We start from the raw sequence: 48,267 nt of genomic DNA on the forward strand, positions 1-48,267 counted from the left end.
AAGCAAAGTGGATCAAGCAACTGCAAGCTGTCCTGGATTGCCCAGTCCGAGAGTTGCAGCTGCCAATCCAAGATTGGAACATGATTATTGAAGATCGTATCACTCTCAATAATCAACAAAAACCGAATGCGGTTACAACTGGCGATTATGTGATTGGTCCTGAAGGCACTGCATGGTTTCTGCTGCATGTAGGAGCACAGTACGCCAATCTGCTTGAAGTGGAATGTGAGCGTTTGTCTGAGAAGGAAATGCGGCTCATGAGCTGGACGTTATCTCAGATGCTCGCTGAGAAGACAAAGAGCTATGAAGGCATACCAGAGTCGGAGCGCTATGCTCGTGAGCTTGGCGCATGGATTGAAGAACAGCTGGAGGCGGAGGAACCGAAGCAGCAGCTGCCGGATCGCCTGATGTCGAGAGGTAGACTGTTCTCCTCCATGATTCCGTTCTTACTCGTATGTGAGCAGGCTGAATCAGGACGAGCAAGCTACAGTGAGCTAGAGAAGCTGCTTCGCACGTTTCTAGCTGAAGAGGTTATCATTATTCCAATTAAAGAGCAGGAGTGGCTGATTCTAGGTCCCATCTCTCTGATCAATGATGCACAGCTAGAGGAACGGGATGATGAACTCGAGGAGACGATGGAGGAGAGCTTAACATCTATCGTATCTGGTCTGCACGAGATGCTTTCTAGCGAATGGATCGGTGAGTGTCATCTCGCGGTCGCCCAGCCGATCTCTCCGACAAGTTCGATTGTCAACACAACCGCAGTGCTGCGGGAAACCGTTCATCTCGGACGAACGTTCCATGTCGGTACCAATATACATCTCCCATGGTTGCTGCATCTAGAGCGTCTACTCGATACGATCCCGGAGACGCAGCGGATCAAATTCGTGGAGCAGGCGCTAAAGCGGAAGGATGCTTTTCTAGAGCCGGAAATTCTTACGACGCTTGAAACATTCTTTTCACTTGATTGCAATGTCAGTGAAACTGCGAAGAAGCTCTATATTCACCGCAATACGCTGCTGTACAGACTGGATAAGCTCAAACAGGAGACTGAACTGGACGTGCGGCAGTTCCGCGATGCGGTTCTAGTCAAAATCATATTGCTATTGTACAAAGTGACGAAAAGGTCGTAGTTTTTTTGTAAAGTATGTGCATAGTCATTGTGAGGTCGCTGATATACACTAAGTGTATTGAAAGACAATTACCGTTTAGGGGGAAATACTAATGGCTGGTGTACGCTTAGAGCATGTTTACAAAAAATACGCGGGTACTGATCTCGCTTCCGTAAAAGATTTCAACCTTGACATTAAAGACAAAGAATTCTTGGTTCTTGTCGGCCCATCGGGTTGCGGTAAATCCACGACGCTTCGTATGATCGCTGGTCTTGAAGAAATCTCTGAAGGTAAACTGTTCATCGGCGAGCGTCTTGTAAATGACGTTGCACCTAAAGATCGCGATATCGCGATGGTATTCCAATCCTATGCATTGTACCCACATATGAACGTATACCAAAACATGGCTTTTGGTTTGAAACTTCGTAAATTCAAAAAAGCAGAGATCGACAAACGTGTCCGTGAAGCTGCTAAAATTCTTGATATCGAGCATTTGCTTGAGCGTAAGCCAAAGGCACTTTCCGGTGGTCAACGTCAGCGTGTTGCTCTAGGCCGTGCGATCGTTCGTGAACCACAAGTATTCTTGATGGATGAGCCGCTTTCCAACTTGGACGCTAAACTCCGTGGCCAAATGCGCGCAGAGATCTCCAAACTGGCTAAACGTCTTGAAACAACTGTTATCTACGTAACGCATGACCAAATCGAAGCTATGACAATGGGTGACCGTATCGTCGTTATGAAAGACGGTATTATTCAACAAGCTGCTTCCCCGGAAGAGCTTTACAACCACCCAGTAAACATCTTCGTAGCAGGCTTTATCGGTGCACCTTCGATGAACTTCATCACTGGTACAGTGACTGAAGGCGGCGGCTCCGTTCGCTTCAAATCGAATAACATTGATGTTCTTGTTCCAGAAGGCAAAGCTGCGCAATTGCGTGAAAAAGGCCTGATCGGTAAAGAAATCATCCTTGGTATCCGTCCAGAAGATCTGCACGAAGAACCAGTATTCCACGAGGCTTCCCCGCAAACTATCGTGAACGCTCACGTTGAAGTTGCTGAGAACCTTGGTCACGAAATGTTCTTGTACCTGAACGGTCTTGGTAAAGACACTGTAATCGCACGCGTTGACGGCCGCTCCGGTGTTAAAGAAGGTACTAACGTGAAGCTTGCTCTTGATATGAACAAAGTTCATGTCTTCGACAAAGAAACAGAGCTGAATGTATTCGAAGTATAATTGATAAGGCGCTGAGCCTTTACAGACAACCGCCCGATCACAAATCGGGCGGTTGTTTTTATTGCGTATTTTCGTTACGATAACAATAGCTGAATAGTTAATTCATTACATAAAAATCTCGTAGCTGGCTGCGACTTCTGAGGAGACCAACCGATGGCTAAAAAAGTGAAAGTATCTGAGCTAATCAGTCAATTCCAGCTCGAAATCTTAAGTGGTGAGGATGGGCTGCGCCGCAGCATTACAGTTGACGATTTGTCGCGCCCTGGTCTAGAGATGGCAGGCTATTTTGAGTATTACCCGAAAGAACGGGTACAAATTCTAGGGCGAACTGAACTGACTTTCATGGATACGCTGAGCAAGCAGGAACGTTTGGATCGCATGGAGCGGCTGTGTGACGAGGAAACGCCATGTTTCATTATTACGCGCGGCATGGAAGCGCCAGCCGAGCTGATCGAGCTGTCAAACCAGAAGCAAATCCCGGTGCTTCGCAGCAACGCGGCAACGACGATTTTCTTGAGCCGGATCACGAACTTCCTGGAGCGCAAGCTTGCACCATCCGCTACGATTCACGGCGTTCTTGTCGATGTATATGGTGTTGGTATGCTCATAACCGGCGGCAGCGGAATTGGTAAGAGCGAGACGGCACTTGAGCTTGTGAAACGAAGCCACCGCCTTGTAGCGGATGATGCGGTTGAAATCCGCCAAACTTCGGATGGGCAACTGCATGGAACGGCGCCTGAGCTCATTCGCCATTTGCTTGAAATTCGTGGACTAGGCATCATTAACGTAATGACATTGTTCGGCGCTGGTGCAGTCCGCAATATGAAGCGGATTAGCGTCGTCATTAAGCTTGAGAACTGGCAAGCGGACAAGCAGTACGATCGCCTCGGTCTTGACGAAGAAACGACACGTATCATTGATACAGATGTTCCGATTGTAACGGTTCCGGTTCGTCCAGGACGAAACCTCGCGGTCATTATTGAAGTGGCAGCGATGAACTTCCGCTTGAAGCGGATGGGCTACAACGCAGCGCTCCAATTTACGAACAAGCTGACGGAGACCATTGCAGAAGACGCGGACGATTTTGATTGATAGTTGCCCTATTAATAGGCAATAAGATTTGTGCGATGTCATATAGAAATGAATGAGTGAGAAGTTTATGCATTCTGTATGATTATTTATGTGAGAGAAGGAGCCTGTGACGTATGTTTGGATTACGATTAGATCCTGTTGCTTTTTCCATTGGCGCCATTAGTGTCCATTGGTACGGTATTATTCTAGGAACAGCCGCGCTTGTAGGCTTGCTCCTTGCCGTTCGGGAAGGCAGACGCTTCGGCTTGTCGCCGGACTTCTTCATGGATTTGCTGCTGCTCGGCGTGCCGTCAGCAATTGTTGGCGCGCGAATTTACTATGTCATGTTTACTTGGGACGAATATAAGAGTAACCCGCTGGATGTATTCAAGATCTGGCATGGCGGTATTGCGATCTATGGAGCGCTAATTGGGGCATTCGCTTGCGGTGTTATTTATTTCCGCGTTAAAGGGTACAGCTTCTGGCGTGTTGCTGATATCTGTGCGCCTTCGCTCATTGCTGGACAAATGATCGGTCGTTGGGGCAACTTCGTTAATCAAGAAGCGTTCGGCGGACCTGTCGAGGAATCGTTCTTGCGTAACACGCTTCATCTGCCGAACTGGATTGTCGACCAGATGTATGTTGATACGGACAGCTTGTTTCATCACCCGACATTCCTATATGAGTCGCTATGGAACCTGGTCGGCTTGATCCTGCTGCTCGTCATTCGCCGCCGCCAATTCCTGCGCGCTGGTGAATTGCTGTTCAGCTACTTCATCTGGTATTCCATCGGACGTTTCTTCATCGAAGGGCTCCGTACGGATAGTCTTGCATTCCACGGTGCTGCATGGGCGGCAAAGGTAATGGATGCAATGTGGTCACCAATGAAGCTCTTCGGATTCGATGCGGGGTATTTGAACCCTGCTGAAGGAAATATCCGTATTTCTCAGCTGATTTCCGTTCTGCTTATTATTGCTGCAATTACTCTCATTATTGGCCGTCGTACGACGGGCGAAGCGAAGGTGCGTTACAGCGATCCAATTATTAATTATAAGACAGGCCTTCCTGCTGGTGCAGACGTAGCTGCGAAGCAGACATCCGTTCCTGCAGAGAACCGTGCGGACATGAAGAAGCAATCGGACGAAGCAGGCAGTGACACAACAATAAAGGAGTAACACAATAAGCATGACAACAACGATTAAGACAATGCTATTTGATCTGGACGGCACGATTATGGATACGAATGAGCTCATTATTCAATCGTTTATTCACTCTCTAAAGGGAATTGTGCCTCCGGAGTTTGACCGTGAACATATTATTCCGAGCATGGGGCAGCCGCTAACGAAACAAATGCAGCTGTTCTCTGGCCGCGAAGATGTGACAGACCTGGTTGCTGCCTATCGTGAAATCAATCTTAAAATGCACGATGATTATGTGACTGCTTTCCCGTTCGTAAGGGAAGTGTTTGCGAAGCTTCATGAAGCGGGCATCCGAATCGGAATTGTGACGACGAAGATGCGGCTGACGACAGAGCGTGGCCTTCGTTACGTCGGATTGTATGAATATGTGGAGCCAGGGGCGATCGTGACGATTGAAGATGTCGAGCATCCGAAGCCGCACCCTGAACCGGTGCAGAGAGCGCTTGATCTGCTCGGCGCTGATCCGAAGACGACGATGATGGTTGGCGACAGTGGCGTAGACATCGAGTCTGCTGAAGCGGCTGGTGTCATCCCGGTCGGTGTGGCGTGGTCTTTGAAAGGCGAGGCGAAGCTGAGGGAGAGCGGGGCGCGTCATATTATTCATGACATGCGCGATTTGTACGCATTCGTGGGATTGGAGTAAATCTCCTTGAGAAATGTTGAACGCTATCCGGTCGAAGGACCGAACGCCTTATGGCAAGTATATCGTACAGTTAGCCGGTTAAAAGCAATTCGTAATTTCGTGTTCATACAAGTGGCGCGCTACTGTCCGTCTCTGCCGGTGAAAAATTGGATCTACCGGCATGTGCTCGGCATGCAGGTAGGGCGCCACTGCGCTTTTGCGCTTATGGTGATGGTGGACGTGTTCTTCCCTGAGAAGATTTCTATCGGCGATAACTCTATCATAGGCTACAATACGACGATACTTACCCATGAGTATTTGATAAAAGAGTATCGGCTTGGCGAGGTGCGAATTGGAGCGAACGTGATGATCGGCGCGAATACGACGATTCTTCCTGGCGTGACTATTGGCGACGGAGCGGTTGTAGCAGCTGGCTCAGTCGTGCACAAGGATGTACCTGCAGGTGCTTTTGTCGGTGGCAATCCCATTAGAGTCATTCGGTAATGAATAAGGAGTATGGGTTCATGAATCGTAAATTAATTGCGATATCGCTATTATTCATCGTAACTGCAATTTGTACAGGTGGCTATTACATGCATGTTAAAGGGCGTACGCATTCATCGCGGACAACTGCATCGGCTAACCGGGGCATTGCAGAAAGAAGAGTAGCAGCAGGGAATCATGCGACAGCAAAGCGCAGAAGCAGTACTTCCTCGCAGTCGGGGAAGTACTACAGCAATAAGGTTATTGTGCTGATGTACCATGAGGTTGCTGCGGTGCCAAAGGATGATAAGGCACTGCCACTGAACAAATTCGAGAAGCAGCTGGCGATGATGAAGGCCGACGACTTCCACTGGATTACGATGAAGCAGTATGAGCAGTTTATTTTGCATGGTGCTCCTGTTCCAGATAATGCGGTTCTGATGACGTTCGATGATGGCTATGAATCGTATTATACGGATACTTATCCGGTACTAAAGAAATATCATGTGCCAGCGACGAATTTCCTGATTGTGAATACGATTGGCAATCCGCATCATATTGGCATACCCAAGCTGAATTGGCAGCAGGTGGAGGAAATGCACAAGAGCGGTTACGATTTCTATAACCATACCTTTGATTCACATCTCTATGTCGCCTATGATGGCACAGGCAAACGACAGAAGCCGGCGCTCGCGACACCGATGTATCTGAAGGCAAAGCACCGCAAGGAAACGGCAAAGGAATACCGGAAGCGGGTCACGTCGGATTTGGCGGAAGCGAACACGATTTTGGCGCAGAAGCTCGGAACTGATGAAGATAAAATTGTCGCATTCCCGTATGGAGCCTACAACAAGCAGGTGCTGAATATTTGCCGCAAGCTTGGGATCCACATTACATTCACAGTGAAGAGCGGCATTAACGCGGAAGGCCAAACGAACGGTTACCGCGTCAACGCCGGAGGCATCGACGATAATCCAGACACCTTGATCCAGATTATGAAACAGGGGGGTCACTCTTCGGAGACGGAGAAGGAGACGCCCCTTTTCTTTATCCAAATGGGGGTGTTCGGCACAGCGATCATCGGACTTGTGTTTATGCGTACGCTGGTTAACGTATGGGAGGACAAGCATGGGCGTCGAGTATTCAGGAAGCGCTGCGGCTGAAGTCCAATAATTGGGCATGTTATACAGGAAAATGCTGTATTGACGGATAGATGGGCGCGTGGTATTATTACGACTAATCCTTTATTTTGGCAGTATGGTAACATGGTAACACGTTAACAAACTAAAGTGTCGGTGGTGAAATTCGTGTCCAAACCGAAGGTGTTTGAGAAACCGATTGGGGTCAAAGATTATTTGCCGCATGCGGTTGTGAAACTAAGACAAATCGAAAATCAGGTGTTGGCTTGCATGAGCTCATGGGGCTATGAGCAAATCATGACGCCGACAATGGAATATTACGATACGGTTGGCGTTGCGAGTTCAACGTCAGATCAGAAGCTGTTCAAGCTGCTGAATAACAGAGGTACAACACTTGTACTTCGCTCCGATATGACGGCTCCGATCGCGCGGGTTGTCGCTTCTGTATTGAAGGATGTGCAATTCCCGATCCGTTTGTCCTATCACTCGAACGTGTTCCGTGCGATCGAAGAGGAAGCGGGACGTGAAGCTGAATTCTTCCAGACTGGCGTGGAGCTGGTCGGTGATGCTTCGGCTGAGGCTGATGCGGAGGTTGTTGCGCTGGCAATCGCATCGCTCAAAGCAGCCGGTGTCAGCCGTTTCAAAATTGCGATTGGCCATGTCGGCTTCTTGAACGGACTGTTCGAAGAAGCATTGCCAGGTCAACTTGAAGCGCAGGAAGAGCTGAAGGCTTATCTGCTCGGACGTGACTATGTCGGCTATAGAGAGTGCTTGCGCGGTTTGACGCTGTCGGAGCAAATGCGCCTTGAGCTTGAGGGCATTATCCGTCTGCGCGGCGGGCAAGAAGTTTGCGATCAAGCGATGGCGCTTAGCCTGGATGCGACGGCACAGGCATCGATCAAGCATCTGTGTGAGATGTGGGATGTGCTGGATGCATACGGCGTTCGCGAGCATGTGCTGATCGACCTGACGATGATTGGTGATTTTAAATATTATACAGGCATGACATTTGAAGGCTATGCGGCGGATCTAGGATTCCCAGTAGCAAGCGGCGGCCGTTATGATAATCTGCTACAGCAGTTCGGGCGCCCTGCTCCAGCGACAGGCTTCGCGATTAAGACGACGCGCATTCTGGAGCTTATCGGCGACGCGGCTGGTGAAACGGCGGAGCAGAAGATTCTTATCGGCTATGACGCTGAGGGCCGACCGGCTGCACTCGCAAAAGCGCGTGAATTGCGTGAATCAGCAGAGGAATCTTCCGCAGTGGTTGTCGTGACAGAACGTATGGATGCAGCGGCTCAGCAGGCAACGCAGGATGCAGTTAATGCGGCGGACGGCGGTCCATTGCAATATAAAGGTGTTACGTTTACGAAGCTGCTAACCTACTTCGGCGTCGCACAAGGAGGGACAGCGAAATGAGTATTAACGGAGGGCGCGAGCTGCTGAAGGTTGCGATGCCGAAGGGCCGCATCTATAAAGTAGCGTCAAAGCTGTTCCGCGAAGCGGGCGTGCCGATTCCGAGCGACTTCGACGATACGCGCAAGCTCATTATCGAGCTGCCTGAAGCGGGAATGTCGTTCATTATGGCGAAACCGGTCGATGTGCCAACGTATGTGGAGTACGGCGTCGCCGATATCGGTATTGTTGGTAAGGACGTTTTGATGGAAGAGAACAAGGACGTCTACGAGCTGCTAGACCTTGGCATTGCCAAATGCCGCATGTCCGTCATCGGACTGCCGGATTGGAAGCCGGTCATTCATCCGCGGGTGGCGACGAAGTATCCGAACGTGGCTTCGCAATACTTCCGCGAGCTGGGGCAGCAGGTTGAAGTGATTAAGCTGAACGGGTCAATCGAGCTGGCACCGCTCATTGGACTGGCTGACCGGATTGTCGATATGGTTGAGACCGGCCAGACGCTGCGCGAGAATGGTCTTGTCGAGATGGAGCAAATCTTCGGCATTACGAGCCGGCTCATCGCGAACCGCGTTAGTTACCGAATGAAGAACGATGCGATACAGAGCTTATGCGATAAGCTGCAGCATGCGATTGCAGCAAACGCGATTAGATAGATAGCGTGGAAGCGTGAAGGGAGTGGATGGCGTATGCGTAAGCTGCGTGCGGAGCAGTTTGGCTTAACGCGCAAGGTGGACTACGGGTCACCGGAGCAAAATGAATCGGTTCGCCAAATCGTCGATACGGTGCGAACCGAAGGAGATGCGGCATTGCTGCGCTATACGGAGCAGCATGACCGTGTCCGCTTGGACGCGTCTCAGCTGCGCGTCACAGAAAGCGAGATTCAGGCCGCTTATAACCATGTCGATGCGGCGTTTCTGACCGCGATCCGTGAAGCAGCGGTTAATATTCGCAAGTTTCACGAGAAGCAGCTGCGCCAGTCGTGGGTTGACGTTCAGCCGGACGGCACGATGCTCGGTCAGCTGTTGCGTCCGCTGAAGCGCGTCGGCGTCTATGTCCCTGGCGGCAAGGCAGCCTACCCGTCCTCAGTGCTGATGAATGTCATTCCAGCACAGGTCGCGGGCGTGCCTGAGATCGTCATGGTGACGCCTCCGGCAACGGGCGGCAAAGCCGGCATTGACCCTTACATTCTCGTCGCGGCTGCGGAAGCGGGCGTGAAAGAGATGTACCGCGTCGGCGGCGCGCAGGCGGTTGCCGCGCTCGCTTACGGTACGGATACAATCCCGCCGGTCGACAAGATCTGCGGTCCCGGCAACATCTACGTTGCACTAGCGAAGCGCTCGGTATTCGGCGTTGTCGCAATCGACAGCATTGCCGGCCCGAGTGAGATTGTCGTGCTAGCGGATGAGACGGCAGACCCTGCGTACGTCGCAGCTGATCTGCTGTCGCAGGCGGAGCATGATGAGATGGCGTCGGCGATTCTCGTGACGACGTCGGAGAAGCTCGGCGATGCCGTTGCCGCAGAAGTGGAGCGACAGCTCGCGACGCTTCCTCGCGAAGGAACGGCGCGACAATCCATTGCCGAGTACGGCGCTATTCTGATCGCCGAGTCCATGAATGAAGCGATCGATGCCGTTAACCGGATGGCACCGGAGCATCTTGAGATTATGACGGCAGAGCCGATGGCGCTCCTTGGTAGGATCGAGAATGCGGGTGCGATATTCGTTGGCCCGTACAGCTCGGAACCGGTTGGAGATTATTTTGCCGGACCGAATCATATTTTGCCGACGAATGGTACAGCGCGGTTCTCCTCGCCTGTGAACGTCGACGATTTCGTCAAGAAATCGAGCCTAATCTACTATAGTAAAGACGCTCTGCTTGCGAGTGGCGACCAAATTATGACGCTTGCCCGTCATGAAGGTCTTGAAGCGCATGCCAGAGCGATAGAAATTCGTTTGGAGCGGGAGCGTTAAGCGATAAGCTTGTGCTCACGTCAAAATATAGGCTACCTGGAAAGAAGGATGTTTTCATGGCAGAGAACGTGACCCGTGCAGCCGATGTGGCGCGCAAAACAAATGAAACGGACATTAAGCTGGCGTTTGGAATCGACGGCAGCGGCGTATCGAAGCTCGAGACTGACGTGCCATTCCTGAACCACATGCTCGATCTGTTCACGAAGCATGGTCAATTCGATCTTGAAGTCGAAGCGACAGGCGACGTGGATATCGACGATCACCACACGGTTGAGGATATCGGTATCTGCCTCGGCCAGACGATCCGCGAGGCGCTTGGCGACAAACGCGGCATTAAGCGGTATGCTTCGGTATTCGTGCCGATGGATGAGGCGCTTGCACAGGTCGTGATCGACATCAGCAACCGTCCACATTTTGAATACCGTGCGCAGTATCCGTCCCAGCAAGTAGGCAGCTTCCAAGTGGAGCTTGTACATGAGTTTCTGTGGAAGCTCGCTCTTGAAGCGCGTATGACGCTGCACGTGATCGTGCACTACGGGGCGAACACGCATCACATGATTGAAGCGGTATTCAAAGCGCTGGGCCGTGCGCTCGACGAAGCGACAAGCATTGATCCGCGCGTGCAAGGAGTGCCTTCGACGAAAGGAGTGCTGTAGGATGATCGCGATCATCGATTACGGCATGGGGAACCTCCACAGCGTCAGCAAAGCGGTTGAGCGGCTCGGTTACGAGACGATCATTACGGCGGACGCGAAAGAGATTATGGAGGCGGACGGTGCGATATTGCCGGGGGTTGGCGCTTTCGGCGATGCGATGCAGAACTTGCAGAACACCGGTCTTGATGAAGTGACAAGGTTCTACGCGTCATCCGGCAAGCCGCTGCTCGGTATCTGCCTCGGTATGCAGCTGCTATTCAGCGAAAGCGAGGAGTATGGCCGCCATGAAGGTCTTGGCTTGCTGCCGGGTACGGTCATTCGTTTCCAAGGTGATTTCAAGGTACCTCATATGGGCTGGAACAAGCTCGACTTCAAGCAGCAGCACAGTCCGCTGTTCGAAGGGCTTACGCCTGGCCATGTCTACTTCGTACATTCGTTCCATGCGAAGCCTGAACGATCCTCGGATCTGCTTGCGACAACGGACTACAATGTACAAGTGACGGCGATTGTCGGCCGCGGCAACGTGTACGGCATGCAGTTTCATCCGGAGAAGAGCGGCGAGCTCGGCATGAGTCTGCTGCGTAATTTTCTTGCATTAACGGGAGCGCGAGAAACGGTTCGTTAAACGTGCAAAATGTTATTTTTCACGTATCACGAACCTGTAAGAGAAGGGAGGCGGCATATACATGCTAGCCAAACGTATTATTCCATGTCTTGATGTCAAAGACGGACGCGTTGTGAAGGGTGTTAATTTCGTTAATTTGCGCGATGCCGGCGATCCGGTGGAGCTTGCGGCGATTTACGACAAGGAAGGCGCGGACGAGCTTGTTTTCCTTGATATTTCTGCCTCGGTAGAAGGCCGGGCGACGATGATCGAAGTGGTCAAACGGACAGCCGGCGAAATTACGATTCCGTTCACTGTTGGCGGCGGCATCTCGCATGTTGATGACATGAAGCGGCTTCTTCGCGCCGGTGCTGACAAGATCGGCATTAACACGGCAGCGGTAAAGAACCGCGATCTTGTTAAGGACGGCGCGCGCAAGTTCGGCTCGCAGTGCATCGTCGTAGCGATCGATGCGAAGTTCAATCCGGCTTGGGGCGAATGGGAAGTGTACACGCACGGCGGACGGACGGCGACGGGCATTAAGGCGCTCGCTTGGGCGAAGGAAGTTGAGGCGCTCGGCGCAGGAGAGATTCTGCTGACGAGCATGGATGCGGACGGCACGAAGGACGGCTTCGATATTAAGCTGACGCAGGCGGTGTCCGAATCGCTCAGCATTCCGGTTATCGCCTCAGGAGGAGCGGGCAAGGTAGAGCATTTCTACGATGTATTCCAGCAGGGGCACGCGGATGCGGGTCTTGCAGCAACGATATTCCACTACAAAGAGATGACGATCCGCGAAGTGAAGGATGATTTGCGGCTGAAGGGAGTCGAGATCAGGTGAGTACAAGTTTGAATTCGATCAAATGGAACGAAGCGGGACTGGTCCCTGCCATCGTGCAGGATGCAGTTAGCAAAGAAGTGCTTATGATGGCGTACATGAACGAGGAATCCTATGCGCGCTCCGTCGAGACGGGAGAGACGTGGTTCTGGAGCCGTTCGCGCGGCGAGCTGTGGCATAAAGGCGCAACAAGCGGCAACACGCAGCGCATCGTATCTATGCATTATGATTGCGACGGAGATACACTGCTTGTACGCGTTGATCAGAACGGACCAGCTTGCCACAATGGTACGTACAGCTGTTTCACCAATGCGGTTGAAGGCGTGAAAGGCGTTGCTGTCGTCGGTGGCGAGCTGCTGCAGACAAGCGATCGCTTCGCGATGCTGAACCAGCTGGAAGCGACGATTGCACAGCGATATATCGAACGTCCTGAAGGTGCTTATACGACGTATCTGTTCGAGAAGGGCGTCGATAAGATTCTGAAGAAAGTCGGCGAAGAATCGGCTGAGGTCATCATTGCTGCGAAGAACAAGGATAATGACGAGCTTCGCTGCGAAGCCAGTGACCTTATCTTCCACTTGATGGTGCTGTTCCGTGAACGCGGACTTTCGCTGGATGAAATCATGGCCGAGCTGAATCGCCGCCATAATAAATCGAAGCAGTCTTCCTAGAACTTTTGACGGGCAGCAGCTTCCTCGAAACCGAGCCTCCATGACGAGAGCTCGGTTTCTATGGCATTTTGACATACAATGTTCATACAATGCGGACAAACCGCGAGAGAAGTTGCATAAGGCCGAGTTCAGGCAATTGGCGGAGATTAGCTAGTCTATAGTGCTTTTGATTGATTTTTGAATTATGAAGAATTCCATGTATAATGAATGGTGTCGAAAGAATCGGTTTTTGTTAGCATTTAAATCAAAGTGGTCTAATCGCTCAGGAGGGTATAATTTTGTTTAGCGACAAGCTACGTATTTTCTCGGGTTCCTCGAATCCCAAACTAGCTGCTCAGATCTGTGAGAATCTTGGTGTGCAGCTCGGTAAAATTAAACTGTCTCGTTTCAAAAGCGGTGAAATTTACGTTCACTATGAGGAAACGATCCGTAACTGTGACGTCTTCCTTGTACAATCGTTCTCGCACCCGATCAATGATCATTTCGTCGAGCTGCTCGTAATGATTGATGCGGCGAAGCGTGCTTCCGCACGTACTGTCAACATCATCGTTCCGTATTACGGTTATGCACGTCAAGAGCGCAAGGCTGCTCCGCGTGAACCGATCTCGGCTAAAATGCTTGCAGACGTACTTACGACTGTTGGTGCGAACCGCGTTATCACAATCGATCTACATGCACCTGCGATCCAAGGCTTCTTCAACATCCCTGTGGATCATCTGACAGGTCTTGATCTGATCAGTGATTATTTGAAATCGAAAAACATTAAAAATCCGGTTGTTGTTTCTCCGGATGCTGGCCGCGCCTCGACTGCTGAGAAGCTGGCTAACTATTTGGATGCACCGTTCGCGATCATGATTAAGAAACGTCCGGCGCATAACGAATCTGTCATCACGCATGTTATCGGTGATGTAACAGGTCAAACACCGATTATTATCGAGGACCTGATTGATACGGGCACAACGATCGTGAATGTCGTTGAAGGTTTGAAAGAACGCGGTGCTGAAGATGTGTATGTGTGCGCGACGCACCCGCTCTTCTCCGGACCTGCGCTGCAGCGATTGGATCACCCGAATATTAAAGAAGTCATCGTAACCGACACGATTGCATTGCCAGAGGATCATTCCGACCGGTTTACCGTCCTTTCGGTTGCGCCGATATTGGCGGAGACTACACGCATCATTCTTGAAGGCGGCTCGATCAGCACACTCTTCAAGAACGCCGGTATCTAGAACACATATGGGCTGCTCTGGTAGCAGCCAAATCGAAATCGCGGGCCTATGCCCGCGATTTCCCACATATTCTTTCGTGTATGGATAGGCCGCGCTATGGTATAATCGTAGAATCGTTGATGTACCGGGGAGGTGCCTTGTGCTATGAAGGAAAAGAAAATTGCGATAGCCAGCCACAGCACGAAAATAATTCCGATTCAATGGGACGCAACGTTCTTCTTCGAGCGAGCGGTCCGGTCGATGGATCGTTATCACTATGACAAGGCACTAAAATATTTCCGCCGCGCGGCCGAATACGAGCCGGAAAATCCAGTGAACCATTGCAATATGGCGGGAATTTTATCGGAGATGGGGAATTACGAAGAATCCAATCGCATTCTGCTGTCGATTGTGAGTGAGCTCGATCCCGAGATGACAGAATGCCACTTCTATATGGCGAACAATTACGCCAACATGGAGAATTATGAAGCGGCCGAGGAATCGCTCATTCGTTACTTGGAGGAAGACCCCGATGGTCAATTCCTTGAAGAGTCCGAAGAGATGATGGAGCTGCTGCATTTCGAGCTTGAGCGTCCGACGAAGCTAGCCTTCATTAAGGCTCGCGAAGGATTCTTCGAGCATGACCAAGCAAGGGCCATGCTGGAGGAAGGCAAGTTTGTCGAAGCGGTAAGATTGCTTGAAAGTATTGTGGAGAAGAACGGCGAGTTCATGGCGGCACGCAACAATTTGGCGCTAGCCTACTACTATATGGGCATGTTCGAAAAAGCCATGGTAACGATTCAGCAGGTGCTGGAGCTCGAACCGGGTAATTTGCATGCGCTCTGCAACCTCGCTATCTTCTATCAGCATGCTGAAGATAAAGCGCAGTTGAAGCCCCTTGTGGAGATGCTGTGCAAAACGGTGCCTTTCCATCAGGAGCATGTGTTTAAGCTGGCGACTACAATGGGTATTCTAGGGGAACACGGCGAAGCGTACCGTCACTTTATGCGCTTGCTGAAGGACAATGGACTGAAGTCCGATCCGTGCCTGTATCATTATGCAGCCGTCGCTGCATGCAACATCGGGCGCTATGAAGAAGCGAGACGATTGTGGCAGCAAGTGAGCAAGCTGGACAGCGAATCACATGTGCCGGGCTACTATTTGGAGCAACTGACACTAATGGAGAACGGCCAGCATGCAGCTCCGACGAGCTACCATTATCATCTCCCGTTCGAAGAACAGTTCAAGCTGTGGGAGAAAAGGTCCGAATCTCTGCCTGATCATATGAAGCGGGATCCACTCGTGAGGTCGTCCTTCTTCTGGGCGCTGCGCCATGGTGATCGCCATACGAAGCTGCAAGTCATTCAAGCGCTCGGCATGATTGCCGACAACGAAGTGAAGGACGCCCTGCGCGACTTCATCGTAGAGCCGCAAGAAGATGACTATTTGAAGAGAATTGCGATCTTCGTGCTCCGTTCAATAGGCGTACATGAATCGCTGAATGCGGTGCTTGAAGGCAAAGAGACGGTGATCGAGCACAGCCGGATGCCTTCGCGCCTGCCGATTTGGGAAGATAAATGGCAGTCCGTGCTTGAAGCGGCGCTCGTTCGAATGAATAAACAATATGACCTCGTGCAGCAGCATGATTTGCTTACGCTGTGGATCGAGTTTCTGTCACGGATTTATCCGGATGTACCGAAGCTCGGAAAAGTGGAAGGCTGGGCGGCTGCGCTTGAATATTTGACAGCGAAGATGCACCGCAGAGAAATTTCGTACCATGAAGTTTCTCTGCGCTACGGCACGTCGATTGCGACCGTTAGTAAATGCGTCAAGCGCATAGATGAGATCTGCGGTATTAAAGAGAAAATGCGGATGGTGTTGCCTGCACTTACCGAGGCTCCGGTTTAAGGTGCCGATTGTGCTCCTGTTGGTATCTCCGCTGCAGTACCGGCTAATTCGATGAGTACTCCCGTGGTGCTTCGCACCAAAGTCGTTCTCATTCGAATTGCCGGCGCTTCCGCTTCGTACCAAAGGTCGCAAAGGGGCAAAACCTTCGCTTGCAGATAAACAACAGGCTGAAGAGATGATTAGTAGGAGGCACCGATCGTGTATAAAGCAATTATTATCGGAACAGGTCCTGCGGGACTGACAGCTGCGATTTACTTGGCACGTGCGAACATGAACCCGCTTGTAATTGAAGGACCAGAGCCAGGCGGTCAATTGACTACGACGACGGAAGTCGAGAATTTCCCTGGTTTCCCTGAAGGGATTATGGGCCCGGATCTGATGGCGAATATGCGTAAACAAGCAGAGCGTTTCGGCGCGGAATTCCGTACGGGCTGGGTGAACTCGGTGGATACGTCGAAGCGTCCGTTCACGCTTCAGGTCGAAGGTCAAGGCGAGCTGCAAGCGGAGTCGCTGATTATATCGACTGGCGCATCAGCGAAGTACCTCGGCATTGCGAACGAGCGCGAGAATGTGGGTAAAGGCGTCAGCACATGCGCAACTTGCGACGGCTTCTTCTTCCGCGGTAAGAAAATTATCGTTGTCGGCGGCGGAGACTCCGCGATGGAAGAAGCGAACTTCCTGACTCGCTTCGCTTCCGAGGTTGTGCTTGTACATCGCCGCCCGGAGATGCGCGCTTCGAAGATCATGCAAGACCGTGCGCGCGAGAACAGCAAGATCAGCTGGGCGCTGGACCGTACGCCGCTTGAAGTGGTTGCGACTGGCATGGGAGTAACGGGCCTTAAGGTGCGCAACAACGCAACAGGCGAAGAAGAAGTAATCGAGACGAACGGTATCTTCGTGGCAATCGGTCACACGCCGAACACGAAGTTCCTCGGCGGCCAGCTGGAAACGGACGAGACAGGCTATCTGCTTGTGAAGCCGGGTACATCTGAGACGAACATTCCAGGCATCTTCGCTTGCGGCGACGTCCAGGACAACAAGTACCGCCAAGCTATTACAGCTGCGGGAAGCGGCTGCATGGCAGCTCTTGATTGCGAGAAGTTCCTCGAAGGCCACGTAGTACACGACTGGAGCCAAACGGTCTAACATGACCTCCATAGACGCGGTCTTTTTTAGTAAACACCGCATGGATGACGCTGTCCGTAATGTACGGACAGCGTCACTTCTTGTACGAGCAGTCCTCTGGTTTTAAGAAGCTTTTTCGCTGGAATCGGTCGGGGGTTGTTTGTCCTTGACCAGTTGGAAGCGTTCGCTTATAGTTTTAGTTGCAAGCAAATGATCGAAAGAAATACTAACTCCCTATATTATAGAGGTGGCCTATTATGTCAGAGAAAATTGTCGTTGGTGTGGATATCGGCGGTACTGCAATTAAAGTTGGAATTTGCAGCATGGAAGGCGAGTTGCTGCATACATTTGAAGGACCGACAGAAGTTGAGAAGGGTTCTGACGTTGTTTGCGACAACATCGCAAAATACGCGAAGCAAATCGTAGAGGAGTCTCCTTTCACTTGGGAGCAAGTTGAAGGCGTAGGCATCGGTATTGCCGGCTTCTTGGACATCGCGAACGGTATTGTTAAGCAATCGGTTAACCTCTTCTTCGACAATGTGCCGCTCAAGGCTATTCTTGAAGAGAAGCTCAGCAAAAGAGTGCTCGTGAACAATGATGCGAACGTAGCAGCTCTTGGCGAAGCATGGGCTGGCGCAGGCCGCGGTATCAACGATTGCGTATGCTACACGCTTGGTACAGGCGTTGGCGGCGGCGTTATCATCAACGGCAAAATCGTAGAAGGCTTTGCTGGCATGGCTGGCGAGCTTGGACATATGGTAACCGTTCCTGATTTGGAAGCTATTCAATGTAACTGCGGCCAAATGGGCTGCCTCGAGACCGTATCATCCGCAACAGGTATCATTCGTATGGCGAAAGATGCTGTTGCGCGCGGCGATCGTACATCGCTTTCGTTCGTGGAAGACATTATGGCGAAAGACGTTATCGATGCGGCAAAAGCTGGCGACGAAGTTGCAGCGCGTATCGTAACTCGTGCCGCGTTCTACTTGGGCAAATCGCTCGGTACGATGGCGGTTGTTCTGAACCCGCAGCGTTTCATCATCGGCGGCGGCGTATCCAAAGCAGGAGAATTCCTGTTTGAACAAATCCGTGAAGCATTCAAGAAATCGGCTCCAGCAATGGCGCAAGAGGGCGTTGAGATCGTCCCTGCAATTCTCGGCAATGATGCTGGTGTTGTTGGCGCAGCTGGACTTATTATTCGTTCATAGATGAATGGTTGCTGGTAGGGAGGGATAGACGATGGACGTGGGAACAGCGATGGCAAGGCTGGTCATTATTACAGGCATGTCCGGAGCGGGCAAGACGATTGCAGTACAGAGCCTTGAGGATCTAGGGTTCTTCTGCGTCGATAATCTGCCGCCGGTGCTTATACCGAAATTTGCCGAGCTAATTGAGCAGTCGAATGGCAAAATCGGCAAAGTAGCGCTCGTAATCGACCTGCGTGGGCGCGAGTTTTTCACCGCATTGTCGGAGTCTCTGGCCTACGTGAAAGAGCATTATACGATAGGGTACGAAATTCTGTTTCTCGATGCGACGGACGGCGTACTCGTCCAGCGTTACAAGGAAAGCCGTCGTCTGCACCCGCTGGCGGCGGAAGGGCTGCCGCTTGAAGGTATTAAGCTGGAGCGGCGCTTGCTCGAAGACTTGAAGGGCTGGGCCACGCAGGTTATTGATACAAGCAGCCTGAAGCCGGCGCAGCTCAAGGAACGGATTATATCCCGTTTCACCAACTCCGATGTGAGCAAAATATCGGTTAACGTTATTTCTTTCGGATTTAAATACGGCATTCCGATCGATGCCGATTTGATTTATGATGTGCGCTTCCTGCCTAATCCACATTATATTGATCATCTTAGGCCGAACACAGGGCAAGATCTTGAAGTGTACGAGTATGTCATGAAGTGGCCAGAGACGCAGACCTTTCTGACGAAGCTGCTCGATATGCTCCAGTTTCTTATTCCGCTGTATCACAAAGAAGGCAAGAGCCAGGTCGTTATTGGCATTGGCTGCACTGGCGGCAAACACCGTTCAGTCGCGATTGCCGAATATTTAGGCCGTATTCTGGGAAGTAGCGATACGGAGCTCGTTCGTGTCAGCCATCGAGATTCAGAGCGTGATCGGAGCTGAGGGCAGAATGACAGAACGTCGTAATGAACAATTGCCCCGTATCGTCGTCATTGGCGGCGGTACGGGTCTTTCCGTCATGCTACGCGGCTTGAAGGAGAAGCCTCTCGACATCACAGCCATTGTTACGGTGGCGGATGACGGCGGCAGCTCCGGCATTCTGCGTAATGAACTGCAGATGCCGCCTCCGGGCGATATCCGCAACGTGCTCATCGCGCTTGCGGATGTGGAGCCGCTGCTTTCAGACATGCTGCAATATCGGTTCAACTCAGGCACAGGTCTTGCCGGCCACAGCTTAGGCAATTTGATGCTTGCGGCGATGACGGATATCTCGGGTGATTTCGTTTCCGGCGTGCGGATGCTAAGTAAAGTATTGGCAGTACGCGGGCGTGTGCTCCCGGCTGCTGGAGAAGCGATTGTGCTTAAAGCTGAGACGGTAGACGGAACGATCATTACCGGAGAATCGAGTATTCCGAAGGCAGGCAAAGCGATCAAGCGGGTCTTCATTGAGCCGCCGGATGTGGAGCCGCTGGAGGAAGCGGTGGAGGCTATCAAGCAGGCTGACGCCATACTAATTGGACCAGGCAGCTTGTACACCAGCATTATTCCGAACTTGCTTGTGCCTAAGCTGGCGGAATGCATCGTGGATTCGAATGCTGTCAAAATGTTCGTCTGCAACGTGATGACACAGCCAGGCGAAACGGACAATTATTCAGTAAGCGATCATCTGGAGGCTGTTCATAAGCACATCGGTCACCATCTGTTCGACTATGTAATCGTGAACGATGGCGAGATTCCGGAGCAGGTGCAGATGAAGTATGCGGAACGTGGTGCGAAGGCGGTCCATCTCGATTTAGAAGAAGTGAAACGGCGCGGCTATGAAGTGGTCGCCGACCGACTCGTGCTGTTCCGTACGTATCTGCGTCATGATGCGGTACGGCTCAGTCATCATATTTATCAGCTTGTAGAAAGCTGGATGGAACGAAAGAGGTGAGTTACATTGTCTTTTGCGGGACAAACCAAAAAAGAATTGACGCTCATCGAAGCGGATCCGTGCTGTGAGAAAGCGGAGCTATCCGCGCTCATCCGAATGAACGGCTCTGTGTCACTATCCAGTCGTAAAGTCATCCTCGATATTTCAACCGAGAATGCCGCGATTGCACGGCGGATCTATTCCCTCATCAAGAAGCAGTTTGCCGTTCATACGGAGCTGCTCGTGCGCAAGAAGATGAGGCTGAAGAAGAACAACGTTTATATCGTACGGATTCCGACGAGGGTGCAGGAGATACTGAGTGATCTTAAGATTGTTTCCGAAGGCTTTATGTTCAATGATGGCATCGACAAAGAGATCATTCGCAAGTCTTGCTGCAAACGCTCGTATTTGCGCGGCGCGTTTCTGGCTGGCGGTTCGGTAAACAATCCGGAAGGGTCATCCTATCACCTTGAAATTGCGACCATGTATGAAGAGCACTGCAAGTCGCTTGTGGAGCTGGCGAATAAGTTCGATTTGAATGCCCGCTGCATCGAGCGCAAGAAGGGGTTCATCTTCTACATGAAAGAGGGCGAGAAAATTATCGAGCTCCTCAGCATCATCGGCGCGCATCAGGCGCTGTTCAAGTTTGAGGATGTCCGCATTATGCGGGATATGCGCAACTCTGTGAACCGAATTGTCAACTGCGAGACGGCCAATCTGAATAAGACGATTGGTGCCGCAGTACGGCAGATTGATAATATTAAGCTGCTGGAGCGAGAAATCGGCCTGAATACCTTGCCGGATAAGCTTCGGGAAGTGGCGCAAGTGCGGCTGACGCACCCTGATCTGAATTTAACGGAAGTCGGCGAAATGCTTAGCGGTAAAGTGAGCAAGTCCGGTGTTAATCACCGATTGCGCAAAATCGATGAGCTTGCCGAAAAAATAAGGAACAGCGTAGCGGAAGGCTAGTGTAGACTTCATAAAAGTGATATAATGGTGAGTAAGCGTAAACGGCTATGTCCGTCCTCCGGCGGCAAGAGCTTACGTTTCGCAGAGACATTATAGAAATTCATACAGACACAGCATATAAATTCTATAATGTTAATATGACGTTTGTAAGTTTCTCAATCGTTGGATTGAATTTCGTATAGGGGGTAAGGTTTCCATGACAAGACACCCGGTTGTCGTTCGACTGAAAACGGGTCTTCATGCAAGACCAGCCGCACTTTTTGTTCAGGAAGCGAACAAGTTCTCTTCTGAGGTGTTCGTAGAGAAAGATGATAAAAAAGTGAATGCTAAATCGATTATGGGCATTATGAGCCTTGCAATCAGCTCCGGTACTGAAGTTACGATTAGTGCTGAGGGTTCGGACGCCGATCAGGCTGTAACCGCTTTAGTCAATTTGGTAAGCAAGGAAGAATTAGAAAACCAATAAGATCGGTTAACGATCACCATGAAGGAGCTCCCTTGCGGGGGTTTTTTCTATTTTCGGAACAAATTTCCGTGCGGGCCGCAACAAAGTTTTCCCTCGCAGCGTCTGAATAGATAGAATCGCAATAAGAAGATAAGGGGCGAGGGAAATGATGTGGAATCGGAAATGGGTGCTTGTGCCTGTGCTGGCGCTGGCAGTGGGAGTTGGAACGGTGTTTGGAGCGGCGGGTCATAACGGCAATGAGGTGTACGCAGTGGATAATAGCGTAATTGTACAGAAGAGCACAATTACGGTTGCGGGTTCAGGCAAGCTGCAGGTTACTCCTGACGTGGCTTATGTAAACGTTGCCGTGGAGACGCGCGCAACAACGGCGAAGGAAGCGCAAGCGCAGAATGCGAACCAGTTTGCCGGCTTGAAGAAAGTGCTGTTCACGACATACAAGATGGCGGAGAAGGATGTTAAGACGATAGGCTTCTACGTTCAGCCGGAATACACCTACGATCAGAAGACAGGTGAAAGCAAAGTGAAGGGCTATGTAGCGACGCATAGCGTTCAAATTACGACACGAAACCTAGATGGCATTGGCCAGCTGCTGGATGCACTATCCGCATCAGGCGCTAACCGTGTAGATGGCGTACAGTTTGATACCGAGAAGCAGGATCAATACGAGCTGCAAGCGCTGGATAAGGCAATGGCGAATGCTAGAGCGAAGGCCAATACCCTTGCGAAGGCAGCAGGCAAGCAAGTGAAAGAAGTCATCTCAATCTCGCAAAATAGCGTGAATTCTGGCCCGATCTACTACGGTCAAGGTGCAATGGAGAAGGCTGATATGGCAACATCGAGCTCGAATGCGCCAACAAGTGTAGAAACAGGCGTTATTAACGTCTCCACCGACATTACGGTCGTGTACGAGATGCAATAAGTTGAAACAGAAAAGGCAGGCCATTCTCCAGAAGGAGAGCGGCCTGCCTTTATTAAGTTGAAATACGCTTATGCCAGCGTCCTCTGATCGTCGCTAGTGGTTAAACCTCGCTGCTCGATGGCATGTTCAATTAGGGCAATGAATTCTTCGGACAAGCGCATGGCAATAGCTTCGTGGTAGACCTCAATGAGATGGGTATCGCTAAGAGGTCGCAGTAGGAGGGACTTGTCCTGAATCGGCAAGAATAGATTGTGTGTATCTCCAACTGTCGAATGTGAAAAACCTGGCTCATAGCCCGGTGAATACTGCGCGTATGCGCTTCCCGCATCGCCTGATCGAATAAAATTTCGCACGCTTGCGAATGGATTCGTAAGTTTCATGCGTGTGCAACTCCGTTATTATAGATTTCCAAAGCATAGCCTAAGGGACGGTGGATATGGAATCATTTAGTACATATTAACATGATTTTTATAGCCAGTCCGCACCGATTCAGCGCGTTAAATGACTATTGACACAACAATTGATTTATGGTATTTACTAGAAATTGCCTTAAACAACTTAGTGAACAAAGCAAAGAGCGACCATCCCGGGTGTTGGGATGGTCGCTCTTTCATATGGCATATCATTAGCTGGTTATAGCTGAGGGATTACATCTTCTCAATTACTTTATCAACTAGGCCGTATGCAGCAGCTTCAGCAGCTGACATGAAGTAGTCGCGGTCCGTATCGCGCTCGATCTTCTCAAGCGGCTGACCTGTGTTCGCGGATAGAATCCCGTTCAGTCTATCCCGCGTCTTCAAGATATGCTTCGCGCGAATCTCGATATCGCTTGCTTGGCCTTGGGCGCCGCCGAGCGGCTGGTGAATCATCACTTCGCTGTTGGGCAGCGCGTAACGCTTTCCATTCGCGCCTGCTGCCAGCAAGAATGCGCCCATCGATGCGGCCATGCCGACACAGATCGTCGACACTTGCGGCTTAATAAAGTTCATCGTATCAAAAATAGCGAAGCCAGCGGATACCGAACCGCCAGGGCTGTTAATGTAAAGTGAGATGTCCTTATCCGGATCATCGGCTGCTAGGAACAACAGCTGCGCGATAATGGAGTTTGCGACCATATCGTTGACAGGCGTGCCGAGGAAAACAATTCGATCCTTTAGCAAACGGGAGTAGATGTCGTAGGCGCGTTCGCCGCGGTTGCTCTGTTCAATAACCATTGGTACGAAATTCATCATTTCCATCGTAAGACCTCCTTGGGGAACATGGATTAAAGTAGTGATTCGTGTATTCATCATAACGGATTGATCAGGAAAAGTCAAAGATGGTCAAAGCATCGCAAAAGTCAGTTAATTTCACCGGGAAACAAGGTTACTTTGAGCTGGAATTGGAGATGCTGTATGAGGTGCAGGGCAGGGATATGCGAGTAACTACGCCTTCGCTAGTCTTGAGCGGAGTGGCGAATCGCTGTGTGCGGAGTTCCTTCAGACATGAGTAAGCGAGTCGCTTGTACATGCTGAATGAAAAGAAAGGACCCTCCGTTTAACGGAAGGTCCTTTGTTATGAAAGCATATGCTGATTATCGGTAAATGGCGCGCCCGCGAGGAATTGAACCTCGATCTCAGGCTCCGGAGGCCTACGTCATATCCATTGGACCACGGGCGCGTATTGTGACAGCGAAATTAAGTATATGTGATTGCTTGGAGAAAAGCAAGTGCGAGCCGGAAATAAAATTTGCAGAAATCGTGACGGTAAACGTTTTCACCGGGCAAAGTGATCTTGCCCCTGTCTGCAGTTTGGAGTACAATAAACGTGGGACTAAAAAAGTGCAGCCGGGACATTACGCGTCCATGCACTCGTCCCATGAATCGCGCTCTTTTCGTAACAGGAGTTGATGTTGAAGGATGCAATCTCTCATCGAAATACAGCAGCAGCTTCTGCCTGATTTGCTCGTTGTGATGAGAAAACGGTACCTCATACTCCGCCAGGTAATGCTCTCGGATATGATCGGCCGGCGCACATTAGCAGCATCATTGGATATGACAGAGCGTGTGCTCCGAGCGGAGACCGATTTCCTGAAGAGTCAGGGGCTTCTCATGATTGACGCGGCAGGCATGCGCATCAGCGAAGCCGGGAAGCGTCTGCTGGAGGATATGGAGCCGTTCTACAAAGCGATGTTTGGTTTGTCGGAGCTGGAAGAGCGAATCCGCCATTATTTTGGGCTGAAGCAGGTTGTTATTGTCTCTGGTGATTCGGATTCATCTCCGCATACGAAGCGGGAGCTTGGCAAGGCCGGATGTGCTGTGCTGAGCAAGTCGATGAAGCAGAATGATGTCATTGCCGTTACTGGCGGATCCACGATGGCACAGGTTGCGAATCAGCTGACGACACAAACGCCGTTCAAGGGCAATTGGTTCGTGCCAGCTAGAGGCGGACTTGGCGAAAGCCTCGATTATCAAGCGAACACGATCGCCTCGACGATGGCGAAACGTACCGGTGCGCAGTACCGGATGCTCCATGTACCGGATCATCTGGGCGAGGAAGCTTATATGTCCTTGATGCAGGAGCCGAACGTGAGGGAGATTGTGGAAGTGATCCGCAGTAGCCGCATCGTCATACATGGGATCGGGGACGCTATGGTCATGGCGCGTCGCAGACGCGTGGACGCAACAGTAGTAGAAGCAATGCATGCGGAAGGCGCGCTTGCGGAATCGTTCGGTTACTACTTCGACAGGAATGGTGCCGTCGTTCACAAGATGTTGACCGCAGGCCTCAGACTTGAGGATATTATGGCAACAGAAGTCGTCATCGCCATCGCAGGCGGCCGCAGTAAAGGCGAAGCGATTGCAGCGGTGATGCATTTCGGGCACGATGATGTGCTCGTCACAGATGAAGCTGCAGCACTCGAAATTGCAGCGATCATCGACAAGGAACAGCGAGAAGCAACAAGCACAAGCTAGTGATCTTGACGAAAGCAGCATAGGAACCAAGCTGCTCGCACTCGTCTTGAGATAAATGAAATTATGCCTAGGAGGAATTTACAATGGTAAAAGTTGGTATTAACGGATTTGGTCGTATCGGTCGTAACGTGTTCCGCGCAGCATTGAACAACCCGAATGTTGAAGTGGTGGCTGTTAACGATTTGACGGACACAAACACACTGGCTCACCTGCTGAAGTACGACACGACTCACGGTCAACTGGACGGTACAGTTGAAGCAAAAGAAGGCGCGCTGATCGTGAACGGCCGCGAAATCAAAGTTTTTGCTGAACGCAACCCAGAGAACCTTCCATGGGCATCTGTAGGCGCTGAAATCGTTGTTGAATCCACTGGTATTTTCACAGCGAAAGAGAAAGCTGAGCTTCACTTGAAAGGCGGCGCGAAGAAAGTTATCATCTCCGCACCTGCTTCCAACGAAGATATCACAATCGTAATGGGCGTTAACGAAGACAAATACGATGCAGCAGCTCACACTGTTATCTCCAATGCATCTTGCACAACGAACTGTCTTGCTCCATTCGCAAAAGTTCTTAACGACAAATTCGGTATCGTTAAAGGTATGATGACTACAATTCACTCGTACACGAACGATCAATCCGTTCTTGACGTTCCACATAAAGATCTGCGCCGTGCTCGCGCTGCTGCAGAAAACATCATTCCTTCTTCGACAGGCGCTGCAAAAGCGGTATCCCTTGTACTGCCTGAGCTGAAAGGCAAATTGAACGGTATGGCTATGCGTGTACCTACACCTAACGTTTCTGTAACTGACCTGGTTGCTGAACTGAAAGTGAACGTAACCGTTGAAGAAGTTAACGCAGCTCTTAAAGATGCAGCTAACACTTCCCTTAAAGGCATCTTGAACTACTCCGATGAGCCGCTTGTATCGAGCGACTACAATGGCGACCCTGCTTCTTCCACAATCGACGCACTGTCGACAATGGTTGTTGAAGGCAACATGGTAAAAGTTATTTCCTGGTACGACAACGAGTGGGGCTACTCCAACCGTGTAGTTGACCTGGCTGCTTACATCGCATCCAAAGGTCTGTAAGACATAGATAAGTCCCTTACTAAACGCGAAGGAGCTGCTTGCTGCAGCTCCTTCGCGATAGTTTGCGGGGCACAATAGCATCATCTAAACTTATAAATATAAACCTGCAGCAAACGCGGGATGGATAGCAAGTGGAGAATTTTTAATATACTTAGACCTTTATCCTGGGATGATTGGATAAGCAACATTCATCTTAGCGAACTTAGGTACCCCGGGAGGATTTCTACTTATGAACAAGAAGAGTGTACGTGACGTTGAAGTAGCCGGCAAACGCGTTTTTGTCCGCGTTGATTTTAACGTGCCAATGGAAAACGGTGCAATTACCGATGATACACGGATCCGCGAAACACTTCCAACCATTAAGTATTTGATCGAGAACGGCGCGAAAGTTATTTTGGCGAGCCACCTGGGACGTCCAAAAGGTCAAGTTGTTGAGAGCATGCGTCTGACAGAAGCTGGCGTGCGTCTGTCCCAATTGCTCGGCAAGCCTGTTGTGAAAACCGACGAAGCGATCGGAGACTCCGTGAAAGCGCAAGTAGCTGCTCTGCAAGAGGGCGACGTGCTGCTTCTGGAGAACGTGCGGTTCTACGAAGGCGAAGAGAAGAACGATCCGGAACTGGCGAAAGCTTTTGCCGAGCTGGCTGATCTGTTCGTGAACGATGCGTTCGGCGCTGCTCACCGTGCACATGCATCCACAGAAGGCATTGCTCACCATCTGCCGGCTGTTGCAGGCCTCTTGATGGAGAAGGAGCTTGACGTGCTTGGCCGTGCGCTGCTGAAACCAGAGCGTCCGTTCACGGCGATTGTCGGCGGTTCTAAAGTGAAAGACAAGATTGACGTCATTAACAAAATGATCGAAATCGCGGATAACATCATTATCGGCGGCGGTCTGTCCTACACATTCTTCAAAGCGCAAGGCCATGAAATCGGCCAATCGCTGTGCGATAACTCCAAGCTGGATCTGGCGCTCGAGTTCATCGAGAAAGCAAAATCCCTTGGCAAGCAATTCCTGCTGCCTGTTGATATCGTCATTACAGACGAGTTCAGCGCGAAAGCAAACACGCAAATCGTTGAAGTTGACGGCATCCCGGCAGATTGGGAAGGCATCGACATCGGACCGAAGACTCGTGAAATCTATGCGAACGTGATCAAGGAATCCAAGCTGGTCGTTTGGAACGGACCAATGGGCGTATTCGAGATCGAGCCATTCTCCCATGGTACACTTGCAGTAGCTCAAGCTTGCGCAGAGACTTCCGCTTATACCGTAATCGGCGGCGGCGACTCGGCAGCAGCTGCAGAGAAGTTCGGCCTCGCTGACAAAATGGATCACATCTCCACTGGCGGCGGCGCATCTCTTGAATTTATGGAAGGCAAAGCGCTTCCGGGCGTTGTTGCATTGAACGATAAGTAAGAAAAGTTTAACGCTAAGGAGCGATATCGACATGCGTACACCGATTATTGCAGGCAACTGGAAAATGTTCAAAACGGTTTCGGAAGCAACTGCGTTCTTCGCTGATGTGAAAGGCAAAGCAGAAGTGAGCGGCGTAGAAGCAGTTATCTGCGCACCATTCACGACGCTGCCAGCGCTTGTTGAAGCGGCACAAGGCACAAGCATCGCCATTGGCGCACAGAATCTTCACTTCGAGGACAACGGTGCATTCACAGGCGAAATCAGCGGCGTTATGCTGAAAGACCTGGGCGTAAAATATGTGATTATCGGCCATTCGGAGCGCCGCGCATATTTTGCAGAAACGGATGAGATCGTAAATAAGAAAGTGCAAGCTGCATTCAAGCACGCCCTTACTCCAATCGTATGTGTTGGCGAGAAGCTGGAAGAGCGCGAAGCAGAACAAACGAAGAGCGTTTGCCAAGTGCAAACAGAAGCGGCTTTTGCTGGCCTGTCAGCGGATCAAGCGGCTGAAGTGGTCGTTGCTTATGAGCCGATCTGGGCAATTGGAACAGGCAAATCGTCGACAGCGGCAGATGCAGAGGACGTTATCGCGTTCATCCGCGACGTTATTGCTGGCCTGTACGATGCGGCTACAGCGAATGCGGTTCGTATTCAATACGGCGGCAGCGTGAAGCCAAACAACGTAAGCGAATATCTTGGTCAATCCAATATCGACGGCGCTTTGGTCGGCGGTGCAAGCCTTGAGCCTGCATCCTTCATCGCATTGGTCGAGGGGGCGAAGTAAGATATGACAGCACCTGTAGCTCTAATCATCCTGGACGGATTCGGTCTTCGTAACGATGTGACGGGGAATGCCGTAGCACAAGCGAACAAGCCGAATTACGACCGCTACTGGGCAACTTACCCGCATACGACACTGACAGCTTGCGGCGAAGCGGTAGGCTTGCCGGAAGGTCAAATGGGCAACTCCGAAGTCGGCCACTTGAACATCGGTGCTGGCCGGGTTGTCTACCAGGATCTGACTCGCATCAGCAAGTCGATCCGCGATCTGGATTTCTTCGATAACGAAACACTTAAAGGCGCGATTGCGCATGCGAAAGCGAAGGGCACGAAGCTGCACCTGTACGGACTGCTGTCCGACGGCGGCGTTCACAGCCACATCGCTCACTTGTTCGCGCTGCTTGAGCTGGCGAAGAAAGAAGAGTTTGAAGATGTCTACATTCACGCGTTCCTCGACGGACGCGACGTATCGCCTGACAGCGCAAAAGGTTATCTGGAACAGCTTACAGCGAAGATCGAAGAAATTGGCGTAGGCCGGATCGCGACCGTTCAAGGCCGCTACTACGCAATGGATCGCGATAAGCGCTGGGAACGTACGGAGAAGTCCTACCGCGCCATGGTATACGGTGAAGGTCCTCAATATACTGACCCGATCCAAGCGGTTGTAGAATCGTACGAGAAATCGGTATACGACGAGTTCGTCATGCCGACGGTTATCGTGAAGGAAGACGGTAGCCCGGTTGGCGTTGTTGAGTCGGATGATGCAGTTATTTTCTTTAACTTCCGTCCTGACCGTGCTATCCAGCTGTCGCAGGTGTTCACCAACACCGACTTCCGCGGCTTCGACCGTGGCCCGAAAGAACCCAAGAACCTTTACTTCGTCTGCTTGACACTGTTCAGTGAAACGGTAGGCGGATTCGTAGCGTATAAGCCTAAGAATCTCGATAATACACTCGGCGAAGTGCTTGTACAGAACAACAAGCGCCAGCTGCGTATTGCCGAGACGGAGAAGTACCCGCACGTGACGTTCTTCTTTAGCGGCGGACGTGACACGGAGCTGCCAGGCGAGACGCGTATTCTCATTCCTTCCCCGAAGGTTGCGACTTATGATCTTCAGCCGGAGATGAGTGCGTATGAAGTAGCGGCAGCTGCGGTGAAAGAAATCGAAGCGGACCGTCAGGATGTTATCATCTTGAACTTCGCGAACCCGGATATGGTCGGTCACTCCGGCATGCTGGAGCCGACGATCAAAGCGGTAGAAGCAACAGACGAATGCCTGGGCAAAGTCGTTGAGGCGGTTCTTGCAAAAGGCGGCGTCTGCCTTATTACAGCAGACCACGGAAATGCCGATATGGTTATTGACGAGAATGGTCGTCCGTTCACGGCGCATACGACGAATCCGGTTCCGTTCATCGTAACGAAGCAGGTTGGACCACTCCGCGAAGGCGGTATTCTCGCTGATATCGCACCGACAGTTCTGGCGCTTGCCGGGCTGCAGAAGTCGGAAGAGATGACTGGCACATCGCTCGTGCAAGGCTAAGCGAGTGTTATTCAAGAAATACAACTAAGCAAGTTTACTATTATCCTTTATGCGGTGAATAATTGAGGTCGCTTAATTTGATTAGCACCGCACGAAGGCTACATTACACACAACCCACATTGAAGGAGTGTTTCGTACATGTCTATCATTACTGACGTTTATGCACGCGAAGTGCTTGATTCCCGCGGTAACCCTACCGTTGAAGTTGAAGTTATGCTGGAGTCCGGCGGCAAAGGCCGTGCAATCGTTCCATCCGGTGCTTCCACTGGCGCATACGAAGCGGTTGAGCTTCGTGACGGCGACAAATCCCGTTACCTCGGTAAAGGCGTTCTGACAGCAGTCGATAACGTAAACACAATCATCGCTCCTGAGATCATCGGTCTGGACGCGCTTGATCAAGTATTGATCGACCGCAAAATGATCCAACTTGACGGAACACACAACAAAGGCAAGCTCGGTGCAAATGCAATTCTTGCGGTATCGATGGCTTGCGCACGAGCAGCTGCTGACGCACTTGATGTTCCTTTGTACACATACCTTGGCGGATTCAACGCTAAGACGCTTCCAGTTCCAATGATGAACATCGTTAACGGCGGCGAGCACGCTGATAACAACATCGACGTTCAAGAGTTCATGGTTCTGCCAGTTGGCGCAGAAAGCTTCAAAGAAGCTCTTCGCATCGGTACAGAAATCTTCCACAACCTGAAATCGGTTCTGAAAGATAAAGGCCTGAACACTGCAGTTGGCGACGAAGGCGGCTTCGCTCCGAACCTTGGTTCCAATGAAGAAGCGATCACAACGATCATCTCCGCTATCGAGCGCGCAGGCTACAAGCCAGGCGTTGACGTATTCCTCGGAATGGACGTTGCTTCCACTGAGTTCTTCAAAGATGGCAAGTACCACCTTGAAGGCGAAGGCCGTTCGTTCACTTCCGCTGAATTCGTTGACCTGCTTGCTTCGTGGGTTGAGAAGTACCCAATCATCACAATCGAAGACGGCTGCTCCGAAGACGACTGGGAAGGTTGGAAATTGCTCACTGAGAAATTGGGCGACAAAGTACAACTCGTTGGCGATGACCTGTTCGTAACGAACACAGAGCGTCTGTCTGACGGTATCGACAAAGGCGTAGGTAACTCGATCCTGGTTAAAGTTAACCAAATCGGTTCCTTAACTGAAACATTCGATGCAATCGAAATGGCAAAACGCGCTGGTTACACAGCTGTTATCTCCCACCGTTCCGGTGAATCCGAAGACAGCACGATCGCAGACATCGCTGTTGCGACAAACGCTGGCCAAATCAAAACAGGCGCTCCGTCCCGTACGGACCGCGTTGCGAAATACAACCAATTGCTTCGCATCGAAGACCAATTGGGCTCGACTGCACAATACGCAGGTAAAAGCGCGTTCTACAACTTGAAGAACTTTAGCAAGTAATTCGAGTTTGCTGGATCGTAATACCAAAATGACAAAAGAATGTCCCAAAAGCTGATGTAGTTTAAGCTCGGGCGTTCGTTATAATTAGGGGAGAGAAGACATGGCGCAAGACGTGTCACTCTCCTCTTTTTTGTATCCAAAATAATCGATTATGAGGTGGAAGCAGTGGCAAAACCAGTTGTCGCTTTACAGTTGTATACGCTCCGTGATCAAACGGAGAAGGATTTTCTCGGTACGATCCGCAAGGCAGCGGAGATGGGCTATCAAGCGGTAGAGTTTGCAGGCTACTTCAACACGCCGGCGAAAGAATTGAAAGCGCTTCTGGATGAGCTTGGCTTGCAGGCGCCTTCTGCGCATGTTGGTTTGAACTTCGGCGAGCCGGAGAACATTGAGGCAGATCTCGCGAAGCAAATCGAATACGCAAAGGAGCTTGGCCTCCAATATATAATTACGCCTTGGGCTCCATTGCCTGAGAACCCAACGATTGACGATGTGAACAGACTTGCAGGCATTCTCGAAGCAGCGGGCAAGCAAGTGAAGGAAGCGGGCCTTATCTACGGCTATCATAATCATGATTTCGAGTTCAAGCTCGTTGACGGAAAGCCAGTCATCGACCTGCTGTTAGAGAAGGTTCCAGCAGAGTATCTGCAAGCGGAATTTGACTTCGGATGGGTGCATATGGGCGGTCAGAATCCGGTCGATTATGCAACTCGTTATGCAGGACGCGTGCCTCTGGCGCATTTCAAAGATTTCGGCGACGGCCGCAGCGACACTGAAGTGGGCAAAGGCATTGTCGATCTGAAAGGCGTGCTGGACGTTGCGGAGCAAGTCGGCATCCAGTACGTAATCGTGGAGCAAGAGCAGTTCGCGAATTCTTCGCTGGAGAGCGCGAAGCTGAGCTTGGAGTTCTTCCGCGAGAACGGATATTTGTAAGAGGCGATAGGTAATAGGTAGATAACTGGCCCTGAGGCTTGGGAGGATGGATCTCCTTAGGCTTCGGGGCTTTTTGATTGTTCTAGGGAGGGAGGCGCTATGGGAAAGAGAGTAGTAGGCTCAACTCAATTTATGAAGAAACGTGATGCGATCATGGAGATGAAAGTGGAGGAGCAGACTGCGAGGAGATGCGGGATGAGTCTTGCAATTGGAGGTAGAGCTTCGATGCGGTAGTATGCTATAGTGCAACAAGTAATACTATCTACCGGAAAATGGGAGCGTCGCTTCATGAATTTCGTCCTTGTTATTGTGCTAGCTGTTTTGTTGCTCGTGGGGGGCTTTAGGCAGGGGCTGTTTTTTGATTCGGATTTCTACGGTGCCGCGATTGTTGCCGCGGGCCTGTTTGTCGTTGTTTCAGCTGCGTTGCTATTGAAGCGGCGCTGGACGTGGAGCGGAGTAAACGGATGGCAAGCGCTGCTTGCGCTGCTGCTGCCTGCGGCATATGCCGCTTCACTGCTTCACGCCGAGAACGCGAAGGCGACGGTGGATCAGATCGTACGGTTTACGTCGTACGGCTGCTTCTTTTTGCTGCTGCGCGGCGCTATGGCGCGGGCGGATGCTGTTCGGAAGCTGCTGCCTGGCATGCTGCAGGCTTGCGGCGTTGTATTTGGCGTTGCAGCCTGGCTCGGGTATGCGGGCTGGCTGCCGGCAGCGGGTACTGTTGTCGCGGGGCGCATGGCCGGCACGCTGCAGTACCCGAATGCTTTCGGCGCCATGTCTGCGGCGCTGCTGCTGTTTGCGATGCTGCAGCTTACGGGCAGCAGCATGAAGGGAAGCAGCTTAAGGTTGAGGCTGCTGCAGGCTGTGCCGCTTGGCGTACACGCAAGCGGCTTGCTGCTCTCGCAATCGCGCGGGGCGATGCTCGCTGCGGCGGTGGCTTGGCTGTTCGCCTGCGCGCTGCTGCCGCTGGCGCGCCAGCTCGCCCTTAGCGCGGCTACGCTTGCCGCGCTCGCGTGCGCCTCGGCGGCGGCGCTGCTTCTGCCGCCGCCTGGGGCAATGGCGGCGGCACCCTCCGCCGCCGCGCCGCTCTTGCTGGCGGCGGCAACGCTAGCCGCCGCATGGCTCGGCGCAGCCGCTGTGCGCGGCATCGCCAGCGCCGAAGCCGCGCCGCGCTTCGCGCGGGTTGCCGCGCATCCTGCGGCGCGGCTGGCCGTGCCGGCTGGCGCGATGGCGCTTGCGGTGCTCACCGCGCTGGACCTGATGCAGCACGGCTTGCTGTACGCGAGCCTCCCTGCATCGTGGCAGCAAAGCATTGCTGCTCTCGCGCAAACCGGTACGCTGCGCGAGCGGTTCATCATGCTGCAAGATGCTCTCGCTATTGTGCGTTCCTCGCCTCTAATCGGACACGGCGGCGGCAGCTGGCGTGTCCTCTTTACACAGGTTCAGCAGACGCCTTACGAATCGGGCGAAATCCATAACGGCTGGGTCGAGTGGCTCGTTTCTACAGGGCTCTTAGGCTTCGCGGCATTCATCAGCATCCTTGCGGTCGCATTCACCGCCTTATTCCGACAGTGGAGGCGCAAGCCCGAGGAACCAATTACGCTGGCGGCAATATCAGCTTTGCTGCTTATTCTGATGCACAGCTGCACAGACTTCGACTTTGCTTTCGGCTATGTTTGGCTAATGCTGATCGGGCTAGCTGCTGGGGCACTGCCAGTGTTAGGCGAGCATTCTTTTGAGGCTGCAGATGCTGCTTCGCATACGTCAGCGAAGGTGACTCCAGCCCCGATCTGGCAGCGTGGTGTCAAGCTCGTGCATGTCCTAATCGCGCTCGCAGTTTGCTTCAGCGCAGCGGCATCTCTAACGGCCGATGCTGTCTACGGACGGCTAACGGATCGTACAGACGCGGTCGATGCGATCGACATCTTGGACCGGTCGCTCATGTTCGATCCGCTGAACTCCCTGCGCGAGCTACAGCTTGCTGGCGTGCATGCGGTCCGCTATGCGCAGCAGGGCAGCGAGTTGGCGGACGAAGCTGCCGCCACGGACAGAGCGCTGCAGCGAGCCATCGCGCTGCAACCGCATGACGCCTCGCTGCTGCAGCGCAGCGCAGCGATCTATGAACAAGTAGGCACAGCGGATAAGGCGCTGCTCTTGTACGAACAAGCTTCGCAGCTCGACCCATTCAACGCTGCGCTATACGGCGATGCAGCTAAGCTTCGCTTGAACAACGCCGTACTCGCAGAGCAAGGCGACGCAGCGCAGCAGTACGAGCTGCTGCAAGCATTCCAGCGCTACGAGCGTAATCGCGACGTGCTGGTACAGTTTCAAGCTCGCATGCCAGAGGCTGATTGGCATGCATTCAATGGCCGCGGCTTGCGGATCGATACCGCCGCCGCCTATTATGGCGCCATTGCGGCGTACATGCTCGGCCGCAACGAAGAAGCCGCCGCCGCGATAACAAGCGGCGACTTCCAAGGCAATGCGGAGCTTGCGACAGAAGCGAAGGCGCTTCATATCGTCGTTCTGCGCAAGCTCGGAAATCAGGAGCAGGCAGACAAGCTGTATGAGGAAGGGAGTGGAGAAAACTCCACGCTCGATGAATATATCGCAACCTTCGAGACACTCGTTCCAACGAAAGATTAAGGATGCTAATTTTCCTTGGCTGTTGCCTATACGATTGTAGTCGCCGCGGCTGGAGTAACATCCAAAGTGCTCATCCATATTTTTCAAGAGTGCTCTAGATAGAATTTTTTTGACTTCCTCTAGGGCACTTTCTTTCTTTTGCTCTAGAGAAGCTAACGAACCGTAGACGTCTTATTAGTCCAACATGACTCGTTTTTGAATTCTAACGAATCATAGAAACGCTATTCCGGCAAAATCAGCATCTTTCGAATGAAAAAGTGGCGAATAGCGCCGCTGGAGTTCATTACACTTTTTTGAGAACCCAATTTGCCCCGATAGGGTGTCTAGGATTCGTTAGCCAAGTGAACAACCAGTATCTGTTGTGTTGTCCGTTGTCTGTTAGCCGTTGTCCGCCAGCCGCCAGTCAGAGGACAACCGTGGCCCCGTACAAATCTATTGTCTGAATATATCGAATATGAGGAAAATAATTGACAGTATGTGTCAATATTCATAGAATGGAAGAAAATACTAGGAACATAGAAGGGGAATATCGAATGAATTTGAAGCTTTCGACCCGCATCGGCCTGGGTGTCTCGGCGTCTGTGCTGGCATTCGGTGTGACGGCTTATGCTGCTTCCGCCATTTTTCCAGATGCGAACTTGAACAAACTTGTAACGGAATCGATGGGCAAGAAGACTGTAACCGCTGCAGATGTTGCTTCCCTGGGGTATCTATCCGATTACGACGGTGCTGCGAAGATTAAGTCTCTCAAAGGACTAGAGAAAGCGACAAACCTTGGATCGCTCAATCTCAATGGCAACCAGATCTCGGATTTGACTCCGCTCAAAGGGCTGACGAAGCTTGAGTATCTCTTCCTTGGCAGTAATCAGATTGCAAGCGCGGCACCAGTTAGCGGTTTGTCGAAGCTCGTATTGCTGGACCTGAGCAAGAATAAGGTGACGGACGTGGCGCCTCTGAAGAGCTTGAAGAAGCTCCAGACGCTCGATATCTCGAACAACGGCGTTAAAGATATTTCCCCGCTTGCTTCGCTGACCGGGCTGCAAATTTTCCATGCTGGAGGCAACAAGCTGACGGACGCGAATGCGGTAGCAGGTATGTCCAAGCTTGGCGAGCTCGACCTATCGAATAACCAACTGAAATCGATTAAATCGTTGCAGAACTTGAAGAATGCACGCGCCATTCTGCTTGGTGGCAACAAGTTCGGCGACCTGAGCGCTGTAACGGCACTTGGTGCGAAGAAGTCGGTTACAGATTCCACTTACTTATGGCTTGATGTGAAACAGAACGGCCTTACGAAGCTAAGCGGCATTGAGAAAATGACCCGTCTTGAGCAGCTCGACGTCAGCTTCAACCAACTGACTGACATCTCGGGTATCGTGAAGCTGATGCAAGCACAGAAGTCATATCCATTCCTGAACCAGCTGAACCTCAGCGGCAACAAAATTACAGACATTAGCGCCCTGTCTCAGGTTGCGCGCAATCTGAACACGCTGAACATCAAAGGCAACCCGATCAACCTCAGCTCGCCAGCGGTGCAGAAGCTGTTCAAGCAAATCGAGCTGAATGGCGGAACGGTCGTTGCTAGTAAGCCGGTGGTGAAGGATTCCAAAGCGGCTGTTATGAAGCTCATTACCGTAACGGGATCCCAGAAATACGAGATATACTACAGTGGGGGTACCTATTACAACATTCCTGCTAGCTTGAATCCGATGTCCTTTGTCTTCAGTCTGTACAAGTCGCGAAATGAGGATGGCACTGCAGCTGCCGACCCTGCGAAGCCAGGCACGCTTACGCTGAAAGTATCGCAAGCGCTGCTATACAATACCAATTCCGCGAAGCTCGCGATCTGGTACCAAGGCGGCGGCAACAAGTGGGTCAAAGTCGGCGGTAACTTCGACAAAGCGAATCACACCATTACGGTACCGCTTAAGAATAGCGGCAATTACGCAATCCTTGAAAGCAAATAGACCGTTACTTATCTAAAAGTAAAAACCGGCGTGTCCTTAGCTCCATTGCTGAAGGTGCACCGGTTTTTTTCGCGCTTGCCTAAATAAAACGGGACTGTTTGCGAAACCGCCCCGGCGGCATGCCAGCATGCTGCTTGAACCACTTCGTGAAATTGTGAATGGTGCCTGCCCCGAGCTCATCAGCAATTGCGAACAGAGACAGCTCCGAATGCGTGAGCAGCTCCTTGGCGAGTCGTAACTTGCAGGTGATGAAGTAATCATGTGGGGTCATACCGAGCTCGGAGCGAAACAATCTGGCGATATGGTCTGGATGATAGGCGCTCCATTGGCCAAGCCAGTTATGGTTGTAACGTTCATGTGCATGCTCGGCGAGCTTCTTCGATATGGCGCTAATGAGAGGGGATGTCGTTTTGCTCGATATCTCGCGCACCTCGTGCTGCTTGATTGCGGCGATCAGCTCAAGCAGCAAGCCGTTTAGGAGCGGTTGCTTGAATTCACGCTCTTCCATACTATAAGCTTCCGCCAGCCGGATGAAGCGGGGCTCGAACCGATGCGTCGGCAGCTGTCTGAGATCGCCTATGAGCAGGCAGTCAGGAGATTGTCCATCCACGTCACCGATCAGCATCCGGTTGTCTTTCTTCGTATCTATGGCTGGTTCGAACTTAGCATCGCGGATGATAAGTCCCGAACCACGGCGTTCTTGGGTAAGAACTGGTAACCAGCTAAAGTGCAGGCCATAGAGAAGGAAGGGATCGGCTTCATCGGCAATAAAGTGGTGCACCGTATCCGGGCCGTAGTAGAACAGGCAGCCGGGTGAGGCATCATAGCTGTCATCTTGAATCCAGGCAGTCCCTTTACCTGCTGCGACGAATAAAAACTGATGCTCTTCAATGATACGCGGTCCAAAAGCAAAACCAGGCAAGCATTGCAGTCGATTCGCGTAGTGTACAGAGGGCCCAAGGGACTGCCAGGGGATAGATTGTGGTTTAGGCATATAGTCAGGCATTGGAATAGGCGCCTCCTGCTCACTCGAAAATGTCGGTTAAAGTTAAAAATACGTCGAGCGCTCATAAATACAGCAGCTTTAGCTAGAGCATACAATGAGATTAGAAGGTCGGCAATCGACAATTCGCTTGAAGGGGGATTTTAGCGTATGGATCCTGCAATCAAACCGGCTACACGAGCGTTCGAGGATGCAACGCCGCTGCTTGCGGCACCGGAGGAGCTGCGGCTTGAAGCAGCCAAGAAAGGCTATCTGTTCTTCAAGCATTTCTTCACACGCGAGGAGATTATGACGCTTCGCCTCCAAATTCTGAATGTACTTCAAGGGGAGAATTTGCTCGATCCGTCGATGCCGCTCCTGGAGGGCTATGGCAATCAGCCGCTTATCGACGTCATGACGATGGAGGAGCTGAACTGGAATGGAATTGGAACGACGCAGCAGGTTTATCATAAGGTGCAAAAGCTGGAGGCATTCCATGCCTTTTCCCACCATCCGAAGTTAATTGGGCTGTTCGATACGCTGTTTGGCGAGCGAACATTCCCGCATCCACGCAACATCGCGCGCATTATGCTGCCAAGCGACAAGCTGAACGTGACGCCGCCGCATCAGGATTTTCTCCATATCCAAGGCAGCAGCAATACGTGGACCTGTTGGGCGCCGATAGGCGACGTTCCACTGTCGTTAGGCTCGCTCTCGATTCTTGAAGGCAGCAATGACGGTGGTCTGCTCCAAGTAACAGGGAATCCGGGCGCCGGCGGACTCGAGTCCATTCTGTGCGGGCTTGGCTATGAGTGGGCGGCAGGCGATTATGAAGCGGGAGACATCGTTATTTTTCACAGTATGACGGTGCATAAGGCGCTTCCGAATCAATTGCCCGGACGCGTACGGCTATCGCTTGATCTTCGTTTCCAGCCGGCTAGCCACCCGATCGAGAATGCTTCGCTGCTGCCGCATGGCCCGTTTGAATGGGATGAACTGTATGAGGGGTGGACGAGAGAGGACTTGCAGTACTATTGGAAAAAGGAGCAATTTACGTTTCTGCCGTTCGATGAGAGCATCCGTTGGCAGAAGGACAAAATTTGCTAGGGCGAGTATCGCAGAGCTGTACCTCTGCTTTAGCTTGTATTCGCTTCCTTGCTATGCTACAATAATAATGCTGTTTCTAGGTCTTGTCCCCTACTTGCGACAAGGCAGCGGCAAACAAGCGAAAATGGCTAACTTCGTCTTTATGGCGGCCCTAAGCCAACGTTTCGACAAATTTGCTCCTTGTGCAGGAGGTGGAACTTATGGCAATTGCTTTTAAAATTGTGCTTATTATTTTTGCGCTTGCTCTAATCTCTGTTGTTCTTTTGCAGAAAGGTAAGAGCGCAGGGTTGTCGGGTGCTATTTCCGGCGGTGCTGAGCATTTGTTCGGCAAGACGAAGGCACGCGGACTCGATCTGTTCTTGCAACGTCTAACAATTGTGGTTGCAGCGGGCTTCTTTATTACAGCACTCGTTGTTGCATACTTGGTTAAAGTTTAATGATGAAAGCAGAAAGCGGGCTTATGGCTCGCTTTTTTTGTTGCCTGGTTTTCGTGGAATAATGTTACAGATTCGTGCTGCAGGTGAAAAATGTTAATTTTGCGGGGTTGTCCGCGGATGCTGACCGCCCCTTTCGTGTATACTATATAGTATATGAGAATCTATCAACCGACGGCTGCATATGGGATTGACGGCATCGCGGTACATGAGGTGAGAAAGTTATGGTAATAGAGCAGCAGCTGCTGGCTTACATGCGTGAACCGGCGTACAAGCCGATGACCTACCAAGAGCTTGATAAGCAGCTGGGCGGGGGAGGCAATGCGGAATCGTTCCGCAACTTCCTGGTGGTCTTAAATGAGCTGGAGAATGAAGGTAAGATTGTACGGAATTCCAGTGACCGCTATGGCCTTCCTGAACGAATGAATTTAGTGCGCGGGCGTATTCAAGCGCATGCAAAAGGCTTTGCCTTCCTCATTCCAGAGGATAAAACGCACGGGGATGTATATATTGGGGCGCATGATCTGATAAGCGCGATGAATGGAGATATCGTACTTGTCCGCGTGATATCGCGCAGCGAGAATGGCGGACGTATGGAAGGCGAAGTTATCCGCATCGTGGAGCGGGCGGTTACGCAGATCGTCGGGACCTTCCAGAATCATGAGTCGTATGGCTTCGTGCTGCCGGATGATAAACGGATTAATCGGGATATTTTTATTGCGAAGGATCATTTTCTCGGCGCGGTGACAGGACAGAAGGTTGTCGCGAAAATTTTGACCTATCCGGAAGGACGCTCGGCCGCTGAAGGCGAGATTGTTGAGGTGCTCGGTCATAAGGATGACCCGGGCATTGATATTCTGTCGATTATTCGCAAGCATCAGCTGCCGGAAAGCTTCCCGGTTGATGTGATGGCCGAAGCTGAAGCAGCTCCGGACTCCATCACGGATGACGAGATTGTGCGCCAAGGGCGACGCGACCTGCGCGATAAAGTGATCGTCACCATTGATGGTGAGGACGCGAAGGACCTTGACGATGCGGTCAATATTGAGCGCTTGGATAACGGTAACTACGTGCTTGGGGTTCATATCGCAGACGTTAGCTATTATGTGAAGGAGAACTCGGCTCTTGATCAAGAAGCGTATCGCCGCGGTTGCAGCGTATACTTGGTCGATCGGGTTATTCCAATGTTGCCGCACCGACTGTCGAACGGGATTTGTTCACTCAATCCACAGGTCGATCGGCTGACGATGTCTTGTGAGATGGAATTCGATGGACAGACGCTGAAACGTGTTCGTCATGATGTGTTCACGAGCGTTATTCGGACGAAAGAACGGATGACCTATACGAATGTACGCAAAATTTTGCAGGGCGAAGATGAGGAAGTAACGGCGCGTTATGCCGACCTCGTTGATACGTTCAAGCTCATGGAGGAGCTTGCGACAAGGCTGCGCGGGAATCGGATGAAGCGCGGCGCAATTGACTTCGACTTCGTAGAGTCCAAGGTCATTGTCGATGAGACGGGCAAGGCGGTTGATATCGTCAAGCGTGAGCGCTCCATCGCAGAGTCCATCATTGAGGAGTTCATGCTTGTAGCCAACGAGACGGTTGCGGAGCATTTCTACTGGCTGAAGGTGCCGTTCCTGTATCGGACGCATGACAATCCAGACCAAGAGAAGCTGCTGAACTTCGTGCAGTTCGCGGCCAACTTCGGGTATACGATAAAAGGTAAAGGCGGCAGCGTCATTCATCCGCGTGCTTTGCAGACATTGCTTGAAGATGTGCGCGGTTCGAAGGAGCAAACCGTTATTTCAACGGTTATGCTGAGGTCAATGAAGCAAGCCAAGTACGATGCCGAGAGCCTTGGGCACTTCGGGCTTGCAGCGGAGTTCTACTCGCACTTTACTTCGCCGATTCGGCGTTATCCCGATCTTGTCATCCACCGCGTTATGCGAGAGGTGCTTGAGAACGGTGGAACGCTGCCGGATGCACGCCAGGAATCACTGGCGGCGCGGATGCCGGATATTGCACAGCAATCCTCGGAACGCGAGCGTCTTGCAGTTGAGGCGGAGCGGGATACAGAAAAACTGAAGAAATGTGAATATATGCTCGACAAGGTCGGCGAGGAATTCGACGGCATCGTCAGCAGCGTAACGGGCTTCGGCATCTTCGTTGAGCTGCCGAGTACGGTTGAGGGACTTATTCGTCTGAGCGATCTCTCGGACGATTATTATCACTTCCACGAGCAGCACATGCTGCTCATCGGCGAGCGGACGTCGAAGACGTACCGGATTGGCGATGAAGTGCGCGTGCGCGTGGAGCGGGTGAATATGGATGAGCATACGATTGATTTTGCGATGCTCAAGAATTTAAGCGCGGACGATGCGGATCGTGCCCGCGAGTACGGTTTGATCGGCCGCGGCGCAGGCGGCCGTGGCGGTTCTCGCGGCGGCGGCGGTGGCCGTGAGCGTGGCGGCGCAGCCGCATCGGCGCGCAGCGGAGGCGGGCGCGGTGAGCGCGGAGGCCGCGCAGGCAATGGCGCGCGCGACGGCAGCGATCGCGCGGGCGGTGGCGGTGCGCGTGGAGGAGCCGCACCGGCGGCGGCGCGCGAAGCGAGCGCGGGCGTGGGCCCGCGCGGCCGCGGCAAGCGGCGCGGCGGCGGAGCGCCGAGCGCGGGCGAAGCCGCGCGGGGCGTGAGCGGCGCAGGCGCAGCGGTGCCGGCGGCGGAGCAGCGCAGCGGCAGCAGCCGCAGGCGCAAGGGCCGCGGTGGCAGCGGCGGCGAGAGCGGCGCGGCCGGCGCGGTGATCGCGCCTGCGCAGCGCGCGAGCGATTCGCGTGCCTGGAAGCCGGAGGATGATTACAACATCGACCGTCTGCTCGGCAATGATCGCAGCGGCGGCGAATCCGGCAGCGGTGAGAATAATGCTGGCGCCAGTGGCGGTGCTCGCAAAGTTCGCAAAGATATGTGGGGACTTCCGATTAATAATGCCGGCTCCCTGAAGGACTACGGTGAAGATCCGGATCAATCCTGGTCCTCTCGCAGTCGCGGAGATGGCGGCAGACGCGGAGGCGGTCGAGGTGCCCGCCCGGGCGGCAATAGTGCCAGCCGTAATGGCGAAGGCGCCGGAACTGGCACGCGCCGCAAAAACAAAAGCGGCACTGGCGGCGGTGCTTCGGCTCCGAAGCCTGCAGCTGCTGAAGGCTCAAGCGGCAATAACAATGGCAATGGCAGTGGCCTTGGCCAGCGTAAAAAGAAGAAAAAAGGCAATTCTACCGCAGCATTCGTGCGTAAGAATCGCGTGTAATTGATTTCATGATGTAAAGTTGCTACAATGGACTCCTAGCCTAGGTTAGGAGTCCGTTCATTTACGCTTTTGGGGAGAGGTGATAGGCATGGCAACCAAGAAAAGTGATGGCAAACAGCTCGCACAGAATAAGAAGGCTTCCCATGACTATTTCATCGAGGAGACCTTCGAGGCGGGCATGGTGTTGATGGGAACGGAGATTAAGTCGCTGCGGACAGGCAGAGCGAACATTAGTGATGCATTCGCGACCATTCGTAACGGTGAGATTTTCATTCACAACCTGCATATTAGCCCATTCGATCAAGGGAACCGAAGCAACCCAGAGGATCCGACACGGACGCGCAAGCTGCTCATGCGTAAGACGCAGATTCATAAGCTGCTCGGCCAGTCGAAGCAAGAAGGCTACACGATTGTGCCGCTTAAGATTTATATTCGCAATGGTTACGCGAAGCTGCTGCTCGGCCTTGGTAAAGGTAAGAAGCAGTACGACAAGCGTGAATCGGCAGCGAAGAAGGATGCGCAGCGTGATATCCAGCGTGCACTGCGTGAGAAACAGAAGGTCGCTCGTTAAGACAGTTTCAGGTTGGAATGTAAGGTGATCGTCGCCAACACTTCCAACAACACGTTGTCTCAAACTCGCTGCATCTGTGTTATACTAAGTAAGCAATGAAGGAAAGAAACATGCTCACCTGATGTGACCGCCATTTAGCAAGATTGATAGGCAGTTACAGTCGACAGAGCGTCTTGCCTGCTAAACGGAACGTATGGAGCCGTTTATGCAATATTGGGGGCGTTTATGGATTCGACGGGGATAGTTCGAGCATGGGTCGCGGGTAGCAGGGAGTCGTCTGCTTCATCAACGCTAAAGCCAATTAAATGGCAAAACACAAAACAACTACGCTTTAGCAGCTTAATAACCTGTTAGCGTGCTCCTACCTAGCATCGCCCATGTGACTAGACTAGGGGCTAACCAGTAGTGGGATACGCCGCTTCGGTCTCCGCCTGGGGTCGACGGAAGAAGATAATCAGGCTGACCCAACGCGTAGTCGGTTACGGGACGACGCTCGGGTGACATCAATACCGTGACTACACCCGTAGAAGCCTGTGTGGCGTTGTCTTCGGACAGGGGTTCAAATCCCCTCGCCTCCACCAATCATGTGAGAGAGCACCTTAATGGGTGCTCTTTTGCTTTATAATTCAGGTTGTCTCGTACTATACATGGTGGTCGAACCACTTGATATTGCGGGAGTTTTACAGGTGTATGATATCGAATCCGAGCAAGCCTCTCATTCTATGCACACCCCAGCAACACCAGCACCATAAATTGAGATGCAATCATAGAACGATTATTTCATGTATTGGATTTGGATCAAAACTAAATAGGTCTTATCAGGTATCAAAGTGGAGGTGGAGAGATGTTTGTATTCAATGAAGAAATGCATGCTGTTAAAGCCGAAAAGTTATTTAAGAAGGGTTCAACAGGCGAAGAAATCGGTAATGTGACTAGATCGGCTCTGGCTTCACTGCGGCTTGCAATTAAGGCGTACTTTGAAACTTACTACATATGTAATAAAAATAATGTATCTTTAACACTTGATCCATCACATCCTTTTTATGATGTAGAGAAGGGTCGTGAAAGAGATCTTTGTAATAATCTTGATTATCAAGAGAAATATATGCAATGTATTTTTCACTTTCACCATTTCTTTGAGTTATTCCTCAAGGATTTGCTAAAATCTAAACATGAATATTTAGCATAGAAAATAACTCTAGATTCAAGAGATGCGTCACAGATATTGGATATTATCAATAATAACGTATCAGCAACGGATATGTTACATGATAATACAGTTGAATTCGATGTTGCACTAAGCAGAGTTGTTTCATTAAAGGAATCGGATCAAGTATCGGGAATAATTAGCCAACATCAAGCTACCCTAAAAACACTCAATATGTTGCGTAACCGAGCTTGGCATAGAGGGTTACTAATTCTTCGAATTACAGCGCTTGATGATTTGATATCAAAGAATGTGTTCCCACTGTTAATTGAACTTATGAAGGAAAGTTCATATAAGGGAACAGAACGATATTGGAAATACCGCACTGCTCAAGTAGATCCTATTGAAAAGATTATTGAACATTCGACACGAAATTATAGAGCACTTATTTTCTTTAAAGCATATGGCTTAGCGTGCTATAACCTCCCAAACATGAAGTGGCACATAGAGCTTGACGACACTATAGACAAAGCCAAAGCAATAACTAATACCTTGCATAATTTACAAGTACACAAGTGCCTTGTTTGCGAAGAGGAAACAAGGCTTGTTAGTACAGAAGATGATTTTGATACAGATAATGATGGAAATCCAGTAGCAGGTTGGTGGAACACAACAACTGCGGAATGCCTGAACTGTCGCTTTTCAGTCTATCCTGATGTCGGTGAACCAAAGGATTATGGAATCGGTTCAAAGATACTGTGGGAAGCAGGAAGCTATGATTTTTAAAATTTCGAGAGCCACCAAATTGATGGCTCTTACTTCTCAAAAAGTTATTTTTTCGGCCATTCGGCTTTAAAAAGGGCGCAGAAGGATGCTTGTCCCACCTAACGGTGTTATGCCGCTGCCGAGTCAGAGGAATCAATCAGTTTCTTAGGCTTCGCATACTCAATAGCAATACAGATAATAAGGGCAACCAATAGAATGCCGGAGGCAATTTGCGTACCATGATTTAAACCGAGTCCGCCTTTGTCATGGGGCTTAATCAAGTAATCCCCAAAAGTTGCTCCGAAAGGACGTGTCAATATGAAAGCTAGCCAGAATAGAACGACTCGATTTATTTTTGTAAACCAATAGGCGAATAGAATCAATACAATGAGTCCGCCCGTCAGCATTGCGCCTTGAGCAATTGTGAGTCCTAAGCCTTGCTCCATGAAGCTTCCGCCGCCAGCCAGCTTACCGACGCCCTCCTGCTTATGCGATAGAAAGTCCCCCGCTGCTGTGCCTAATGTGTTGGAAACGAGAATGGCAACCCAATAAAGGACTTCGACTCTTTTGGTCGCCATTTTTTTAACATTCAGATTCGGTTCAATGAAATACCAGGCGATAAAAATGACGACCAGCAGGCTGACTAAAAGACCGGCACCTTTCATATATCCTAATCCCAATGAACGGTCCATATAGTCGGAGAATGCTGTGCCTGCAAGACTGGTTGATAAAATAACAGTCCAATAAACAGGAGACACGTACTTCTTAACAAGTAGCTGAATCGTTAAAAATACAATAAATATGCCAATGAAGAATAAGAAAGGTGTGAGATAATTATCATCCGATCCAGGAACCGTGATTAAATCACTGCCGGTTTCCCCCAATGTTGTTGCCGCGATTTTCATAATCCAGAATAGAATCGCTAGTTGAGGGATCTTGTTAATTGATGAGCTCGCTACTTTTTTAGCAGTTTCCAACAAGACCGTTCTCCCCCTTCAATTCGAACACTTCATGAGAAAATAAACACATTGCACAGTCTCTCCTCTTCTAAGGTGATTATTGTAATTCAAGTATGAATGGTAGCATATAATAATAATCAGACTATTAACCAACTATTAATTTCGCTTAATAAATTGTTTATCATAATTAAGGACTTCGAGGTGGAGATCGGGGATATAAACGGCGGGATGGAGATTGACGGTAAACTGGGTTTCGACTTCATTCAAGATTTGAGTTTCCTATTTCCTTTTGTCAATTGAAGCAGCCGATTAAAGTATAAATCGACCAATAATGAGATAAATCCTTTAGACTTCTTAGATACTAATCAGTTTATTCGTTTTGCCAAAATGTCCAGATAAGAATTAACTATTCTGGTGGACTCCTTAAAAAAAGAGTCGATTTTCCTGTATATCGGTGTAGTACATTTTATACGAGTCGCGGAGTAATGACTTTCGAGTATTAATACGCAGATAGACACGTGTAAAGTACACTCAAACCCTTATACAGCAAGGAGACATCTTGTTTCCAATTTCACAATGTTGGACAATGAGATCAGGGAAATGTATTCCACTAATTCAAGTGATGGATCCGTAGCAGCTGTAGGAATTGATGAACCCATTCATGTCTTAGAGAAGTATCAAGCTAACTTGAGCGATATGGAGTTAGCCAAGGAGTTACTTACAGCGCCATTCGAAAAACTAGATGGAGAACAAGAGCGGTATTTACACAACGCTCTATCGTTTAACCTGATGATTGATGCAATTAAGAGAAAAGAGTCATATGAAGCACTCTATTATTGTAGAAGAGCTTTCGATCTTTCAGATTCGGGAGTAATGAATCAGGCCTTTTGGTCAGCATATATATATATATAAAATCAGGGGAAGTTGGTAAAGCATTAGTGCTTTATCAAAACAATATAGAAATTGATTCCTTCTATAAAGATATAAATGCATATAACGGTATTTTTTACTCCACTTCATATGATATGGCTGTAACTAAAGTTGAATCACTGAAGTACTATTCATTAAAATATCAAGATGTATCACCATTCTTGGACAAGCTTACGGCGGAATGAGAGTAAGTTGAAAAGTGAAGAGAATCATATTTACGATAACCAAGTAAAGCGCTCATGTCGAATACGACAGGGCGTTTTTAATTGAGTTTTTAGGCAACGACATAGAGCCCGATAATCGAAAAGAAAAAACTTTAAAATAATGCTTGCAATCTATTTGTGATTCATGATATATTCTAATTCCGGCCGGGAGGTTGGGACGAGAAATAAAGAATTTTGTTCCTTGAAAACTGAACAATGAGCGACCTGTCAAAAGGTCATAAAATACGTCGAAACGTCGATCGCCTTCTGGCGAAAGTGTTTCTGACGAGCTAGTTTTTTGAATGAGCTAACAAGCAAATTCATTTGGCGCAAATGGCTCCGCCATTTCGCCTATTATGGAGAGTTTGATCCTGGCTCAGGACGAACGCTGGCGGCGTGCCTAATAC

At 50.9% G+C, this 48,267-nt stretch carries 44 protein-coding genes, 1 tRNA gene and 1 other RNA gene (1 of these 46 cut by a window edge); 41 read left to right on the top strand and 5 right to left on the bottom strand.

The window, feature by feature from the left end:
• The 23 genes from AC0LWF_RS26625 to AC0LWF_RS26735 all read left to right on the top strand — a co-directional run.
• Window positions 1-1,133: the 3' portion of a PucR family transcriptional regulator gene (locus AC0LWF_RS26625; protein WP_474654511.1), read on the top strand. The gene continues 7 nt to the left of window position 1, outside the view; 1,133 of the gene's 1,140 nt are visible here — the last part of the coding sequence; the start codon falls outside the window, past its left edge; the stop codon is at window positions 1,131-1,133.
• A 91-nt stretch (window positions 1,134-1,224) separates the two neighbouring features.
• Window positions 1,225-2,346, top strand: a complete 1,122-nt coding sequence (locus tag AC0LWF_RS26630) for an ABC transporter ATP-binding protein (protein WP_474654512.1) — start codon at window positions 1,225-1,227, stop codon at window positions 2,344-2,346.
• Between the two features lie 153 nt (window positions 2,347-2,499).
• Window positions 2,500-3,438: an HPr(Ser) kinase/phosphatase gene (gene hprK, locus AC0LWF_RS26635; RefSeq protein WP_474654513.1), complete on the top strand. Its 939-nt coding sequence runs from the start codon at window positions 2,500-2,502 to the stop codon at window positions 3,436-3,438.
• A 113-nt stretch (window positions 3,439-3,551) separates the two neighbouring features.
• Window positions 3,552-4,592 (top strand): prolipoprotein diacylglyceryl transferase, encoded by a 1,041-nt coding sequence (gene lgt / locus AC0LWF_RS26640; protein ID WP_474654514.1) that lies wholly within the window; start codon window positions 3,552-3,554, stop codon window positions 4,590-4,592.
• 10 nt (window positions 4,593-4,602) lie between these two features.
• A complete protein-coding gene (gene ppaX, locus AC0LWF_RS26645; RefSeq protein WP_474654515.1) occupies window positions 4,603-5,259 on the top strand; it encodes a pyrophosphatase PpaX in 657 nt (218 codons plus the stop codon).
• 6 nt (window positions 5,260-5,265) lie between these two features.
• Entirely contained in the window at window positions 5,266-5,742 is a 477-nt protein-coding gene (locus AC0LWF_RS26650; protein ID WP_474654516.1) for an acyltransferase, read from the top strand.
• 20 nt (window positions 5,743-5,762) lie between these two features.
• Complete coding sequence (locus AC0LWF_RS26655) at window positions 5,763-6,884, top strand: polysaccharide deacetylase family protein (protein ID WP_474654517.1); 1,122 nt, start codon at window positions 5,763-5,765, stop codon at window positions 6,882-6,884.
• A 144-nt stretch (window positions 6,885-7,028) separates the two neighbouring features.
• Window positions 7,029-8,279: an ATP phosphoribosyltransferase regulatory subunit gene (locus AC0LWF_RS26660; RefSeq protein ID WP_474654518.1), complete on the top strand. Its 1,251-nt coding sequence runs from the start codon at window positions 7,029-7,031 to the stop codon at window positions 8,277-8,279.
• The gene (gene hisG, locus AC0LWF_RS26665) at window positions 8,276-8,929 is read left to right on the top strand and encodes an ATP phosphoribosyltransferase (RefSeq protein WP_474654519.1); all 654 of its coding nucleotides are present in this window, start codon (window positions 8,276-8,278) and stop codon (window positions 8,927-8,929) included. The genes AC0LWF_RS26660 and hisG overlap by 4 nt, the downstream gene beginning before the upstream one ends.
• A 33-nt stretch (window positions 8,930-8,962) precedes the next feature.
• Window positions 8,963-10,246 (top strand): histidinol dehydrogenase, encoded by a 1,284-nt coding sequence (gene hisD, locus AC0LWF_RS26670; protein ID WP_474654520.1) that lies wholly within the window; start codon window positions 8,963-8,965, stop codon window positions 10,244-10,246.
• 56 nt (window positions 10,247-10,302) lie between these two features.
• A complete protein-coding gene (hisB, locus tag AC0LWF_RS26675) occupies window positions 10,303-10,902 on the top strand; it encodes an imidazoleglycerol-phosphate dehydratase HisB (RefSeq protein ID WP_474654521.1) in 600 nt (199 codons plus the stop codon).
• Between the two features lies 1 nt (window position 10,903).
• Window positions 10,904-11,527: an imidazole glycerol phosphate synthase subunit HisH gene (gene hisH, locus AC0LWF_RS26680; protein ID WP_474654522.1), complete on the top strand. Its 624-nt coding sequence runs from the start codon at window positions 10,904-10,906 to the stop codon at window positions 11,525-11,527.
• Between the two features lie 61 nt (window positions 11,528-11,588).
• On the top strand, window positions 11,589-12,347 hold the full coding sequence (gene hisF / locus AC0LWF_RS26685) for an imidazole glycerol phosphate synthase subunit HisF (RefSeq protein WP_474654523.1): 759 nt from the start codon (window positions 11,589-11,591) through the stop codon (window positions 12,345-12,347).
• Window positions 12,344-13,015: a bifunctional phosphoribosyl-AMP cyclohydrolase/phosphoribosyl-ATP diphosphatase HisIE gene (gene hisIE, locus AC0LWF_RS26690; protein ID WP_474654524.1), complete on the top strand. Its 672-nt coding sequence runs from the start codon at window positions 12,344-12,346 to the stop codon at window positions 13,013-13,015. The genes hisF and hisIE overlap by 4 nt, the downstream gene beginning before the upstream one ends.
• Before the next feature lie 278 nt (window positions 13,016-13,293).
• Window positions 13,294-14,244 (top strand): ribose-phosphate diphosphokinase, encoded by a 951-nt coding sequence (locus AC0LWF_RS26695; RefSeq protein ID WP_126013284.1) that lies wholly within the window; start codon window positions 13,294-13,296, stop codon window positions 14,242-14,244.
• Window positions 14,245-14,388: 144 nt separating this feature from the next.
• Window positions 14,389-16,131: a tetratricopeptide repeat protein gene (locus AC0LWF_RS26700; RefSeq protein WP_474654525.1), complete on the top strand. Its 1,743-nt coding sequence runs from the start codon at window positions 14,389-14,391 to the stop codon at window positions 16,129-16,131.
• A gap of 198 nt (window positions 16,132-16,329) precedes the next feature.
• The gene (gene trxB, locus AC0LWF_RS26705; protein ID WP_474654526.1) at window positions 16,330-17,277 is read left to right on the top strand and encodes a thioredoxin-disulfide reductase; all 948 of its coding nucleotides are present in this window, start codon (window positions 16,330-16,332) and stop codon (window positions 17,275-17,277) included.
• Window positions 17,278-17,513: 236 nt separating this feature from the next.
• A complete protein-coding gene (locus AC0LWF_RS26710) occupies window positions 17,514-18,464 on the top strand; it encodes an ROK family glucokinase (protein WP_474654527.1) in 951 nt (316 codons plus the stop codon).
• 31 nt (window positions 18,465-18,495) lie between these two features.
• On the top strand, window positions 18,496-19,383 hold the full coding sequence (rapZ, locus tag AC0LWF_RS26715; RefSeq protein ID WP_090583446.1) for an RNase adapter RapZ: 888 nt from the start codon (window positions 18,496-18,498) through the stop codon (window positions 19,381-19,383).
• A 7-nt stretch (window positions 19,384-19,390) separates the two neighbouring features.
• Window positions 19,391-20,374 (top strand): gluconeogenesis factor YvcK family protein, encoded by a 984-nt coding sequence (locus AC0LWF_RS26720; protein WP_474654528.1) that lies wholly within the window; start codon window positions 19,391-19,393, stop codon window positions 20,372-20,374.
• A 6-nt stretch (window positions 20,375-20,380) separates the two neighbouring features.
• Complete coding sequence (gene whiA / locus AC0LWF_RS26725) at window positions 20,381-21,322, top strand: DNA-binding protein WhiA (protein WP_474654529.1); 942 nt, start codon at window positions 20,381-20,383, stop codon at window positions 21,320-21,322.
• A gap of 196 nt (window positions 21,323-21,518) precedes the next feature.
• Window positions 21,519-21,788, top strand: a complete 270-nt coding sequence (locus AC0LWF_RS26730; protein ID WP_090583454.1) for an HPr family phosphocarrier protein — start codon at window positions 21,519-21,521, stop codon at window positions 21,786-21,788.
• A 145-nt stretch (window positions 21,789-21,933) separates the two neighbouring features.
• The gene (locus AC0LWF_RS26735) at window positions 21,934-22,707 is read left to right on the top strand and encodes an SIMPL domain-containing protein (RefSeq protein ID WP_474654530.1); all 774 of its coding nucleotides are present in this window, start codon (window positions 21,934-21,936) and stop codon (window positions 22,705-22,707) included.
• 68 nt (window positions 22,708-22,775) lie between these two features.
• On the opposite strand, the gene sda is transcribed toward AC0LWF_RS26735, so the two are convergent.
• The 3 genes from sda to AC0LWF_RS26750 all read right to left on the bottom strand — a co-directional run bounded on the left by sda (window position 22,776) and on the right by AC0LWF_RS26750 (window position 24,366).
• The gene (gene sda, locus AC0LWF_RS26740) at window positions 22,776-23,087 is read right to left on the bottom strand and encodes a sporulation histidine kinase inhibitor Sda (protein ID WP_474654531.1); all 312 of its coding nucleotides are present in this window, start codon (window positions 23,085-23,087) and stop codon (window positions 22,776-22,778) included.
• A gap of 267 nt (window positions 23,088-23,354) precedes the next feature.
• Window positions 23,355-23,936 carry an ATP-dependent Clp endopeptidase proteolytic subunit ClpP gene (gene clpP, locus AC0LWF_RS26745; protein ID WP_474654549.1) on the bottom strand — a complete coding sequence of 194 codons (582 nt, stop codon included), beginning with the start codon at window positions 23,934-23,936 and terminating at the stop codon, window positions 23,355-23,357.
• Between the two features lie 355 nt (window positions 23,937-24,291).
• Window positions 24,292-24,366, bottom strand: a tRNA-Arg gene (locus tag AC0LWF_RS26750).
• Between the two features lie 239 nt (window positions 24,367-24,605).
• Here AC0LWF_RS26750 and AC0LWF_RS26755 point away from each other — a divergent pair.
• The 10 genes from AC0LWF_RS26755 to AC0LWF_RS26800 all read left to right on the top strand — a co-directional run bounded on the left by AC0LWF_RS26755 (window position 24,606) and on the right by AC0LWF_RS26800 (window position 37,460).
• Window positions 24,606-25,661, top strand: coding sequence for a sugar-binding transcriptional regulator (locus tag AC0LWF_RS26755; RefSeq protein WP_474654532.1), 1,056 nt, complete (start codon window positions 24,606-24,608; stop codon window positions 25,659-25,661).
• An 83-nt stretch (window positions 25,662-25,744) separates the two neighbouring features.
• Window positions 25,745-26,749 (top strand): type I glyceraldehyde-3-phosphate dehydrogenase, encoded by a 1,005-nt coding sequence (gene gap, locus AC0LWF_RS26760; RefSeq protein WP_090583465.1) that lies wholly within the window; start codon window positions 25,745-25,747, stop codon window positions 26,747-26,749.
• 229 nt (window positions 26,750-26,978) lie between these two features.
• A complete protein-coding gene (locus tag AC0LWF_RS26765; RefSeq protein ID WP_474654533.1) occupies window positions 26,979-28,160 on the top strand; it encodes a phosphoglycerate kinase in 1,182 nt (393 codons plus the stop codon).
• A 31-nt stretch (window positions 28,161-28,191) separates the two neighbouring features.
• A complete protein-coding gene (gene tpiA, locus AC0LWF_RS26770) occupies window positions 28,192-28,944 on the top strand; it encodes a triose-phosphate isomerase (protein WP_474654534.1) in 753 nt (250 codons plus the stop codon).
• A gap of 3 nt (window positions 28,945-28,947) precedes the next feature.
• Window positions 28,948-30,480: a 2,3-bisphosphoglycerate-independent phosphoglycerate mutase gene (gene gpmI / locus AC0LWF_RS26775; protein WP_474654535.1), complete on the top strand. Its 1,533-nt coding sequence runs from the start codon at window positions 28,948-28,950 to the stop codon at window positions 30,478-30,480.
• A gap of 138 nt (window positions 30,481-30,618) precedes the next feature.
• The gene (gene eno / locus AC0LWF_RS26780; protein WP_474654536.1) at window positions 30,619-31,914 is read left to right on the top strand and encodes a phosphopyruvate hydratase; all 1,296 of its coding nucleotides are present in this window, start codon (window positions 30,619-30,621) and stop codon (window positions 31,912-31,914) included.
• A 165-nt stretch (window positions 31,915-32,079) separates the two neighbouring features.
• Entirely contained in the window at window positions 32,080-32,847 is a 768-nt protein-coding gene (locus tag AC0LWF_RS26785; RefSeq protein WP_474654537.1) for a sugar phosphate isomerase/epimerase family protein, read from the top strand.
• Between the two features lie 99 nt (window positions 32,848-32,946).
• The gene (locus AC0LWF_RS26790; protein ID WP_474654538.1) at window positions 32,947-33,081 is read left to right on the top strand and encodes a hypothetical protein; all 135 of its coding nucleotides are present in this window, start codon (window positions 32,947-32,949) and stop codon (window positions 33,079-33,081) included.
• Window positions 33,082-33,135: 54 nt separating this feature from the next.
• Complete coding sequence (locus tag AC0LWF_RS26795) at window positions 33,136-35,493, top strand: O-antigen ligase family protein (RefSeq protein WP_474654539.1); 2,358 nt, start codon at window positions 33,136-33,138, stop codon at window positions 35,491-35,493.
• A gap of 533 nt (window positions 35,494-36,026) precedes the next feature.
• Window positions 36,027-37,460 carry a leucine-rich repeat domain-containing protein gene (locus tag AC0LWF_RS26800; RefSeq protein ID WP_474654540.1) on the top strand — a complete coding sequence of 478 codons (1,434 nt, stop codon included), beginning with the start codon at window positions 36,027-36,029 and terminating at the stop codon, window positions 37,458-37,460.
• 79 nt (window positions 37,461-37,539) lie between these two features.
• On the opposite strand, the gene AC0LWF_RS26805 is transcribed toward AC0LWF_RS26800, so the two are convergent.
• On the bottom strand, window positions 37,540-38,466 hold the full coding sequence (locus AC0LWF_RS26805; protein WP_474654541.1) for an AraC family transcriptional regulator: 927 nt from the start codon (window positions 38,464-38,466) through the stop codon (window positions 37,540-37,542).
• Between the two features lie 147 nt (window positions 38,467-38,613).
• On the opposite strand from AC0LWF_RS26805, the gene AC0LWF_RS26810 reads away from it, so the two are divergent.
• The 7 genes from AC0LWF_RS26810 to AC0LWF_RS26840 all read left to right on the top strand — a co-directional run bounded on the left by AC0LWF_RS26810 (window position 38,614) and on the right by AC0LWF_RS26840 (window position 45,789).
• A complete protein-coding gene (locus AC0LWF_RS26810) occupies window positions 38,614-39,549 on the top strand; it encodes a phytanoyl-CoA dioxygenase family protein (protein WP_474654542.1) in 936 nt (311 codons plus the stop codon).
• Between the two features lie 200 nt (window positions 39,550-39,749).
• Window positions 39,750-39,986 (top strand): preprotein translocase subunit SecG, encoded by a 237-nt coding sequence (gene secG / locus AC0LWF_RS26815; protein ID WP_090583484.1) that lies wholly within the window; start codon window positions 39,750-39,752, stop codon window positions 39,984-39,986.
• A 221-nt stretch (window positions 39,987-40,207) separates the two neighbouring features.
• Complete coding sequence (gene rnr / locus AC0LWF_RS26820; protein ID WP_474654543.1) at window positions 40,208-43,285, top strand: ribonuclease R; 3,078 nt, start codon at window positions 40,208-40,210, stop codon at window positions 43,283-43,285.
• An 88-nt stretch (window positions 43,286-43,373) separates the two neighbouring features.
• Entirely contained in the window at window positions 43,374-43,856 is a 483-nt protein-coding gene (gene smpB / locus AC0LWF_RS26825) for an SsrA-binding protein SmpB (RefSeq protein WP_474654544.1), read from the top strand.
• Between the two features lie 215 nt (window positions 43,857-44,071).
• Window positions 44,072-44,437: a transfer-messenger RNA gene (ssrA, locus tag AC0LWF_RS26830) on the top strand.
• 263 nt (window positions 44,438-44,700) lie between these two features.
• Window positions 44,701-45,045 (top strand): hypothetical protein, encoded by a 345-nt coding sequence (locus AC0LWF_RS26835; RefSeq protein WP_474654545.1) that lies wholly within the window; start codon window positions 44,701-44,703, stop codon window positions 45,043-45,045.
• A gap of 36 nt (window positions 45,046-45,081) precedes the next feature.
• Entirely contained in the window at window positions 45,082-45,789 is a 708-nt protein-coding gene (locus AC0LWF_RS26840) for a hypothetical protein (RefSeq protein WP_474654546.1), read from the top strand.
• 107 nt (window positions 45,790-45,896) lie between these two features.
• Here AC0LWF_RS26840 and AC0LWF_RS26845 read toward each other — a convergent pair whose 3' ends face one another.
• Complete coding sequence (locus AC0LWF_RS26845) at window positions 45,897-46,745, bottom strand: COG4705 family protein (RefSeq protein WP_474654547.1); 849 nt, start codon at window positions 46,743-46,745, stop codon at window positions 45,897-45,899.
• A 582-nt stretch (window positions 46,746-47,327) separates the two neighbouring features.
• Between AC0LWF_RS26845 and AC0LWF_RS26850 the strand changes: the two genes are divergently transcribed.
• Complete coding sequence (locus AC0LWF_RS26850; protein ID WP_474654548.1) at window positions 47,328-47,639, top strand: hypothetical protein; 312 nt, start codon at window positions 47,328-47,330, stop codon at window positions 47,637-47,639.
• Window positions 47,640-48,267: the final 628 nt, after the last annotated feature.

It is taken from the genome of Paenibacillus sp. sgz302114 (assembly GCF_056120345.1).

Excerpts from the sequence above, each read along its gene's own strand:
- AC0LWF_RS26630 (WP_474654512.1), top strand. The coding sequence starts at position 1,225 with ATGGCTGGTGTACGCTTAGAGCATGTTTACAAAAAATACGCGGGTACT.
- hprK (WP_474654513.1), top strand. The coding sequence starts at position 2,500 with ATGGCTAAAAAAGTGAAAGTATCTGAGCTAATCAGTCAATTCCAGCTC.
- lgt (WP_474654514.1), top strand. The coding sequence starts at position 3,552 with ATGTTTGGATTACGATTAGATCCTGTTGCTTTTTCCATTGGCGCCATT.
- ppaX (WP_474654515.1), top strand. The coding sequence starts at position 4,603 with ATGACAACAACGATTAAGACAATGCTATTTGATCTGGACGGCACGATT.
- AC0LWF_RS26655 (WP_474654517.1), top strand. The coding sequence starts at position 5,763 with ATGAATCGTAAATTAATTGCGATATCGCTATTATTCATCGTAACTGCA.
- hisG (WP_474654519.1), top strand. The coding sequence starts at position 8,276 with ATGAGTATTAACGGAGGGCGCGAGCTGCTGAAGGTTGCGATGCCGAAG.
- hisD (WP_474654520.1), top strand. The coding sequence starts at position 8,963 with ATGCGTAAGCTGCGTGCGGAGCAGTTTGGCTTAACGCGCAAGGTGGAC.
- hisB (WP_474654521.1), top strand. The coding sequence starts at position 10,303 with ATGGCAGAGAACGTGACCCGTGCAGCCGATGTGGCGCGCAAAACAAAT.
- hisH (WP_474654522.1), top strand. The coding sequence starts at position 10,904 with ATGATCGCGATCATCGATTACGGCATGGGGAACCTCCACAGCGTCAGC.
- hisF (WP_474654523.1), top strand. The coding sequence starts at position 11,589 with ATGCTAGCCAAACGTATTATTCCATGTCTTGATGTCAAAGACGGACGC.
- AC0LWF_RS26700 (WP_474654525.1), top strand. The coding sequence starts at position 14,389 with ATGAAGGAAAAGAAAATTGCGATAGCCAGCCACAGCACGAAAATAATT.
- AC0LWF_RS26710 (WP_474654527.1), top strand. The coding sequence starts at position 17,514 with ATGTCAGAGAAAATTGTCGTTGGTGTGGATATCGGCGGTACTGCAATT.
- rapZ (WP_090583446.1), top strand. The coding sequence starts at position 18,496 with ATGGACGTGGGAACAGCGATGGCAAGGCTGGTCATTATTACAGGCATG.
- AC0LWF_RS26720 (WP_474654528.1), top strand. The coding sequence starts at position 19,391 with ATGACAGAACGTCGTAATGAACAATTGCCCCGTATCGTCGTCATTGGC.
- AC0LWF_RS26730 (WP_090583454.1), top strand. The coding sequence starts at position 21,519 with ATGACAAGACACCCGGTTGTCGTTCGACTGAAAACGGGTCTTCATGCA.
- AC0LWF_RS26735 (WP_474654530.1), top strand. The coding sequence starts at position 21,934 with ATGATGTGGAATCGGAAATGGGTGCTTGTGCCTGTGCTGGCGCTGGCA.
- sda (WP_474654531.1), bottom strand. The coding sequence starts at position 23,087 with ATGAAACTTACGAATCCATTCGCAAGCGTGCGAAATTTTATTCGATCA.
- clpP (WP_474654549.1), bottom strand. The coding sequence starts at position 23,936 with ATGAATTTCGTACCAATGGTTATTGAACAGAGCAACCGCGGCGAACGC.
- AC0LWF_RS26755 (WP_474654532.1), top strand. The coding sequence starts at position 24,606 with ATGCAATCTCTCATCGAAATACAGCAGCAGCTTCTGCCTGATTTGCTC.
- gap (WP_090583465.1), top strand. The coding sequence starts at position 25,745 with ATGGTAAAAGTTGGTATTAACGGATTTGGTCGTATCGGTCGTAACGTG.
- AC0LWF_RS26765 (WP_474654533.1), top strand. The coding sequence starts at position 26,979 with ATGAACAAGAAGAGTGTACGTGACGTTGAAGTAGCCGGCAAACGCGTT.
- tpiA (WP_474654534.1), top strand. The coding sequence starts at position 28,192 with ATGCGTACACCGATTATTGCAGGCAACTGGAAAATGTTCAAAACGGTT.
- gpmI (WP_474654535.1), top strand. The coding sequence starts at position 28,948 with ATGACAGCACCTGTAGCTCTAATCATCCTGGACGGATTCGGTCTTCGT.
- eno (WP_474654536.1), top strand. The coding sequence starts at position 30,619 with ATGTCTATCATTACTGACGTTTATGCACGCGAAGTGCTTGATTCCCGC.
- AC0LWF_RS26790 (WP_474654538.1), top strand. The coding sequence starts at position 32,947 with ATGGGAAAGAGAGTAGTAGGCTCAACTCAATTTATGAAGAAACGTGAT.
- AC0LWF_RS26795 (WP_474654539.1), top strand. The coding sequence starts at position 33,136 with ATGAATTTCGTCCTTGTTATTGTGCTAGCTGTTTTGTTGCTCGTGGGG.
- AC0LWF_RS26800 (WP_474654540.1), top strand. The coding sequence starts at position 36,027 with ATGAATTTGAAGCTTTCGACCCGCATCGGCCTGGGTGTCTCGGCGTCT.
- AC0LWF_RS26805 (WP_474654541.1), bottom strand. The coding sequence starts at position 38,466 with ATGCCTGACTATATGCCTAAACCACAATCTATCCCCTGGCAGTCCCTT.
- AC0LWF_RS26810 (WP_474654542.1), top strand. The coding sequence starts at position 38,614 with ATGGATCCTGCAATCAAACCGGCTACACGAGCGTTCGAGGATGCAACG.
- secG (WP_090583484.1), top strand. The coding sequence starts at position 39,750 with ATGGCAATTGCTTTTAAAATTGTGCTTATTATTTTTGCGCTTGCTCTA.
- rnr (WP_474654543.1), top strand. The coding sequence starts at position 40,208 with ATGGTAATAGAGCAGCAGCTGCTGGCTTACATGCGTGAACCGGCGTAC.
- smpB (WP_474654544.1), top strand. The coding sequence starts at position 43,374 with ATGGCAACCAAGAAAAGTGATGGCAAACAGCTCGCACAGAATAAGAAG.
- AC0LWF_RS26835 (WP_474654545.1), top strand. The coding sequence starts at position 44,701 with ATGTTTGTATTCAATGAAGAAATGCATGCTGTTAAAGCCGAAAAGTTA.
- AC0LWF_RS26850 (WP_474654548.1), top strand. The coding sequence starts at position 47,328 with ATGTATTCCACTAATTCAAGTGATGGATCCGTAGCAGCTGTAGGAATT.